The following is a 57671-nucleotide window of genomic DNA, read 5'->3' as shown; positions in this document are numbered from 1 at the left end:
CGCCTTGAGGACCGCCTCGTCCGAAAGCGGCTCGATGGCCTCCACGCCGTCGCAGAGGTTGCGCCACAGCTCTTCCAGGCTGCGCGCGCCCGGGAAGCGCCCGGCCATGCCGGTGATTGCGATCTCCATGCCCGTGTTGTTGTCCGACACGCTGTCCCCCTCTTTCACTCAGTTCCCCGACTGGCGCCGCTGCTGGATGAGCTCCCGGCGCCTGGCTCCGCGGCTCCGCCGGTCACTGGTGGTGGCCGAGGCCTGCTCCTGCCCTCGGGTCAGCAGCCGGGCCATGGCGCTGAGCGTGGGGTTCTCGAAGAGCGCCACCACGGGCAGTTCCTTGCCGAAGCGGCGCTTCACCTCGTTGATGACCTTCAGGCCAATCAGCGAGTTCCCACCGAGCTCGAAGAAGTTCTCGTGCAGCGCCACGCTCTCCACGCCCAGGAAGCGCTGCCAGATGTCCGCCAGCTCGCGCTCCGCCTCGTCCATGCTGGCGGGCGCCGTGCGCTCCGTCGTCGGCGCGGCGTCCGTCTCCATGGGGCCCATCAAGTCCTGGAGCAGCGAGGCGCTGCGCGCCATGGCCGCTCGCAAATCCTCGGTGGACACGACGATGTGCGTGGGGGCCTGCGCCAACACGCGCTCGAAGACATCCACGCCCTCGGCCGGTGTCAGGGCATGAGCCAGCATCGCCTCCCGCATCGGGTTGGCGCCGTCCGGCATCTGCGTCGTCACGGCCTGGCCCACCTCGCGCCAGGTGTCCCAGCCCAGGGAGATGATGGGCAGGGTCCCCGTCGCCGCGGCCTGGTGGGCGAAGGCATCCTGGAAGGCGCACGCGGCGCAGTGGTCAATCTGCCCGGGCTCCGCCGTGAAGGCGGTGCGAGACGAGCAGAGCACGAAGAAGTCCAGGGGCATGTCGCGCAGCAGCGCGTGCAGGACCCACGTGCCCGACACCTTGGGGCGCAGGACGTCCTCCACGGCCTTCTGGGTACGGAGCTGGGCAAGGCCACCCGCGGGCACGCCCGCCGCGTGGATGACGCCGTGGAGCCCGCCAAACGCCTGCCGTGTCTGGCGCAGCGCCTCGGCCATCTGCTCGGCGTCGCCCACGTCCGCCTGGAGGACCAGGACCTCGGAGCCCAGCGCCTCCAGCGCCCGCACCTGACGAAGCCGCTGGCTCACCCGGTCCTGCTCCCCGTGCTCGGCGAGCCAGGTGTCCCAGGTGTCTCGCTCCGGCAGGGCATTGCGGCCCACCAGCACCAGCCGGGCCTGGGCCTGCCGCGCGAGCGACTCCGCCAGCACCAGCCCGATGCCACCCAGTCCGCCGGTGATGAGGTACGTGCCGCGCTGACGCAGGCGGGACGGGGCATCCGCCGCGGGTGCGGTGATGCGCACCTGCTCCAGCGACTGTTCCCAGCGGTTCGGGCCTCGGAGCGCCACGGCGCCGGTGGAGGAACCCGTGGCCAGCTCACACGTCAGCCGCGCCGCCAGGGCCTGGAGCGTCTTGCTACAGCTCGGGGCTTCCACGTCGATGGACCGACATGACAGGCCCGGCACCTCGTGCGGCAGCACGCGGCAGGCGCCCAGGAGCGTGGCCTTCTCCGGGGCCAGCACCTCATGCCCGGTGACGGCCTGCACGCCGCTGGAGACCACCGTGAGCTGCACGGGTCCGGAGGCGCCCTGGCCCGCCAGCGCCTGTGCCAGGAAGAGCAGGCTGAAGAAGCCGGTGCGCTGGGCGTGCTCCACGCCCGCCAGCCCTTCTCCCGCCGAGTCCACGCCCCACAGGTGGACGATGCGCTCGGGCCGGAAGGAGTCCTCGGCGAGCGCGTTCAGCAGCGCCGCGTAGGTCTCCGGGCGGGTGGGGTCCACTTCGAAGGCGTCGTCATCCACGCGGCGGAAGTCGGAGCCCTGCGACACCCGGGTGATTCGGCCGCCGCTCTCCGCGAGCCGTGTCGCCACGGCGTCTCCCAGCCCGCTGGTGTCGGTGAAGACGAGCCAGTTCTGGGGCGCGGCGGTGGCCCCGCGCAGCGCGAGCGTGCGCTTCCAGGACGGCAGATAGAACCAGTCCGCCGCGTCCTTGCGCCGGGCAAGGGAGACCTCGCTGGCGATGGCGAGGCCCGCAGCGTTCGGCTCCAGCCAGTGTCGCTTGCGCTCGAAGGGGTAGGTGGGCAGGACGACGCGCCGGCGCTGCTCTCCGGCCTGGAGACTCCGCCAGTCCATGGGCACACCCGCCGCCCAGAGGCGGCCCAGCGTGGTGAGCACGAAACGCATGTCGGAGCCGGGCTCGCGAGGCGCCCGCATCGACGTGAGCACCACGGTGGGCTGGCCGCGCTCCACCTGCAGGCGCGCGAGCGAGCCCAGCGTCCGCCCGGGACCGACCTCCAGCAGCACGCGCGACGGGTCCTCCAGCAGGCAGCGCACGCCCGGACCGAAGCGCACCGTCTGCCGCAGGTGGCGCACCCAGTACCTCGGGTCGGTGGCCTCCTCCTCGGTCACCCACGTCCCCGTCACGCCGGAGACGAAGGGCTGCGTCGGCGTCTGGAGCTTCAGCCGCCCGACGAACGCCGCGAACGCCGGCAGGATGGAGTCGATGAGGTGCGAGTGCGCGGCCACGTCGATGTGGACGCGCCGGTGCTCGATGCCTCGCGTCGCCAGGTCGGCGGACAGCGCCTCCACCGAGGCGGTGTCGCCGGCCACCACGCACTGCGACGGGCCGTTGACGGCGGCCAGGGACAGGCGCTCACCCAGCAGCGGCTGCAGCGCTTGTTCGGACAGGGCCACGCTCACCATGGCGCCGGACGGGAGCTGCTCGAAGAGGCGGCCACGCTCGGCCACCAGCGCCAGCGCGTCCTCCAGCGAGAAGACGCCCGCGAGGCACGCGGCGACGTACTCGCCCATGCTGTGGCCAATCATCGCCTCGGGCCGGACGCCCCAGGACTCCCACAGCTTCGCCAGCGCGTACTCCACCGTGAAGAGCGCGGGCAGGCCCACGGAGGGGCGGGGCAGGGGCGCGCCCGCGTCCGCGTCACCCGCCGGGTACAGCACCGCGCGGAGCGACGGACCGCCGCGGCGCTGGAAGATGGCGGCGCACGCGTCGAAGGCCTCGCGGAAGGCGGGCTCCTGCTCGTACAGCTCCTGGCCCATGCGCAGGTGCTGCGCGCCACCGCCGGGGAAGAGGAACACGACGGAGCGGCCCCCGTCCTTGGCCACGTCCGTGAACACGCGCTCGGGGTTCACCTCGGACAGCACCGTGGCCGCGTCCTCGCCATGCTCGCAGACCACCACGCGCCGGTGCGCGAACGCCTTGCGGCCAATCTGGAGCGTGTGCGCGACGTCCGCCAGGGCCTGCTCGGGGTGGGCCGCCAGGTGCGCGCCCAGGTTCTGCGTCATCGCGTCGAGCGCGGCCGGCTTCTTCGCGGAGAGGACCAGCAGCTGCCACGGCCGCGACGGGCCGGAGGGGGCCGGGGGCGGCGGCGCCTCCAGCAGCGCGTGGGCGTTGGTGCCGCCAATGCCGAAGGAGCTCACGCCCGCGCGGCGCCGGTGGTCATGCGTCTGCCACTCCTTCAACGCGGCATTCACGAAGAAGGGGCTGCGCGTCCAGTCGATGTTCGGGTTGGGCGTGTGGCAGTGGAGGGTGGGGGGGATGCGTCCGTGCTCCACCACCAGGGCCGTCTTGATGAGCCCCGCCACGCCGGCCGCCGCGTCCAGGTGGCCGATGTTCGACTTGACGGAGCCGAGCGCGCAGAAGCTGGTGGCCTCGGTGCCGGCGCGGAAGGCGCTCGTCAGCGCGGAGACTTCAACGGGGTCGCCCAGCAGGGTGCCGGTGCCGTGCGTCTCCACGTAGCCCACGGTGTCTGGCGTCACGCCCGCCAACGCGTGGGTGCGGGCGATGACCTCCGCCTGCCCCTCGGCGCTGGGCGCGGTGTAGCCGAGCTTCGAGGCGCCGTCGTTGTTGATGGCGGAGGCCCGGATGACGGCGTGGATGTGGCTGCCGTCCGCCAGCGCGTCATCCAGCCGCTTGAGCACCACCACGCCCACGCCGCTGCCGAACAGCGTCCCCTGCGCCTGCGCGTCGAAGGGGCGGCAGTGTCCGTCCGGGGACGCGATGCCCCCGGGCTGGTGCACGTAGCCGGTGCGCTGGGGCACGTCCACGGACACGCCGCCCGCGATGGCCACGTCACACTGGAAGCCCATCAGCGACTGGCAGGCCAGGTGGGTGGCGACCAGCGACGTGGAGCAGCCCGTCTGGACATCCAGGCTGGGGCCCTTGAGGTCCAGGTGGTACGCCAGCCGCGTGGCGAGGAAGTCCTTGTCGTTGCCAATCATCACCTGGAAGCTGTCGCTCGACTCGAGCAGCTCCGGGTGCGTGCGCAGGTTGAAGAGCAGGTACGTGCTCAAGCTCGTCCCCGCGAAGACGCCCACCGAGCGCGACTCCGTATCCAGTCCGTGGCCCGCGCGCTCGATGGCCTCCCACGCGCACTCCAGGAAGATGCGGTGCTGCGGGTCCATCAGCACGGCCTCGCGCGGCGAATAGCCGAAGAAGCTCGCGTCGAACGCGTCCACCTGCTCCAGCACGGCCCCGGCGCGCACGAAGCCCGGCTGTCGCAGGCGCTCCTCGGGCACGCCGCGGGCCTTCAGCTCGTCGTCCGTGAAGAAGCGGATGCCCTCCACGCCCTCGCAGAGGTTGCGCCAGAAGGTCTCCACGTCGGGGGAGCCCGGGAAGCGGCCCGCCATTCCGACGATGGCAATGGCCAGGTCGTCGCCGTCACTCAGGTTGTCATCGCTCATGGCTGTCGACGAACTCACGTTCAAGAAGCGAGGTGGGGTGGCGGCCCGGCGGCATCACGCACGCGCCCCACGGGGCCCTCATGCGGCAGGGCTCAGGGAGTGTCCGTGACGCCGGGCAGGGCTCCGCGGGGCGCGGAGGCGTGGCTCAGCTGGCGGTCTGGCCGGCGGGCGGCGTGCTCGTGAGGGAGAACGCGTCGGCCAGCAGCTCGTAGGAGCGCAGCCGGGAGCGATGGTCGTGGACGATGGTGGTGATGAGCAGCTCGTCCGCCTGGAACTCGGCGGCCATGCGCGTCAACTGCTCCTTCACCTGGTCCGGTGCGCCGCACACGACGCGCTTGCGGTCGAACTCGAGCGTGGCCAGGTCCTCGGGCGTGTAGGCGTAGGCCTCCGCTTCCTCGATGGACGGGATGGGCGCTTCGGGCCGGCCCCTGCGCGTGTTGATGGTCAGCAGGTCGCTGCTCCGGGCTATTCGCCGGGCCTCCTGCTCGGTCGGCGCACAGATGACGTAGACGCTGACGGCGGAGTTGGGCGCCGCCTGCACGTGCGAAGGCTTGAAGTGCTCGCGATACCCCCGCGTCACCGGGCCGCCGTGGATGGGGTTGAAGAAGTGCGCGAAGCAGAACGACAGCCCCAGCCGGGCCGCGAGCGCGGCGCTCTGCTCACCCGAGCCGAGCGCCCAGACCTGCGGCATGCCCTGCGCCATGGTCTTCAAGCTCAGCTTTTCGAACTCCGGCGTCGCGGGCGTGGTGCCCGACAGGAAGGCGACGAGGTCCTCCAGCTTCGTGGGGAAGCGCTCGTTGCTCGCCGGCGGGCCATAGGCCAGGGCGCGAGCCACCAGGTCCGTGCTGCCCGACGTCCGTCCGATGCCCAGGTCGATGCGGTCGGGGTGGAGCGCCTCCAGCAGCCGGAAGACCTCGGCGACCTTGAAGGGGCTGTAGTTCGACAGCAGGACGCCGCCTGTCCCCACCCGGATACGCGACGTCGCCGCCGCGACATGCGCGACGAGGATCTCCGGCGCCACGCCCGCGAAGTGTCCCGAGCCGTGGTGCTCCGCGAGCCAGAAGCGGTGATACCCGAGCTGCTCGGCGGCTCGGGCCAGCTCTACCGTGTTTTGGAAGGCCTCACGTGTCTGGGTGCCGCTGGCGACGATGGAATGATCGAGAACACTGAGCTTCACGGCGAGCGTTCCTTCCCGGACACACGACGTCTACGGAGCCGCTTCGAGACGGGCCGAGTCGTCACGTGTCCGCGTTTCAAGAGGGTGACAAACCTATAGTAGCGCGGTCAGCTGCGACAAATGCGATTTGATTGATTTTACTTGAAAATTGAGAATAAGAGGCAGGCGGGAGCGCGCGTGATTGCCAGGGGTTCTTTTTTTCCCCGCGTCTCGCCGTGAGACACGCCGTTACTCGACGACGACGAGCGCGCACATCAACGCGCCTTGGGTCGCGTTGACGACGTCCTTGCCCTGCCCGGTGGGGTTCAGTCGCACCATGGTTCCGCCGTAGCGCTCACCGAAGACAAAGGCGCCCCAGATGAGGATGTGGGGGCCCACGGCGCCGTCGTCCCGCAGGAAGTGGTAGGGGCGCGGCTCGATGCGCTCCTGGACAATCCAGCCGCCGTGCGCCAGGGCTTCCTGGATGGCGGCGTCCCAGTCCCCGGCGGTCATCGCGCGGCCAATCAGCACCGACTTGCCGCCATAGGCGCGGCCCGCCTTGAGCACCAGCCCTTCGCGCTTCGAGGCGGCGAGCTCATCGGGCAGCCATACGGACGCGCCACCGCGGGTCGTCTGCGTGGACCGCACGCGGCGCGTCCAGGGGATGTGCCGGCGGATGAGCTCCCGCTCCTCGGAGGAGAGCGCGGGCGACGCCTCGTTCTCCGACAGCAGCGCGATGTTGCGCTTGTCGTCGAGCAGCTCCTGCGCGGGACCGTTGTAGAGACACAAGGTGCGCGCGGCGAGCGCGGCGCGGACGCGGGCGTCGAACGCCGGGCTCACCACCTCGAGCCGCTCTCTCGCGTCATGCTCCTGCACGGCGTGCAGCCGCCGTCCGCGCATCGTGAGGCAGTGGCCCTCCGCGTCCTCCACCTCGCTGTAGGTGCCGATGAGCACCTCGCCCTTCGCGCCGTCCGCCGCGAGCAGCTCGCTCAGCGTGCTGTTGAGCAGCAGGGTCGCCATCTCCCTGCCCGCGGCTTCAGGCAGCTCGTTGTCGGGGAAGAGCACGGCCAGGTTGCACTCACCCTCCCAGGCCACGGTCCGCCGCACGTCCTCGACGACATGCCCCAGGAAGGCGCGCAGCGTGTCCTGGAGCTGGATGCGCAGGCCCTGCTCCTCGGTGAAGCGCTGGAGCACGGGCTGGTCCATCACCACCTGGGCCTTGAGCCCCGTCTCCCAGCCGCCCAGGCCCGCCATCATGTTGACCTCGAGGCACTTGAGGCCCTCCGCCGAGACGATGAAGTCCCCGCGGCTGAGCGCGCCGCGCGCGTCCTCCGTGATGGCCAGGACCTCCGCCGCCACGCGGGCCCGCTCCGGCGAGACACCGTAGTAGTCGGCGATGCGCCGAGCGTCTCCGTCCAGCAGGAGCCGGGGCCCGCGCTTGACGAGCCGGCAGAGCTTCACCGCGACGTCCTCCAGCTCACGGTCGCGCCGCGAGTCGATGAGGAGCGGCCACCGGTGCAGCTCGTAATACATCAGCGGTGACGCTTCGAACTTCTGGAAGCGGTGCCGCGCGAACAGCTCGGGCGTCCGCTCCGCGAACTTCAGGAACGCCACCGCCGCCGCGGACAGCTCGCCGTGCAACGCCTGGATTTCATCTGAGAACTTCAGCTCGCCTGGGTGCCCGTCGACATGTGACATTTTCCGCGTAATAGCACTTTGTCTCAGTGTGCGTGTAAAGCGGATGTTTTACGGGCCGGAAGCGATGGCGCCGGACTCCAGGCGGAGCAGGTGGTCCGCCACGTCGAAGTACCGGTCGTCGTGGCTGATGACCACCACGGCCTTGCCGGCGGACTTCAGGTCCGGGAGCAGCGCCCGGTAGAAGACCTCCTTGAACAGCGGGTCCTGGTCCGCCGCCCACTCGTCGAAGAGGTACACGGGGCGGTCTTCCAGGAACGCTGTCAGCAGCGCCAGTCGCTTGCGCTGACCCGCGGACAGGTCCGTGGTGGAGAGCGCGCCGTTGGCGTCGATGCGCACCTTGCGCTCCAACTGGAGCCGCGCGAGGTACGCACGGGCCTTGTCCGCCTGTCCCCCCACGGCCAGACCCAGCAGGGAGTCGAAGAGGTGGAAGTCGGAGAACACCGTGGCGAAGTGCTGGCGGTAGCGCTCCCGCTCGTCGTCCGTCACCGGTTGCCCGTCGACGTGGACCGCCCCGGACTCCGGCGAATAGAGGCCGGTGATGAGCTTGGCCAGCGTCGTCTTGCCGCTGCCGTTGCCCCCGACGATGAAGAGGATTTCTCCGGGGCGCAGCGTCAGGTCGATGGGGCCCAGCGTGAAGGGCAGGTCCTCGCCCTCGCGGCGGTAGGCATGCGTGACGCCCACGAGGTCGATGCGGGAAGGCGAAGCGGGAGGCGCGATGGCGACGGGCGTGCCCTCGGTGTCGGCGGGAGGCAGCTCCAGCGCTTCGATGTGGCGGAGCGCCACGGTTCCCGCGCCCAGCATGGGCAGCAGCGTCATGGACGCATCCAGCGGCTGCTGGAGGTAGAGGACGGCGAGCGTGTAGCCCACCAGCGTTGACGCGGACACCGGGGCGATGCCGGGCAGGGCGAACAGCAGCAGCCCGATGAAGAAGAAGAACAGGCTCATGCCCCAGCTCGTCGACAGGGCGTGGAGCGTGGAGACCCGTTGCTGGAGTTGCTTCAGCGTCTCGGCGGTGGGGAACAGCTCCTGGTCGAGGAACGCCGTGCGCCGGCGCTGATGCAGCTTCAGCTCCTTCAGGCCCTGGGTCAGTGAGCGCAGGTCGCGGAAGAACCGGTCATTTGTTTGCCGCGAGTCCTTCAGCAACGCCATGATGTGGCGAAGCGGGAGCAGGTAGCTGACGGCGCCCAGCAGCGCGAAGACGAGCAGCGCCGCGAACACCAGCCGCGACATGACGGCCAGGTACGTCATGCAGCCCAGGATGATGCCGCCGTTGATGAGCAGCGGTGGGATGCACAGCAAGCCCTGGGTGACGGCCTGGATGTCGTCGACGAGGGTGGCCAGCAGCCGGTGGGAGCCCAGCTCTTCCAGCCTCCGCAGCGGTGTCGCGAGGATGCGCTGGCTGAGCTGATCCCGCAGCGCGAACGTGGTGTTCGTCTGGAGCCGCGTCAGCAGCAGCTGCGAGCCGATGCGCGAGCCCAGCATCAGGACGCCGAGCGTGGCGAAGCCGAGGACCGTTCCCCGGGCCGAAGTCGCGCCGCCCTGCGCGAGCACGCCGTTGATGTGCGCGATGAGCCCCGCGCTCGCGGCGCCCGTCAACAGCCCGAAACAGACGGCGAGTGCCACGGAGCCACGGGACCTGCGCAGCAGCAGGATGAGCAGGTTCACGCCGAGAGTTCCTTCCGCGAGGATGAGAACCGGAATGTGGGCGCTCATAGCTTATGCTGCGCCCCCCGCTCTAGCGAAGGTCTTCGGTTTTTCCACTGCTCCGTCCCTTGGAACCTCTCACCATGCGCTCCCACTCGGCCGCGACACTGCTGGAGCTCCTCGAAACGCAGACCCAGTCCCTGGGTGAACGGCCGCTGTACACGTTCCTGGAGGATGGCGGGGACGACGCGGTCCTGAGCTACGCGGGGTTGGACCTGCGAGCCCGGCGCATTGGCGCGGCGCTCCAGGCCCTGACGCGTGCGGGCGAGCGGGCGGTGCTCCTCTACCCACCGGGCCTGGAGTACGTCGCGGGCTTCTTCGGCTGCTTGTATGCCGGGCTGGTCGCCGTCCCGGCCTATCCGCCGGACCCGATGCGGCTGGAGCGGACGTTGCCGCGGCTGCGCGCCATCATTCGCGATGCGCGCGCGAGCGTCGTGCTCACCACCTCCTTCATCCAGGAGATGGGAGCGGGCCTCTTCGAAGGCGCACCTGAGCTCGCCGCGCTCCGCTGGGTGGCCACGGACGCGCTGCCCGAGGGGACCGAGGCGGGGTGGCGCCGCCCGGAGCCGTCCTGGGACACGCTGGCCTTCCTCCAATACACGTCCGGCTCCACGGGGGATCCGAAGGGCGTGCAGCTCAGCCACGGGAACCTGCTGCACAACCTGGGGTTGATCTCCCACGCGTTCCAGGTCCGCTCGGACAGCGTGGGCGTCATCTGGCTGCCGCCGTACCACGACATGGGCCTGATTGGCGGCATCCTCCAGCCGCTCTACGCGGGCTTCCCGGTGGCGCTGATGTCGCCGCTCGCGTTCCTCCGCCGCCCGCGGTTCTGGTTGGAGTCACTGTCCCGCTTCGGTGGCACCATCAGCGGCGGCCCGTGCTTCGCCTTCGACCTGTGCGTGAGGAAGGTGCCTGCCGCGGAGCGCGAGGGCTTGGACTTGCGCCGCTGGGAGCTGGCCTTCTGTGGCGCCGAGCCCATCCGCCCGGAAGTTGTTGCGCGCTTCTCGGAGGCCTTCGCGCCCGTGGGCTTCCAGCGTGAGGCGCTCTATCCCTGCTACGGGCTCGCGGAGGGCACGCTGATCGCCTCGGGTGGGCGCAAGGGCGAAGGGGTCCTCACGCGGACGTGGGATGCCCAGGCGTTGGAGCGGAACGAGGCCCTGGCGGCCGACGACGGCCCTGGTGCGCGCCCGCTGGTGGGGTGTGGCCAGACGCTGCCTGGGCAGACGCTGCTCGTGGTGGACCCGGAGACGCGTCGCGCGTGCCCGCCTGAGCGGGTGGGGGAGATCTGGGTCTCCGGTCCCAGCGTGGCCCAGGGCTACTGGGAGCGGCCCGAGGAGAGCGAAGCGGCGTTCGGAGCGCGACTGGCGGAGTCGGACAGCGGCCCCCGGTTCCTGCGGACGGGAGACCTGGGCCTGCTGAGGGACGGCGAGCTGTTCGTCGTGGGCCGGCGCAAGGACCTCATCATCCTTCGCGGACGCAACCTGCACCCGCAGGACCTGGAGCTGACGCTGGAGCGCAGCCATCCGGCGCTGCGGCCCGGGTGTGGCGCGGCGTTCTCCATCGACGTGGGCGGCGAGGAGCGGCTCGCGGTGATGTACGAGGTGGACTCGCGCAAGCCGTGGACCGCCGAGGACGTGGTGGGCGCCGTCCGCCGTGGCCTCGCGGAGACGCACGAGGTCCAGCTCCACACGCTCGTCCTCATCGAGCCGGGCGCGCTGCCGAAGACGTCCAGTGGGAAGATTCAACGGCGGGCCTGCCGGGCCGAGCTGCTCGCGGGGACGGCTCGGGCGCTGCTGACCTGGAGCGAGTCGGAGGCCGCCGCGCCCCAGGCTGAGGCGCCCGTGTCCGACGTCACCGCGTCCGAGCCGCTCACCGTGGAGGCCCTGGAGACGTGGTTGCTGGCGCGGATCGCCGCGCGGCTTCGCGTCCGTCCGGAGGAGCTGGCGACGGAGGCGCCCATCACGTCCTTCGGCCTGGACTCGCTGGGCGCCGTGGAGCTGGCGAACGACGTCGAGGCCCTGGGCGTGGTCCTCCGCATGGAGGTCCTGCTTCAAGGGCCAACCGTGGGGGAGCTCGCGCGGACCGTCTTCGCGGCCCGTGGGAAGTCCGCTGGCGCCGAGCTGACGAGGGGCGAGGAGGGGGCACCCGCGCCGCTCTCCTCCGCGCAGCAGCGACTGTGGTTGTTCGAGCAGCTGGCGCAGGGAAGCGCCGCGTATCACCTGCCGGCGGCGATGCGGCTCACCGGGGCGCTGGATGATGGGGCGCTGGAGCGCGCCCTCGGCGCCATCGTTCAGCGTCACGCGGCGCTCCGGGCGACGTTCCACGACGAAGATGGCACGCCGTCTCAGGTGACCTCACCGGCGCCGGTGTCATCGCTTCGCCGGGTGGACCTCCGTGACATCCCGGTGGAGGACCGTGAGGAGGCCGCGCTTCGTCTGGCCCACGAGGCCGCGCGGGCACCGTTCGACCTCGCGCGAGGTCCGCTGCTCCGGGCCACGCTGTTTCAATTGGACGCGCAAGCGCACCTGCTCGTCGTGGTGATGCACCACATCGCCTCGGATGGTGCTTCGTTCGCCATCCTGGCCCGGGAGCTGAGCGCGCTGTACGCGGGTGCCGCTGCACTGCCGCCGTTGGCCTTCCAGTATCCCGACTTCGCGCGCTGGCGCCGCGAGGTCGAGGCGGACGGTGCCCTGGCCACGTCGCTCGACTGGTGGAAGGCGCGGCTGGCGGGTGTGCCTGCGGCACTGGAGTTGCCCGCGGACCGGCCTCGGCCCCCCATGCCGACCTATCGCGGTGGCCGCGTGGCGGTGCGGTTTCCGGAGGCGCTGACGGCTCGGCTGGAGGCGCTGGGCCGGAGCGAGCGCGCCACGTTGTTCATGACGTTGCTGGCGGCCTTCAATGCTCTGCTCGCGCGTCATTCGGGGCAGACGGACTTTTGCGTGGGCACCGCCGTCAACGGGCGTGAGCGGACGGGGCTCGAAGGGTTGATGGGGTGCTTCCTCGACCTGGTCGTCTTGCGCGCGTCCGTGTCCGGCTCATCCGGTTTCCGTGAGCTGCTGGGCCAGACGCGGGAAGGCGTGCTGGAGGCCTTTGCCCACCGGGGCGTTCCATTCGAGCGGCTGGTCGACGCCGTCCAGCCCACGAGGGACCCTTCGCGCGCGCCACTGTTCCAGGTGCTGTTCGTGCTCCAGCCGGAGCCCGGCGCGGGGCTGGCGCTGCCCGGCCTGGAGTCTCGCCGCGTGGAGGTGGACCCGGGGGCCACGCCTTACGATTTGACGCTGTCGCTGGCTCGCGGGCCGGAGGGACTGGGCGGGTGGCTCGAGTACGCCACGGACTTGTTCGACGCGGGCACCGCCACGCGACTGGTGGCGCGGCTGGGCGTGCTGCTGGAGTCCGTTGTTGCGGACCCCGACCAGCGTCTCTCCATGCTCCCGGTGTTGCCTGCGGCGGAGCAGCGGCAGGTGCTGGTCGACTGGAATGACACGCGGGTGGAGTTCCCGGAGACGTGCATCCATGCGCTCATCGAGTCGCAGGCGCAGCGCACGCCGGCCGCTGTTGCCGTGGTGTGTGGTGACGAGGTCCTCACGTACCGTGAGCTGGACCGGCGAGCCAACGCCGTGGCGTGGCGGCTGCGTGAGCAGGGCGTTGGACCCGAGTGCATCGTGGGGCTCTGCGCCGACCGCTCCGCGGACCTGGTCGTGGGGTTGCTTGGCATCTTCAAGGCGGGCGGAGCGTATCTGCCGCTGGACCCATCGTATCCCGAGGCTCGGCTCGCGCTGATGCTGGAGGACTCCGGCGCCTCGGTGGTGCTCGCGCACCGGCATCTGGCGGGCGCGCTTCCGTTCGGCGACAGGTCCGTGGTTCCGCTGGAGGTGCCCGGCGAGGCGGACGCCGCGCCACCGGGAGCCGTGGGGCCTGACAACCTGGCCTACGTCCTCTACACCTCGGGCTCCACTGGCAAGCCCAAGGGCGTGCTGATTCCACACCGCAACGTCGTCAGCTTCTTCACGGGCATGGACGCGCGCGTGGGGACCGAGCCGGGGACATGGCTCGCTGTGACGAGCGTCTCCTTCGACATCTCCGTGTTGGAGTTGCTCTGGACGCTGGCGCGCGGCTTCAAGGTCGCAGTGCAGGGCGAGCAGGGGGCCTTGGGTGCCGCGCCGCGCCGGGCGACCCGGGCGCGCCAGAAGCCCCTGGGCTTCAGCCTCTTCTACTTCGCCGCGGATGAGGGGGCTCCAGGCGCCGAGCGTTACCGGCTGTTGCTGGAGGGTGCGCGGTTCGCGGACCGCCATGGCTTCCAGGCGGTGTGGACACCGGAGCGCCACCTTCATGCCTTCGGTGGGCTCTATCCCAATCCGTCCGTGACGAGCGCCGCCATCGCCGCCATCACCGAGCGCGTGGCCATCCGCGCCGGCAGCGTCGTGCTGCCACTGCACCACCCCGTGCGCGTGGCGGAGGAGTGGTCGCTCGTCGACAACCTGTCGAAGGGCCGGGTCGGCATCTCCGTGGCGGCGGGCTGGCACGCGGATGACTTCGTCCTCGCGCCGGAGCGGTACGCGGAGCGCCGTGAGCTGGCGCGGCGGGACCTGGACACGTTGCGGCGGCTCTGGCGCGGTGAGGCGCTGTCATTCCCCAATGGCGCGGGGACGCCCATCGACGTTCGCATCCGCCCGGGCCCCGTGCAGCGCGAGCTGCCGGTGTGGCTGACCGCCGCTGGCAATCCGGACACGTTTCGCGAGGCGGGCCGGCTGGGCGCGGGCGTCCTGACGCACCTCCTGGGGCAGCGTTGGGAGGAGCTGGAAGCACGCATCGCGCTCTACCGCGAGGCCTGGCGGGAGGCGGGCCACGAGGGCGAGGGCCACGTGACGCTGATGCTCCACACGTTCGTGGGGCACGACGTGGAGCGCGTGCGCGAGCTGGTCGAGGCGCCGCTGCGCCGCTACCTGAGCGACTCCGCGGACCTGATGCGCGGCCTGGGCCGGACGTTGGGCGTGGACCTGGACCCCGCATCGGTTCGTCCGGAGGACCTGGACGCGCTCGTGGGACGCGCCTTCGGGCGCTTCTTCGAAGGGGCGGGGCTCTTCGGGACGCCGCGCACCTGCCGGGAGCAGGTGGCTCGCATCGAGACGCTGGGCGTGGATGAGGTCGCGTGCCTCATCGACTTCGGCGTGGACGCGGATGCCGTGCTCGCCAGCCTGCCGGCGCTGGATGCCGTGCGGCAGCGCTGCGAGCGCGACTTCCGGCTTCAGGCACAGGAGGAAAGCACCGTCCCCGCGCAGCTCCGCCGGCACGGCGTCACGCACCTGCAATGCACGCCCTCCCTGGCGCAGGCGCTGCTCCTGGAGCCCGGCGCGGCCGGGGCGCTCGCGGGACTGGAGCGGTTGCTCGTCGGCGGTGAGGCGCTGTCCGCGGAGCTGGCGGCGCGGCTGCGAGACACCGTGGGCGGCGCGCTGCTCAACATGTACGGCCCCACGGAGACCACCATCTGGTCCTCGTCGCACGCCGTGGATGGTTCGCCAGGGCCGGTGCCCATTGGCGCGCCCATCGCGAACACGTCGCTGTACGTGCTGGACGCGGCGCTGCGTCCCCTGCCCGTGGGCGTGCCCGGTGAGCTCTACATCGGTGGCACAGGTGTCGCGCGGGGCTACCACGCGCGGCTGGAGCTGACCGCCGAGCGTTTCCTCCCGGACCCGGTGTCCGCCGACGCCGGCGCGCGGATGTACCGAACGGGCGACCGGGCACGGTGGCGCGCGGATGGAACGGTGGAGTTCCTGGGCCGGATGGACCACCAGCTCAAGGTCCGTGGCTTCCGGGTGGAGCCTGGCGAAGTCGAGTCCGTGTTGGCGCGGCACTCCGACGTGGCGCAGGCGGTGGTCGTGGCGTGGGAGGAGGCTGCTGGAGGCGCGCGCCTGGTCGCGTACGTCGTCGCGCGGCCGGGCACGGCGCCTTCGGTGGAGGCGCTGCTGGCCTTCTCCAGGCGCTCCCTGCCGGAGCACATGGTGCCTTCGGCGTTCGTGTCACTCGATGCGCTCCCGCTGACGCCCAACGGGAAGGTGGACCGGAAGGCGTTGCCCGCGCCAGAGGGTGTCCGTGACGTCGCTCGGGAGTATGTGGCGCCTCGGACGGAGACCGAGCGCCGCCTGGCCGAGCTGTGGGCCTCGCTGCTGGGCGTGGAGCGGGTGGGCGCGGAGGACGACTTCTTCGCGCTGGGTGGGCACTCGTTGCTGGCCACGCGCGCAGCCTCTCGGATTCGTGAGGCGTTCGGGGTGGACCTGCCCCTGCGTGAGCTGTTCGAGTCGTCCTCGCCGGCGGCCTTGGGTGCGCGCATCGATGCGCGTCTCGTGGGGGCGTCCGGTGTGCCTCCGTTGGTGGCTCGGTCTCATGAAGGGGCGCTGCCGCTGTCCTTCGCGCAGCAGCGGCTCTGGTTCCTGGAGCAGCTCGAGCCCGGCGGCGCCGCGTACAACGATGCGGTGGCCGTCCGTGTGGAGGGGGCGCTGGAGGTGGCGTTGCTGGAGCGCTCTCTGCGAGAGGTGGTCCGGCGGCACGAAGTCCTCCGCGCCACCTTCCACGATGAAGACGGGACGCCTTCCTGGCGCATCCACCCCGAGGCCCGGCTCGCGCTGGACCGGGTGGACCTGACCGCGCTGTCAGGGGCTGCGCAGGAGGAGGCCCTGTCGCTGCGGTTGGCGGAGGAGTCGCTGCGGGCGTTCGACCTCGGCTCGGGGCCGCCGCTTCGCGCCACGCTGCTTCAGCTCAGCGCGCGTGAGCACGTGCTCTTGTTGGTGCTGCACCACCTGGTGACGGATGGCGCGTCCATGGGCGTGCTCGTGCTCGAGGTGGCGGCGCTCTATCGGGCCAACTCTCAGGGCAAGGGGTCGCCGCTGTTGGAGCTGCCGCTCCAGTACGTGGACTACGCGGCGTGGCAACGCGACTGGCTGCGCGGCGAGGCGCTGGAGGCGCAGCTCGCGTACTGGCGGACCCGGCTGGAAGGGGCACCTCGGGCGCTGGACCTGCCCACGGACCGGCCTCGACCGGCCGTGCGGAGCAGCCGTGGCGTGAGTCGAAGCGTGCTCCTGGGCTCGGAGCTGTCGCGCGCGCTGAAGGCGCTGGCCCAGCGCGAGGGCGCCACGCCCTTCATGGTGTTGCTGGCGGGCTTCTCAGCGCTGCTGTCCCGTCATGGCGGACAGGAGGACCTGTGCGTCGGAACGCCGGTGGAGGGCCGTGACCGGACCGAGCTGGAAGGGCTCATCGGCTGCTTCGTCAACACGCTGGTCCTCCGCGTGTCGCTGGCGGGCGCGCCGTCCTTTCGGGAGTTGATTGGCCGGGCGCGGGAGACCGTGCTGGGAGCCTTCGCGCACCAGGATGCGCCCTTCGAGGAGCTGGTGAAGGCGCTCCAGCCCGAGCGAGACCTGGGCCGCAGCCCGCTCTTCCAGGCCATGCTCGTGATGCAGGAGGACCCGCTGCCGGAGTTGGTGATTCCCGGGCTCCGGCTGAACGTCCAACCCCAGCCGAGCCTCACGGCGAAGTTCGACCTGCGACTCATCATCACGGACACGGTGGAGGGCTTCTCCGCGAACCTGGAGCTGAGCGCCGACCTGTTCGCGCCGGACACCGCGGCCCGCCTGCTGGAGCACCTGCGCGTCCTGCTGGAGGCGGGCGTCCGTGAGCCGGAGCAGCGGGTGCACGCGCTCCCTATGATGACCTCGGCGGAGCGGCACCGGGTCCTGGTGGCGTGGAATGACACGGACCACCCGCGGCCGGGCATGAGCGTCCTGCACCGGCTCATCGAAGCGCAGGTGGACCGCACACCGGATGCGGTGGCGCTGAGCTTCGAGGGCGACACCCTGACGTACCGTCAGTTGGACGGGCGCGCGAATCAGCTCGCGCGCTACCTGCGGACCCGAGGCGTGGGGCCGGACACGCGGGTGGCGCTGTGCGTGGAGCGTTCGCTGGAGCTGGTGGTGGGGCTGCTCGGCGTGCTCAAGGCGGGGGGCGCCTACGTGCCGCTCGACCCGGAGTATCCCCGCGAGCGGCTGGAGTACATGCTCGCGGACGCCGCGGCGCCGGTGCTGCTCACGCAGGCACGGTTGTCGGAGCGCCTGCCTCGGGGCGATGCCACCGTGGTGTGCCTGGACTCGGAGTGGGGCGCGGTGGCACGCGAGCGCGAGGAGCGTCTCGCCGTGGCCGTGGAGGGGAGCGGGCTGGCGTACGTCATCTACACCTCGGGCTCCACGGGGCGGCCCAAGGGGGCGATGAACACGCATGACGCCATCTGCAACCGGCTCCTGTGGATGCAGGAGGCCTACGGGCTCGATGCGAGTGACCGCGTCCTCCAGAAGACGCCGTTCAGCTTCGACGTCTCCGTGTGGGAGTTCTTCTGGCCGCTGCTGGCGGGCGCGCGGCTGGTGATGGCGCGGCCCGGTGGACACCGGGAGCCCGCGTACCTGACGGACACCATCGCGCACGAGCGCATCACCACGTTGCACTTCGTGCCGTCCATGCTCCGGCCGTTCCTGGAGGAGCCGGAGCTGGCGGTGTCCTGCGCCAGCCTGCGACGGGTGTTCTGCAGTGGCGAGGCCCTGCCTCCCGAGCTGCGGGACCGCTTCTTCTCGTGCCTGCCCGCCGAGCTTCACAACCTCTACGGCCCGACGGAGGCCGCGGTGGACGTGACGGCGTGGGCCTGCTCGCGCGAGGACCGTGGGCCCGTCGTGCCCATCGGGCGTCCCATCGCCAACGCGCGGATGTACGTGCTGGATGCGCGGCTGCGTCCCGTGCCGACGGGCGTTCCGGGTGAGCTGTACATCGGGGGGCACCGCTGGCGCGTGGCTACTGGCAGCGGCCGGAACTGACCGCGGAGCGCTTCCTCCCGGACGCCTTCGCGGCGCAGCCGGGGGCGCGGATGTACCGGACGGGCGATCAGGCCCGCTTCCTGGCGAATGGCGCCATCGAATACCTGGGCCGCCTCGATGACCAGGTGAAGGTGCGGGGCTTCCGCATCGAGCTGGGTGAGATTGAAGCCGTGCTGTCCCTGCACCCCGGCGTGCGTGCGGCGGCGGTGGCGATTCGAGAGGACGTCCCGGGAGACCGCCGGCTCGTGGCGTATGTGGTCGCGTCTTCTGAAGACGTGGCAACGGAGCTGCGGGCCTTCCTCGGTGAGCGACTGCCCGAGCACATGGTGCCGTCGGCCTTCGTCACGTTGGACGCGCTCCCGCTGTCGCCCAGCGGGAAGCTCGACCGCCGTAGCCTCCCCGCGCCGGCGCGGGCCATGCAGGGGAGCGGCGCGGCCTACGTCGAGCCCCGTAACGCGCTGGAGCTTCAGCTCGCGCGCCTCTGGGCGGGCGTCTTGGGCGTCGAGCGGGTGGGCGCCGAGGACCGCTTCTTCGAGCTGGGCGGCGACTCCATCCTCGCGCTTCAGGTGATTGCGCGGGCACGGCAGGTGGGCATCCACCTCACGGCGCGGCAGCTCTTCCAGCATCCGACGGTGGCGGGGTTGGCCCAGGTGGCGACGAGCCGTCGTCGCCTGGGGGACCAGGGCCCCGTCGTCGGGCCCGTGCCGCTGACGCCCATCCAGCGCTGGTTCGTCGAGCGCGAGCTCCCCGAGGCGCATCACTTCAACCAGGCGTTGATGTTGGAGCCCCGTGAGCGCCTGGAGCCGGAGGTGCTGGCTCGTGCACTGCGGGCCCTCGTGGACCATCACGATGCGCTCCGGCTGCGGCTGTCGCGGAGCGAGACGGGGTGGGCGCAGTCGTGCGCGGAGCCAGGGCGCGATGTGCCACTGCGGCTCGTGGACCTGTCCGGAGTGGAGGTCTCCGCGCAGGCAGAGGCGATGGAGCGCACCGCCACGGAGGCACAGGCGGGGGTGGACCTGAGCGCGGGGGGCCTCCTTCGCGCGGTGTTGTTCGACCGGGGGCCGGACCGGACAGGGCGGCTGCTGCTGGTCATCCACCACCTCGCGGTGGACGGCGTCTCCTGGCGCGTGCTGTTGGAGGACCTGGAGACCGCGCATCGGCAGCTTGCCCGCGGTGAGCCCGTGGCGCTCCCCGCGAAGACGACGTCGTTCCAGGCCTGGGCACAACGGCTGGAGGCGCATGCGGCCTCGGACGTGCTCGCGGAGGAAGGGGCCTACTGGCGGGACGTGCTGAGCGCGAAGGTGGCTGTGCTTCCTCGGGATGTTCCGGGTGGGGTGAACTCGCAGGGCTCGGAGCGCGTCGTCACGGTGGTGCTGGATGCCGACGTGACGCACTCGCTGCTTCATGCATCGGCGGTCGGGCCCCAGCCGGGCTTCGAGGACGTGCTCCTCTCCGGTGTTGCGAGCGCGCTGGCCCACTGGAGTGGCGAGCGCCGGCTGCGCATCGACCTGGAGGCCCACGGGCGCGACGAGCTGTTCGACGACGTGGACCTCTCACGCACGGTGGGGTGGTTCACCGCGTTGTTCCCCGTGCGTCTGGAGCTGCCAGAGGGGATGGCGTCCGCCTCCGTGCTCGCGTCGGTTCGCGCGGCACGGGAGCACCGGAAGGGCAGGGGCCTTGGATATGGCCTGCTGCGCGACCTCCATTCCGAGGCCGGTGCTTCGTCCGAGGTCCTCTTCAATTACCTGGGGCAGCTCGACTCGGGGGCGCGGGGCTCGGCGCTGTTCACGCTGGCGCCGGAATCCACGGGCGCATCGCAGGGGACGCAGGGGCTCCGGAGCCATGTGTTGGAGGTGGTGGCTCGCGTCGTTGGCGGGCGCCTGGAGTTCGCCTGGCACTACAGCGAGGCGCTCCATACGCGCGAGCGTATCGAAGCCCTGGCGCGTCGCTGCGTCGAGACGCTGGTGGAGCTCGCGGGCGCAACGGAGGAGCGTCATCCGCTCTCACCCCTCCAGCATGGACTGTTGTTCCAGGTGCTGCTGGAGCCCGGCACCGACGCGTACTTCGAGCAGCGAAGCTGGACGCTCGCCGGTCCGCTGAATTCCGGGGCGCTCCGGCGAGCATGGGAGGCGGTGTCCGAGCGGCATGGCTCACTGCGCACGTCGTTCCTCTGGGAAGGGTTGGAGGAGCCTGTCCAGGTGGTCCATGCACGGGCGACCCCCGCGTGGAGCGAGTTCGATTGGCGCGGGAGCTCGTCGGACGAACAGCGCGAGTCCCTGGCCGCGTTCCTGCGTGAGGACAGGGCGCAGGGCTTTGTCCTGTCGAAGGCGCCGCTGCTGCGGTTGGCGCTGATTCGGCTGGAGGACCAGGCCTGGCGGTTCGTCTGGAGCTTCCACCACCTGCTGCTTGACGGGTGGAGCCTGGCGCGGGTCCTTGGCGAGGTGCTCGAGGCCTACGCGGCGATTTCAGCGGGGGACGTCTGGCAACCGCCCGCCGCGATGGATTTTCGCACCTACGTCGAATGGCTGGACCGCCGCCGGCCCGAGCAGGACGAAGCCTTCTGGCGGGAGCAGCTCACGGGCATCGAAGCGCCGACGCCATTGCCCGCGGAGGGAGGCTCCACTGCGCGTAACGACCCAGGAGAGCACGCGCTGGAATTGGGCGAGCCCGACACCGCTGCGCTCCAGGAGTTCGCACGCCGCCACGGCCTGACAACGAGCACCCTGGTCCACGGCGCGTGGGCGTTGCTGTTGTCCCGTTACGGGGGCGGGCAGGACGTCATGTTCGGGACGACGCTCGCGGGCCGTCCGCCGGAGCTGCCGGGCATCGAGGAAGCCGTCGGGCTGTTCATCCACTCGCTCCCTGTTCGCGCCCGTATCCAGCACGGCGCCGGGGTGCTGCCCTGGCTGCGCGAGCTTCAGTCGTTGCTGGTGGAGCTGGGGCAACGGGAGCACGTCCCGCTCACCCGGCTTCAAGGGTGGAGCGACATCCCCCGAGGCACGCCGCTCTTCGAGAGCCTCCTCGTGTTCGAGAACTATCCGGTGGATGCGGCGCTCGCGCGCGGCGCGGCCGGGTTGGAGCTGCGGGACTTCACGGCCTTCGAGCGCACGCACTATCCGCTGACCGCGGTGGTGGTGCCGGGGCGCTCCTTGCGGCTGAAGCTGCTGTACCGGCAGGAGCGCATCGCGAAGGCCGCCGCCGAGCAGTTGCTGACGCACTGGCGCGGCCTGCTTCATGCACTGTGGCAGCGTCCTGAGCAGCGGCTGGGCGACGTGTCCCTGCTGTCGGAGGCCGAGCGGCGCCGCGTGCTGGTGGAGTGGAACGCCACCGCGACCGCGTACCCCCGCGAAGCCACGGTGCATTCGCTGTTCGAGTCTCAGGCCGCGCGGACGCCAGCCGCCGTGGCGGTGCGGTATGGCGGCACGACGCTGACGTACGCCGAGCTGAACGCGCGGGCGAACCAGGTGGCGCACCGGCTGGGGGTGTTGGGAGTCCGGAGAGGGGCGCACGTGGGCCTCTGCGTGGAGCGCTCCGCCGAGCTCGTTGTCGGGATGCTGGGCATCCTCAAGTCAGGGGCGGCCTATGTGCCCCTGGACCCGGCTTACCCGCGCGAGCGGCTCGCATGGATGCTCGCGGATGCGGGGGCGCTGGTCCTGCTGACGCAGGAGCGGCTGCGGGGCGCGGTGCCTTCAGAGGGCGTGAGTGTCCTCACGGTGGAGGAGGTCTCGGCGCAAGGGGACGTCGTTGAAACGGCGGCGCCTGGCTCCGACGTCAGCGCGGCGGATGCCGCCTACGTCATCTACACCTCCGGCTCCACGGGAACTCCCAAGGGCGTCTGCGTCTCGCATCAGTCCGTGGTCCGGCTGGTGGTGGAGACGGACTTCATCCGCGTGGTGCCCGAGGACCGCGTGGCGCAGGCGTCCAACGCCTCGTTCGACGCGGCGACGTTCGAAGTCTGGGGTGCGCTCCTCAACGGTGCCCGAGTGGTTGGCGTGGACCGGGAGACGGCGCTCTCTCCGCGTGCCTTCGCGGCCTGGCTGAGGGAGGAGGGCATTCGTGTCCTCTTCCTCACCACGGCCTGGTTCAACCAGGTGGCCGCGGAGGTGCCGGACGCCTTCCGAGGGTTGCGACAACTGCACTTCGGAGGCGAGGCCGTGGACCCGAGGCCCGTCCGCTGGGTCCTTCGTGAGGGTGCGCCCGAGCGGCTGCTGCACGTCTATGGCCCCACGGAGAACACGACCTTCTCCACGTGGCACCTCGTCACGGACGTGCCCGAGGGCGCCGTGTCGATTCCCATCGGAAAGCCGCTGGCGAACACGGTTCAGTACGTGCTCGACGAGGCCATGGCGCCTGTGCCGCCAGGAGGCGTGGGGGAGCTGTGGCTCGGTGGCGACGGACTCGCGTGGGGCTATCTGGGACGGCCCGCGCTGACGGCGGAGCGCTTCGTCCCAAACCCGTTCAGCGAGCGTCCCGGGACGCGGCTCTACCGGACGGGGGACCGGGTCCGCTTGTTGGCGGATGGCGCGGTGACGTTCGAGGGCCGCGTGGACACGCAGGTGAAGGTGCGTGGCTTCCGCGTGGAGCCGGGCGAGGTCGAGGCCGCGCTGCTGCGCCACCCGGACGTCCGGCAAGCCGTGGTGCTGGCGCGAGAGGATGAAGCAGGGGGATCGCGGCGCCTGGTGGCCTACGTCGTTCCGGCCGCCGCGACGCCCACGCCTCCGCTCCTGCGGACCTTCCTCTCCGAGCACTTGCCGGCGTACATGGTGCCTGCCGTCTTCATGGTGCTGGAGCGCCTGCCGCTGACGCCCAACGGCAAGGTGGACCGGCGCGCGCTGCCCGCGCCCACCGTCGACTCGGAGGCCATCGCGCCGAGAGGCCCCGAGGAGGAGTTGCTCGCGCGGCTCTTTGGCGAGCTGCTCGGCGTCTCCCGTGTGGGAGCCTCCGACAGCTTCTTTGATTTGGGAGGCCACTCCCTGCTGGCCACGCGGGTCGTCACGCGGATTCACGCGACCTTTGGCGTCGCCTTGTCGCTGCGGGACCTCTTCGACGGCCCGACCGTGGCGAGGCTGGCCGAGCGCATCCGCGAAGCCCGTCAGTCACCCGGCTCTGCGCGCCCACCGCCCATCGTCCCCGTGTCCCGGGCCAACCCCCTGCCGCTGTCGGCGATGCAGGAGCGACTGTGGCTGCTGGAGCAGCTCCAGCCGGGCACGGCCCTCTACAACGTCCCCTGGGCCGCACGGCTCACTGGGCCGCTGGACGTGCCTGCCCTGGAGCGGGCACTGGCGGGGCTGTTCCTGCGTCACGAAGCCCTGAGAACCACCTTCTCCAGCGACGCGGGAGCGCCCTTCCAGGTCATCCATCCGAGCGCCAACGTGGCGCTCCCCGTGGTCGACCTTGGGGGGCTTCCGGAGGCGGAACGGGAAGCGCAGGCCGTGAACGTCGCGTCAGAAGAGGCTCGCCGCCCGTTCGACCTGGTGAATGGGCCGCTGTGCCGGGCCTTGCTGATCCGCACGGCCGCTGATGAGCACCTGCTGGTCCTCACGCTGCACCACATCGTCTCGGACGGGTGGTCTCTGGGCGTGGCCGTGCGGGAGCTGTCGGCGCTCTACGACGCGGAGCTGCGGGGCCGACCTTGTTCGCTGCCAGCGACCACGATTCAGCCAGCGGACCATGCGGTGTGGCAGCGCCAGTGGCTCCAGGGGGAGGCGCTCTCCGCGCAGGTCGGTTACTGGAGGAGGCAGCTCGCCGGAGCGCCGCCCGTCCTGGAGCTCCCCAAGGACTTCCCCCGGCCGAGCTTGCAGCGCTTCCGGGGTGACACGCTGGCGGTGCGCTTCCCCGCCGAGCTGTCGGAGGCGTTCCGCGGGCTCTGCATCCGCGAAGGCGTCACGCCCTTCATGGGCCTGCTGGCGGCGTTCCAGCTCCTGCTGTCGCGGGTGTCGGGCCAGGAGGACGTGTGCGTGGGCTCGCCCATCGCGGGTCGGCAGCAGCCCGGGCTGGAGAACCTGATTGGCTTCTTCGTCAACACGCTGGTGCTCCGCGCGCACCTGCCGCGCTCGCGCTCCTTCCGTGAGCTCCTGCGCCAGGTGCGGGAGACGACGCTGGACGCTTACGCCCACCAGGACGTGCCGTTCGAGAAGCTGGTGGAGGCGCTGCAACCGCCTCGGAGCCTGAGCCACGCGCCCCTGGTGCAGGTGGTGCTCGCGCTCCATGAAGCCACGCGCCAGGACGCGGCGCCGGAGGGGCTGGCCCTGCGCCCCGTGGAGCTGGGCTCGGGGACGGCGAAGTTCGACCTCACGTTGTCCCTGACGGACGCACCGGAGGGGTTCACCGGAGCCCTGGAGTACGACGCGGACCTCTTCACGCGGGAGACGGCTACGCGGCTGATGAAGGGGCTCCGGGTGTTGCTGGAGAGCGCGGTGGCGGACGTCGGCCAGCGCCTGGGCGAGCTGCCGATGATGGACCCGGCGGAGCGTCAGCGCCTGCTCGTGGCGTGGAACGACACCGCGGTGGAGTACCCCCGAGAGGCGTGCCTCGCGGAGCTCTTCGAGGCCCAGGCGGCCCGCTCGCCGGACGCGGTCGCGGTGGTGTGCGAGGAGGCTCGGCTCACCTACGCGGAGCTGGACCGGCGGGCGAACCAGCTCGCGTCGTACCTGCGCAAGCGTGGCGTGGGGCCAGGGACTCCGGTGGGCCTGTGCGTCCCACGTTCGCTCGACCTGGTGGTGGGGATGCTCGGAATCCTCAAGGCCGGTGGCGCCTACGTGCCGTTGGACCCCACGTACCCCCGCGAGCGCCTGGCCTTCATGGTGGAGGACACGCGCCTTGCCGTGGTGCTGGCGCAGCAGTCGGTGGCGGCCTTGCTGCCTTCGGGGTGCGCGGACGTGGTGCTCCTGGACTCCGCCTGGGATGAGGTGGCGCGTGAGCCCGAGTCCTCGCCTCGCGTGACGGTGCCGGCGGAGTCGCTGGCGTATGTCATGTACACGTCGGGCTCCACGGGGCGGCCCAAGGGCGTCTGCGTGCCGCAGCGCGCGGTGGCCCGGCTGGTGCTGGGCTCCCGCTTCGCGCGTTGGGGCGCGGATGAAGTCTTCCTCCAACTGGCGCCCATCTGCTTCGACGCCGCCACCTTCGAGCTGTGGGGCGCGCTGCTGCACGGCGCGAAGCTGGTCCTCTTCCCACCGCGGCCGCCCACGGTGGACACGCTCAAGGACGTCCTGGCGCGGCACGGTGTCACCACGTTGTGGCTCACGGCCGCGCTCTTCGAGGCGCTCTCCGCCGCGAGGCCGGATGCGCTGGATGGCGTGCGGCAGCTCCTGGTGGGTGGTGACGTGCTCCCGCCGGCCGCGGTGCGGGAGCGGCTCGGACGTGGAGGCCTCCTGGTCAACGGGTATGGGCCCACCGAGGGCACCACCTTCACCTGCTGCCATGTGATGGAGGGGGCCGTCGCGCCGGGGGCCATTCCCATTGGCCGTCCCATCGCCAACACGCGGGTGTACGTGGTGGACGCGGAGCTGCGCCCCGTTCCCGTGGGCGTGCCGGGTGAGCTGCTCATCGGCGGTGATGGCCTGGCCTGGGGCTACCGGGGACGGCCGGAGCTGACGGCGGAGCGCTTCGTGCCAGACCCCTTCGGCTCGGCGGCGGGCGGGCGGCTGTACCGCACGGGCGACAGCGTGCGCCACCGCGAGGACGGCGCGCTGGAGTTCCTCGAGCGGCTGGACGGACAGGTGAAGGTGCGTGGCTACCGGGTGGAGCCGGGCGAGGTGGAGGAGGCGCTGCGCCTGCACCCGTCGGTGGCCGAGGCGGTGGTGGTGGCGCGGCCCGACCCCGCTGGAGGCAAGCGACTGGTGGCCTACGCGGTGCCTCGGGCAGGGGAGACGCTGGAGCCCCGCGGCCTTCGCGACTTCCTGGCGGAGTCGCTGCCCGAGTTCATGGTGCCCTCCGCGCTGGTCCCGCTGACGGCGCTGCCGCTCACGCCCGTGGGTAAGCTGGACCGGCGCGCGCTGCCGGAGCCGGAGGTGTCGCGCCCGGCCGGGAGCGCCTTCGTGGAGCCCACCACCGCGCTGGAGCGGCAGGTGGCGGCGCTCTGGGCGAAGGTGCTCGGCGTGGAGCGGGTCGGTGTGGAGGACCACTTCTTCGCGGACCTGGGCGGCAGCTCCATGTCCGTGGTCAAGGCGTGCGCGTTGCTGCGCGACGAGCTGAAGCGCGACGTCCCGGCGACGCGCTTCTTTGAGCATCCCACGGTCCGCGCGTTCGTCATGTCCCTGGAGCGGGACGGCGAGCCGGCGGCAGACACCCAGGACAACGAGGCCCACGAGGATCGCGCCCAGCAGCGGCGTCAGGCGATCCGTCGACAGGGCCGGCGAGGGAATCACGGCAATGGCTGAGCTTGATGACATGCAGGGCGAGGACTCCAGCAGCGACATCGCGGTCATCGGCATGGCGGGGCGCTTCCCGGGCGCTCGCAGCCTGGGTGACTTCTGGAACAACGTCCGCGGTGGCGTGGAGTCCATCTCGTTCTTCTCCGAGGCCGAGCTGGAGCGCTCACCGCTCATCCCCGAGGACCTGTGGAAGCACCCGCGCTTCATCCGCGCGGGAGGCATCCTCGAAGGCGCGGACGGCTTCGACCACGGCTTCTTCGACATCCCGCTGCGCGAGGCGCAGTGGATGGACCCGCAGCAGCGCGTGTTCCTCCAGTGCGCCTGGGCGGCGCTCGAGGACGCGGCGTATGACCCCTCGCGCTACAAGGGCCGCATCTCGCTCTACGCGGGCGCCGGTTCGTCCGGCCACCTGCTGAACCTGCTGAGCGAGGCCCGGAAGGACGCGGGCGCGGGCCTGGAGCTGGCCACCGCGGGCCCGGAGAGCCTGGCGATGAAGGCGTCGTTCAAGCTCCAGCTCCGGGGCGAGAGCGTCGCCGTCTACACCGCGTGCTCCACCGGCCTGGTCGCCATCCACATGGCCTGCCAGAGCCTGCTGACGCGGCAGGCGGACCTCGCGCTCGCGGGCGCGGTGCGCATCGCCAGTCCGCAGCGCACGGGCTACCTGCACCAGGACGGGCTCATCTTCTCGCCGGACGGCCACTGCCGCGCCTTTGACCACCGCGCGGGTGGCACCGTGGCGGGCAACGGCGCGGGTGTAGTGGTGCTCAAGCTGCTGTCGGATGCGCTGCGGGACGGTGACCACATCCACGGGGTCATCAAGGGCTCGGCCGTCAACAACGACGGGCAGCAGAAGGTCGGCTACACGGCGCCGAGCATCGAGGGCCAGACGGAGGTCGTCGCGGACGCGCTGGCCTATGCGGGCCTGAGCGGTGACGACATCAGCTACGTGGAGGCCCACGGCACGGGCACATCGCTGGGTGACCCCATCGAAATCGCCGCGCTGACGCGAGCGTTCCGGAAGACGACGGAGCGCTCGGGGTTCTGCGCCATCGGCTCGCTCAAGACGAACCTGGGGCACCTGGACGCGGCGGCCGGCGTGGCGGGGTTCATCAAGGTGGTGCTGTCGCTTCAGCACGGCGAGCTGCCGCCGAGCCTGCACTTCGAGCGCGCCAACCCGGAGATTGACTTCGAGCGCAGCCCGTTCTTCGTCAACACCGCGCTCAAGCCGTGGCCGCGGGAGAAGGGGCCGCGCCGTGCGGGTGTGAGCTCCTTTGGCATCGGAGGGACGAACGCGCACGTCGTGCTGGAAGAGGCGCCTCCAGCGGAGGAGAAGGCGCGCGGCCACCGTCCGTTGCACGTCGTGACGTTGTCTGCTCGGACGCCCTCCGCCTTGGAGGTGATGTCGCGCGAGCTGGCGGCGCACGTGGCGTCCGCGCCGGGGCTGGCGCTGGAAGACGTGGCCTTTACCCGGAACGTGGGCCGCCGCTCCTTCGAGCATCGCCGCGCGGTGGTGGCGGCGGATGGCGCCGAGCTGGCGGAGCGGCTGCGCAAGCCCGCGGCGGTGGAGGCGGGGCGGAACCGCCGCGTGGCCTTCCTGTTCCCGGGGCAGGGGGCGCAGGCGGTGGGCATGGGCCGCGAGCTGCACGCGGTGGAGCCGGGCTTCCGGAAGGACGTGGACGCGGCGCTGGCGCGGCTGGAGCCCTCGCTGGCCGCCGAGGTGCGTGCGCTCCTGTTGCCCGCGCAGGGACACGAGGCCGTCGCGGCCCAGAAGCTGGCGGACCCGCGCGTCGCGCTGCCCGCGCTCTTCATCGTCGAGCACGCGCTGGCCAGGCTCTGGAGGTCTTGGGGCGTCCGGCCGCACGCGGTGCTGGGCCACAGCTTTGGTGAGTACGCCGCGGCCTGCGTGGCGGGTGTGTTGTCGCCGGAGGACGGCCTGAGGCTCGCGGTGGTGCGTGGCGCGCTCATGGCGCGGATGCCCGCTGGCGCGATGCTCGCGGTGGGGTTGGAGGAGGCGGAAGTCCTGCCGTTGCTCGGCGAGGGGCTCGCGTTGGCGGCCGTCAACGGCGAGGGCCGGTGCGTCGTCTCCGGTCCGGTGGAGGCCATTGACGCGTTGCAGGCCACGCTGTCGAGCCGTGGCGTGGGCGTGGTGCGGCTGCCGTCGGCCCATGCCTTCCACTCCAGCGCCGTGGAGCCGCTGATGGTGGACCTTGCGCGGGCGGTGTCCTCGCTGCGCCTCAAGGCGCCGGAGCTGCCGTATGTGTCCAGCCTCACGGGCACGTGGATTCGCCCGGAAGAGGCCACCGACCCCACGTACTGGGCCCGGCAGATGCGGCAGCCGGTGCGCTTCGCCGCGGGCCTGGAGGCGCTCCTCGGGGATGGGTGCAGTGTCCTGCTGGAGGTGGGGCCGGGGACGGACCTGACGTCGTTGAGCCGGGCGCGCAAGGAGCGGCAATGGGTCGTGGCGCCTTCGCTGCGCCGCCGTCCGACGGAGAGCGACGCCCGTGGGCTGTTGCAGACCCTGGGCGACCTCTGGGCGGCTGGTGTGGACGTCGCCTGGGAGAAGTTCCATGGCGCGGAGCCGCGCCGCCGCGTGTCGTTGCCCACGTATCCGTTCGAGGAGAAGTCCTGCCGGCTGGAGTCGTCGGGTGCGCCGCTCGTGTTGCCCACGGCCTCCGCGCCGGTGGCGGGGGCCGCGCTGGCCGGCACGGGCCCCGTGCTTCCCTCCGCCACGACGACTCCCGCCTCGGTGGGGGAGATCCAGCAGCGCGTCATGGACATCTGGCGCGAGCGGCTGGGCGCGGTGGAGGTCGGCCCGGATGACGACTTCCTGGAGCTGGGTGGCAACTCGCTGATGGCGGCGCAGATGCTCACCCGGCTGCGCGAGACGTTCTCCGTACAGCTCCCGCTGAGCGCGCTGTTCGAGGCCCCCACCGTGGCGGGCATCTCCGCGCGCATCGAGGCGATGCTCCAGGCGGCGGGCCCGCTGGAGGGCAGGGCGGCCTCCGAGGTGATGTTCCGCATCGATCGCGCGGGTGAGCTGCCGCTCTCCGTGGTGCAGGAGCGCGTCTGGCGGATGGAGCAGCTCGACCCGGGCAACCCGTCGCTCAACATGCCCCTGGCGGTGCGCATCTCAGGCGCGCTGGACGCTCCGGTCCTGGAGCGGAGCGTCAACGAGGTCATCCGCCGACATGAGATGCTCCGCGCGACGTACCGCGTGGAGGACGGGCGTGTGCGCCAGCGGTTCTCCGCCGAGGTCCGCATCCAGGTGCCCGTGGTGGACCTGCGCTCTCACGGGGGTGACCGGGAGGCGGAGGCGCTGCGGTTGGCACTGGATGAGGCGGTGCGGCCGTTCTCCCTGGAGCAGGGGCCCATCGTCCGCGCCAGCCTGCTGCGGCTGGCCGAGGCCGAGCACCTGATGCTGCTCACGGTGCATCACATCGCCTCGGACACGCTGTCCATGGTGGCCTTCTTCCGTGAGGCCGCGGCGAACTATCAGGCGTTCCTCGCGGGGCAGCCCGCTCCGCTGCCGGAGCTGGCGGTGCAGTACGTGGACGCGGCGGCCTGGGAGCGCCGCTCGCTGGCGGGTGGCGCGCTGGCGACGCAGGAGGCGTACTGGCGCGACGTGCTGGCGGACCTGCCCCCGTCATTGGAGCTGGCCTCGGACCGGCCACGTGGGCCTGACCTGCGGCTGCGCGGTGCCCGCTTCCCCGTCGCCTTCTCGCGTGAGCTCAGCGCGGCGCTGATGGGCTTCAGCCAGCGCGAGGGTGTGACGCCCTTCATGACGCTGCTGGCGGCCCTGGCGTCGGTGCTCGCCCGGTACTCGGGGCGCGAGGACATCGTGGTGGGGACGCCGGTGGGCAACCGCGCCCGTGGCGAGCTGGAGCCCCTCATCGGCTTCGTGGCCCACGCGATGGCCCTGCGCACGGACCTGTCGGGCGACCCGTCGTTCCGCGAGCTGGTGGCGCGTGCCCGTGAGACGACGGTCGGCGCGTCCAGCCATCAGGACGTTCCCTTCGAGCACCTGCTGCCGCTGGTGGCCGCTGGAAGAGACCCGGCGCGCTCGCGGCTGTGCGACGCGGCGCTGGTGCTGCACGCACACGTCACCACCGCGCCGCCGTCCGTGGCGGGCCTGGGCATGCAGTTGGTGGAGGTGCCGGGAACGCCCGCGCAGTTCGGTGCCACGCTCGGTGAGCTGACGCTGCTGCTGAATGAGAGCGAGAGCGGCGGCTTCCACGGCTTCATCGAGTACGCCACCGACCTCTACGACGAGCCGCGCATCGCGCGCCTGTCGGCCCACCTCCAGACGTTGCTGGGGGCGGCGCTCGCGAACCCAGCGCTTCGCGTGTCACGGATGCCGCTGGCGGCCCCGGAGGAACGGAGCGCTGTCGCGCGGGTGTCTGCCTCCTCGGAGCAGCAGCTCCAGGCCGAGGGAGCCGCGGCTCCCAGCATGCCGCCCTCCGGTCCGTCGTCGAGCCTTGGGCCTCGGGACCTCGAGGATGCGGCTGTGCTGGCCCGGTTCGCCTCGTGGGTGGAGCGGACACCGGACGCGGTGGCCCTCGGCATGGGCGACCGTCGCCTGTCGTGGCGGGAGTTGTCGGCGAGGGCCCGGGGGCTTGCATCCCGGTTGAAGCAGGAGGGCGTGGGCAGTGACGTGCCGGTGGCGGTGCGCATCACGCCGTCGGTGGAGTCGGTCATCGCGCTCTGGGGCGTGCTGGAGGCGGGGGGCGCGTGCCTTCCCGTGACGGCGGGTGAGGTCGCGGAGCTGGCGTCCCTGCTGCCCGCGCGAGGACCTCGGTTGTTGCTGGTGTCCCGGACGGAGGACGCGCCGGCGTTGCCGAAGGGATTCCGCGCCCTCGCGGTGGAATCGGTCGGTTCGAGCGCGGAGGCGATGGCGCCCGTGCCCGCGGAGCGGCTGGCCTTCATCGTTCCCGCGCCCGCGGCCCTGGGCGGCCACGGCCGGGTCATGCTGAGTCACCGCAACGTGGCGCACGTGCTGGCCTCACTGGATGCCCGGACGGGCGCGGGTGAAGGGGACGTGTGGTTGGCGGCAGGTGGTCCTTCGGCCGACCCGTCGGGGCTGGACCTGCTGTGGGCGCTGGCGCGCGGGATGCGCGTCGTCCTTCCGCCCGAGCGGCTCGCCGCGCGCTTCGCTGTCCTGGGCCGCGAGCCGGACACTCGGCGGCCCCTCGACTTCAGCCTGTCGTACTTCGCCAATGATGAGGACTCGCTGGGCGAGGAGAAGTACGAGCTGCTCCTCGAAGGCGCGAAGTTCGCGGACGCGCACGGGTTCTCAGCCGTCTGGACGCCGGAGCGGCGCTTCCACTCCTTCGGTGGCTTGTATCCGCAGCCTTCGGTGGTGGGCGGCGCGCTGGCGATGCTCACGCGGCGCGTGCAGATCCGCGCGGGCAGCGTGGTGTTGCCGCTCCATGACCCCATCGAAGTCGCCGAGCAGTGGTCCGTGGTGGACAACCTGTCCCGTGGACGTGTGGGGCTCTCCTTCGCCACGGGGTGGCACGCGAACGACTTCTCGCTCTCGCCGGGGACTTTCGACCGGCGGCGCGAGGTGCTCATCGAGCGGCTGGAGGAAGTACGGCGGCTGTGGCGCGGCGGCACGGTGCTGCGGCGCAACGGCGCGGGCAATGAGGTTGAGCTGGCGCTGCGGCCCAAGCCGAAGCAGGCGGAGCTGCCGGTCTGGCTGACGTCCACCGGCAACCCGGAGACGTTCCGGAAGGCCGGTGAGGTTGGGGCGGGCATCCTCACCAACGTGCTCGGACTGGGCTCCAGCCTGGACGAGCTGGCGACGAAGGTGGCGCTGTACCGTGAGACGTACCGCAAGGCGGGACATGGCCCGGGGAAGGGGCACGTCACGCTGATGCTCCACACCTTCCTTGGTCAGGACCTGGACGAGGTGCGCGAGGCCGTGCGCGAGCCGCTGCTGCGGTACTTCCGCAGCTCGGTGGACGTGTTCGCCAACCTGGTGGCCAGCCAGGGCCTTCAGGTGGACGTGCGCGGCCTCACGCCGGAGGACGTGGAGGTGATGCTCGCCCAGGGGGTGGAGCACTACATCAAGGAAGGTGGCCTCTTCGGCTCGGTGGAGGACTGCGTGCGCGTCGTGGAGCGCGTGCGCTCCCTGGACGTGGACGAGATTGCCTGCCTCGTCGACTTCGGCGTGGAGCTGGAGCCGATGATGTCCAGCCTCCGCCTGCTGGACGTGGTGCGTCAGCGCAGCCAGGTGCAGCCCCTGCCCGCGGAGGCGGCGCTGGCCGAAGGCGATGCTGGCTTCGGCGCGCTGCTGACGCTGGTGCGAGACGAGGGCGTCACCACGCTGCGCTGCGCGCCGTCGCAGGCGCGTGCCCTGGCGGAGCTGCCCGGTGCCGAGGCCGCGCTGGGGAGCGTTCGCCTCTGGGTGCTTGGGGGCGAATCGCAGGACGTCACCACGTCCGCGCGGCGAGTGGCGGTGGAGTCCTCCCTGGTGGGCGCGGCGTGGCCGTCTCCCGCTTCGGCGCCTGTGTCCGTGCGGGATGCCTCCGGCGAGCCGGCGCCGGTCGGCGTGGTGGGCGAGCTGGCCCTGGGCGGCGCGGCGGTTCCGCTGGGCTTCTGGAATGATCCAGAGGCCACGCGGGCGCGCTTCATCTCCGTTCCGGGCGCGGATGGGCGCTTCTTCGTGACGGGCCAGCGCGCCCGTTTCCGCGACGCTGGAGACGTGGAGTGCGTGGCCCCCGCGCGTGCGACGAAGGCGCGGCGTCCCGGCGCGCAGCCAGCGCGCGGCGCCGTGGGCACCCGGACCGCCACGCAGCAGACGGTGGGCACGGAGGTCGCCTCGGCGACGGCCACGCCCGTGGTGCGCGCGGGGCGGGACAAGCCGCTGCCGCTGTCCTTCCCGCAGCAGCGCATCTGGTACCTCCACCAGTTGGACCCGGCGGGCATCGCGTACAACAACACCGTCACGTTGCGTCTGGATGGCGCGGTGGACGAAGGGCTCCTGGAGGCCGCGCTGAACGCGCTGGTCCGCCGGCATGAAGTCCTGCGCACGACCTTCGCGCTCGAAGACGGCGGTGCGTACCAGGTGATTGCCGACGCCATGCCCCTGGTGCTGGAGCGCCTGGAGGCCCGAGGCGGCACGTTGGAGGCGCGGGAGGCGGACGCGCTGAAGCAGGCCCTGGCCGAGGCGCGCAAGCCCTTCGACCTGATGCATGGGCCGGTGATGAGAGCCGTGCTGATTCGCATCAGCGAGTCCGTGTCCGTGCTGCACCTCACGCTGCACCACATCGCCTCGGACGGATGGTCTGGGGGCGTGCTCTTCCGCGAGCTGGTGGCGGGCTACGAAGCGCTCGCGGCGGGCCGCCCGTCGCCGCTGCCGGAGCTCCCGATTCAGTACGCGGACTACGCCGTGTGGCAGCGCGGCTGGCTGGAGGGGCCGGGCATGGAGGCCCAGCTCGCGTACTGGAAGAAGCAGCTCGCGGGCGCGCAGGTGCTGGAGCTGCCGACGGACCGTCCGCGGCCCGCGCGCTGGACGGGCCGGGGTGGCCGTCTCCAGGTCTCCGTGGACAAGCCGGTGATGGACGCGGTGTGGGCCGTGGGTCGTCGCGAGGGGGCTACTCCCTTCATGGTGCTGACGGCGGCGCTCCAGACGCTGCTGCACCGGTACTCCGGGCAGGACGACATCATCGTCGGCACGTCCGCGGCGGGCCGCAACCGTCCGGAGCTGGAAGGGCTCATCGGCTGCTTCCTGAACACGCTCGCCATCCGCGCCGACCTGTCGGGAGCCCCCACCTTCGTGGAGCTGCTGCGCCGGGTGAAGGTGGCGTCGATTGGCGCCTACGCCCACCAGGAGATTCCGTTCGAGCGGTTGGTGGACGAGCTGCGCGTGCCGAGAGACCCGAGCCGCATGCCGCTGGTCCAGGCGATGCTCACGTTCCACAACACGCCGCCCGTCGAGGTCCGCACGCCGGGGCTGGGCGTGAAGATGGTGGAGCTGGACATCGGCGCCACCAAGGTGGACCTGTCGCTGGAGCTGCGTGAGACGCCGCGGGGCCTCACCGGCGCCTTGGAGTACCCGGCGGACCTGTTCGACCAGTCCACGGTGGAGTTGCTGTGGGAGCGCTTCGTCCGGCTGCTCCAGGGCATCGCCGCGAATCCATCGCAGCGCGTGTCGGAGTTGCCGTTGCTGTCCGGCGCGGAGCGCCAGCGGATGCTGGTGGAGTGGAACGACACCCGCGAGCCCTTCGCGGCGGACGCGACGCTGCATGGCTTGTTCGAGGCGCAGGCCGCCCGGACGCCGGACGCGGTGGCGGTGGTGGCCGAGGGCCAGCAGCTCACCTATGCGCGGCTGGACGAACAGGCCAACCAGCTCGCGCACCACCTGCGCACGCTGGGCGTGGGGCCCGAGGTCCGCGTGGGGCTGTGCGCGGAGCGCTCCGTGGAGCTGGTGGTGGGGCTCCTGGGCGTGCTGAAGGCGGGCGGAGCGTTCGTCCCCTTGGACCCCGCGTATCCCACGGCTCGGTTGACGCACATGATGCGGGACGCCGGGCTGTCCGTGGTGGTGACGGTGGATGCCATCGCGGACGTGCTCCCCGCGGGCAGCGAGCTGCTCGTCGCGGTGGACGGCGACGAACGCCACATCGCGCGCAATCCGACGGCGCCACCTCGCGTGAATTCGTTGCCGGAGCAGCTGGCGTACGTCATCTACACGTCCGGATCCACGGGCACTCCGAAGGGCGTGCTGGTGCCGCATCAGGGCCTCTGCAACACCCTGGGCACCATCATCCGGGCGCATGACGTGCGGCCAGGGCGGCGCGTGCTCCAGGCCGCGGCGCTCGGGTTCGATGCGTCCGTCCTGGAGGTGGTGTCCACGCTGGTGGCCGGGGCGGAGCTGCACCTGGCTCCGCGCGAGTCACTGCTGCCGGGGGCACCGCTGCGCGCGCTGCTGGAGGCGCGGGGCATCACCACGGTGACGCTCACGCCTTCGTCCCTGTCGCAGTTGGAGCCGGAGGGCCTTCCCTTGCTGGAGACGGTCATCTCCGCGGGGGAGGCCTGCTCGCCGGAGCTGGCGCGGCGCTGGAGGCCGGGACGGAGACTGCTCAACGGCTACGGGCCCACGGAGGCGTCCGTCTGCGCGACGCTCTCCACGGAGCTGGACGTGGAGCGACCGGACATCGGTCGGCCCATCGCGAACATGCGCGCGTACGTGCTGGATGGAGGGGGGCAGCCCGTGCCTCCGGGCGTGCCGGGCGAGCTGTACCTGGGCGGACCCGGCGTGGCGCGTGGCTACCTGGGACGGCCAGAGCTGACGGCGGAGCGCTTCGTCCCGGATGCCTTCTCGGGAGTGGCGGGGGCGCGGCTGTACCGCACGGGCGACCGGGTCCGCTTCTTCGCGGACGGGCGCCTGGAGTACCTGGGCCGCACTGACTTCCAGGTGAAGCTGCGCGGCTTCCGCATCGAGCTGGGAGAAGTGGAGGCGGTGCTGCGCCAGCACCCCGACGTGCGTGACGCGGTGGCCCTGGTGCGTGAGGACACGCCGGGTGCTCGGAGGCTGGTGGGGTACGTCGTGCAAGGCGCCGAGCTCGACTCGTCGGCGCTGCGCTCCTTCATGAAGGAGCGGCTGCCCGACCACCTGGTGCCCGCCGCCTTCGTCGCGCTGGACACGCTTCCGCTGTCACCCAGCGGAAAGGTGGACCGTGGGGCGTTGCCGGCTCCGGATGCCGCGCGGGGAGGCACCGGGAAGGTGTTCACCGAGCCGCGCACCGAGGCGGAGAAGGCGTTGGCCGCGCTCTGGGCGCAGGTCCTGGGCGTGGAGCGCGTGAGCCTGCACGACAACTTCTTCGAGCTGGGCGGCGACTCCATCCTGGGCATCCAGATTGTCTCCCGGGCCAAGGCCCTGGGGCTGGAGCTGGAGCCGGCCATGCTCTTCGAGCGGCAGACGCTGGTGGAGCTGGCCGCCGCCGCGGGGACGGCGAAGACAGGCACGGCGGAGCAGGGGCTGGTGGAGGGGCCCGTGCCGCTGACGCCCATGCAGCACATCTTCTTCGATGAGTGGGCGTTGCCGCAGCCGCACCACTACAACCTGGCCGCGGTGCTGGAGGTGCGCCGCCCGGTGGATGCCGCGCTGCTGGAGGAAGCGCTGCGGACGCTGGTGTCACACCATGACGCGCTCCGGCTGCGCTTCACGCGGGCGCCGGAGGGCTGGCGTCAGTCCATCGCCGGAGTTCCCGAGCGAGTGCCCGTGAGGCGCGTGGACCTGTCCTCCGTGCCGGAGGCGGAGCAGGGCGCCGCGTTGGAGTCCGTGGGCGGGGATGTCCAGCAGAGTCTGGACCTGGGCGAGGGCCTGCTGCTGCGCGCGGCCTTGTTCGAGCGGGGCGCGGGCCGGACGTCCCGGCTGCTGCTGGTGGTGCACCACCTCGCGGTGGATGGTGTATCGCTTCGTCCGCTGCTGGAGGACCTGGAGACGGCGTACTCGCAGTTGGAGCGCGGGGCGCCGGTGTCGCTGCCGCCGAAGACGACGTCCTTCAAGGCGTGGGCGGAGCGGCTGGTGGCGCATGCCCGGACGGACGAGGCTGCGCGCGAGCTGCCGCTCTGGACGGCCTCGCGGGACGTCCCCTCGCTCCCGGTGGACCTGCCAGGCGGCGATGACACGGTGGGCTCGGAAGCGCTGGTGACGGTGACGCTGGGCGCGGATGAAACGAAGGCGCTGGTGGGCGAAGTGCCCCTGGCGTACCGGGCGCGCGTGGACGAGGTGCTGCTCACGGCGGTGGCACGCGCGGTGTCCCGCTGGACGGGAAGTCGCGACGTGCGGCTGGAGCTGGAGGGGCATGGGCGCGAGGCCCTCTTCGGTGACGTGGACCTGTCTCGCACCGTGGGTTGGTTCACCAGCACCTCCCCGCTGGAGGTCGAGTTGCCGGAGACGGGCAGTCCAGGCGACGCGCTCCGGGCGCTGCGGGATGCGCGGCGGCGGTTGCCGGTGAATGGCATGGGCTACGGCTTGCTGCGCTACCTGCGCGAAGACACGGCCCAGGCGCTGCGCGCCACGCCGCGCGCGGAGGTGGGGTTCAACTACCTGGGACAGCTCGACGCGGCGGCCCGCGGTTCGGAGCGCTTCGCCCTCACGGAGGAGCCGAGCGGCGCGTGGCATGGCGCGGGAGGTCGCCGGCCGCACCGTCTTGAGGTGAATGCCGTGGTGAGCGAGGGCCGGCTGAAGGTGGCCTGGGCCTACAGCACGCGCGTCCATCGGCGGGCGACCATCGAAGCCGTCGCAGACGACTTCCTGGCGTCGCTGCGTGAGCTGATGGAGGGCCAAAGCACACCGGACGCGGCGCGGCGTTCGCCTGGGGACTTCCCGCTCGCGCGCCTGTCGCCCGCGTCCCTGGACCGCCTGCTGCGGCAGTTCCCGGACGTGGAGGACCTGTACCCGCTCACGTCGCTTCAGCAGGGCATGCTGTTCCATGTCGCGCTCGCACCCCAGGGCTCGGGGGTCTTCCACGAGCAGTTGGCGTGGACGTCACGCGGGAAGGTGGACGTCGCCGCGCTGCGCCGCGCGTGGGCGGTGGTCATCGCTCGCAATGCCGTCCTGCGAACGTCCTTCATCCATGAAGGACTCCCGGAGCCGCTCCAGGTCGTTCATGCCCAGGCGGACCTGCCCTGGACCGAGCACGATTTGCGAGGTGTTCCCACTGAAGAGCGGCGTGCCCGGCTGGAGGCGCTGGTCCGTGAGGACCGTGCTCGTGGCTTCAACCTGGCGCCCGCGCCGCTGGCCCGGATGGAGGTGGTCCGTCTGGCGGAGGAGGAGTACCGCTTCCTCTGGAGTCACCACCACCTGGTGATGGACGGGTGGGGCGTGGGCGTGATGCTGCAAGAGGTCTTCGCCTGCTACGCGGCGCTGACGCAGGGGCGCGACGTCTCCTTGCCTCGCCCCGCGGCCTGGCGCGACTACATGGCCTGGTTGCAGCGGCAGGACCTGTCCCGTGCCGAGGCGTTCTGGCGTGAGGAGCTCGCGGGCTTCACCACGCCAACGCCGCTGCCTGGCGGTCGGGCCGCCGCGCCCGGGGTGGAAGCCGCCGTCACAGGTGAGGAGATCCTGTGGCTGTCGCAAGAAGCCACGGCCGCGCTTCAGGCTTTCGCGCGGCGCAACGCGGTGACGCTCAACACGCTGACGCAGGGCGCGTGGGCGCTGCTCCTGGGACGCCATGCGGGCCAGGAGGACGTCGTCTTCGGGGCCACCGTCTCCGGGCGTCCCGTGGACCTGCCGGACGCCGAGTCCATGGTGGGCTTGTTCATCAACTCGCTGCCCATCCGCGTGGACCTGTCTTCCAGCGCGCGGGTGGTGCCGTGGCTGCAGAAGCTCCAGGCACGGCAACTGGAGATGCGGAAGTACGAGCACAGTCCGCTGGTCCAGGTGAAGGGCTGGAGCGACATGTCACGGGGCCTGCCGCTCTTCGAGAGCCTGCTCATCTTCGAGAACTACCCGCTCGACACCTCGCTGGGGCAGGGCGTGCCGGGGCTGGAGGTGGTGGACGTGGAGAGCCACGAGCAGGGCAACCACCCGCTCATTGCCTACGTGGTTCCCGGTGAGAAGCTGCGCTTGAGCCTGGCCTATGCGCCCGAGCTGCATGGCTCGGACGTGGTGGCCGAGCTGCTGGAGCACTGGCGCATGCTGCTGGAGGCACTGGCCTCTGGCGTGGAGCGGCTCGCCGACGTGACGTTGCCGGGGGACGCCGAGCGGCGTCAGGCCATGGCCAAGGCGCGGGTGGCCTCCGCGGAGTACGTCGCCCCCGCGACGCCGGAGGAGCTGGCGCTGGCGGGGATCTGGACGGAGCTGCTCGGCCAGCCGCGCATCGGCGCTCGGGACGACTTCTTCGCCCTGGGCGGACACCCCGAGATGGCCGCGCGGTTCGTGGCGCGCGTGCGTGAGGCGTTGGGCGTGGAGCTGCCGCTGACGGCGGTGTTCGAGTCACCCACGCTCGCCGGCATGGCGGAAATGGTGTCCCGGATGGCGGGCTCGATGAAGCGGCTCGCGGATGACGCCATCGCACCGGCGTCGAGGCCGCTGGACCCGGCCGCGTTGGACCAACTGTCGGACGAGGAACTGGACGCGCTGCTGGACGCGACCGAGGCGGAGAACTGAGCCATGGGAAATGAGATGGACAAGAAGCCCACGCTCACGCGCGAGGAGAAGCTCGCGCTGCTCGCGAAGCGGTTGGAGAAGAAGCCCCGGCCCGCGTTGCCGCTGACGTTCTCCCAGCAGCGGCTGTGGTTGCTGGAGCAGCGCTCACCCGGGCTGCCTGCCTACCACCTGCCGCGGGTCCTGGAGCTGTCCGGCCGCCTGGACGTGGCCGTGCTGGAGCGGAGCCTCCAGGAAGTGGCGCGCCGCCACGAGTCGCTGCGCACGCACTTCGGCGAGGTCTCTGGCACACCGGTGCAGTTCGTTGACCCCCAGGCACGCCTGCCGTTCACGGTGGAGGGACTGGAAGACGTTCCGGAGGCGGCGCGTGACGCCGCCGTGCGGCAGCGCATCCAGCTTGAGCTGGAGACACCGTTCGACCTGTCCCGCGGCCCGCTGGCTCGCGGGGTGTTGCTGCGCGTGGCGCCGGAGCGCCACGTGCTCCTGGTGGTGGCGCACCACCTCAGCGCCGACCGTGTGTCCCTGGGCGTGCTCACCCAAGAGGTGGTGGCGCTCTATGTCGCCTTCGCCCAGGGGCTGCCGTCGCCGCTGCCCGCGGTGCCGCTCCAGTATGGAGATTACGCATCCTGGCAGCGGGGCAAGCTGCGCGGTGACGCGCTCGACGCGCACCTGGAGCTCTGGCGCAAGCGACTGGAGGGCGCGCCGCATGAACTGGAGCTTCCCACGGACCGGCCGCGGCGCTCCGCGACGGGAAGGGCGGCGCAGCGTGGGGCCCTGTTGCCCGTGTCCTGGGTGGAGCGGCTCGAGTCCCTGGCACAGGCCGAAGGCGCCACGTTGTTCATGGCCGTGCTCGCCGGGCTCCAGGTCCTGCTCTCACGCTACACCGGGCAGAAGGACCTGCTCATCGGCGCCTCGTACACGAACCGGGGCCGGCAGGAGACGGAAGGGCTGGTGGGCCTCTTCGTCGAGCCGCTGGTCCTGCGAGCGGACCTCTCCGGCCGGCCGGGCTTCCGTGAGCTGCTGCGCCGCGCGAAGGCGGACACGACGGAGGCCTTCGCGAACGCGCATGTCCCTTTCGAGCCGCTGCTGAAGGCCCTGGGCGTGGAGCAGGACCCGACGCGCGCACCGATGTTCCAGGTGCTCTTCGGAGAAGTCGACGCGCCGCCACCGCTCCGCGCGGTGCCAGGACTCGGCGTGCGCGTGCTCGACGCGGAGGTGTCGAGCACCGACCTGGACCTGACCCTGTTGATGTCCCGAGGCCCTGAGGGCCTTGCGCTGACTGCCACGTACAACGCGGACTTGTACGACGCGGCCACCGTTGACGGACTGTTGGGCCATCTGGAGACGCTGCTCGACGCGGCGGTGACGTCACCGGACCGGCCGGTGGAGACGCTGGCGATGCTCCGGGCCGAGGAGCGGCACCGGTTGCTGGTGACGTGGAACGGCGCGGACGAGCCCCTGCCTCCGGACGCCTGCGCCCATGCGCTGTTCGAAGCGCAGGTCGCGCGGACACCGGACGCCACCGCAGTGGTGTCCGGCGGTGAGGCCGTGGCGTATCGCGAGCTGAACGCGCGGGCGAACCTCGTGGCGGCGCGTCTGCGCACGCTCGGCGTGGGCCTGGAGTCCCGAGTGGCCGTGTGCGTAGAGCGCTCGGTCGACTTGCTGGCGGCGTTGCTGGGGGTGCTCAAGGCGGGCGGCGCCTACGTGCCGCTGGACCCGGAGTATCCAGCGGAGCGGCTGGGCTACATGCTGGAGGACAGCGGTGCTCGCGTGGTCGTGGCGCGGCAGCCGTACCGCGAGAAGCTGGGCGAGGCACCGGGGCGGTTGTGGCTGGACGTGGCTTCGCTCACGCCGGACGCGGAGGGGATGACGCCCGAGCCGGCCGTCATCGTGCCACCGGAAGCCGCGGCGTACGTGCTCTACACGTCAGGCTCCACGGGGCGGCCGAAGGGCGTGGTGGTGCAGCACCGCTCGCTGGTGAGCTTCATCCGCGCGGAGTGGCAGGTCTGCCCGGTGGCGCCGGGCGACAGGGTGCTCCAGTTCGCGTCCATCAGTTGGGACACGAGCGCGGAGGAGATCTATCCGTGCCTCACGCGCGGCGGCACGCTGGTGCTGCGCACGCCTGAGATGCTGGACGTCCCGGACGTCTTCCTGGCCCGGTGTGAAGCGGCCGGCATCACCCAGCTCAACCTGCCCACGGCCTTCTGGCACGAGGTGACGGCGAGCCTGGATGAAGGCAAGGCGCGTCTGCCCTCCGGCTTGAAGTGGGTCGTCATTGGCGGTGAGCGCGCCATCCCCACGCGGGTATCGCAGTGGCGGCGGCGCGTGGGCCGCGCCGTTCCTCTGCTGAACACCTACGGTCTCACCGAAGTGACGGCGGTGGCCACGGCCGTGGACCTGACCACCGACGCGGAGGACTCCGGGCGCGAGGTGGCCATTGGCCGGCCGCTGACGAATGTCCGCGTCTACGTCCTCGACGGTGAGCTGGAGCCGGTCCCCGCGGGCGTGGTGGGCGAGTTGTACGTCGGTGGCGAAGGCGTGGCGCGAGGGTATCTCAGCCGGCCGGAGCTGACCGCGGAGCGGTTCGTCCCCGCGCCCCATGGGAACGGGGCGCGGCTGTACCGCACCGGCGACAAGGCGCGTTGGCGGCGGGACGGCGTCCTGGAGTACCTGGGCCGGGGTGACTCGCAGGTGAAGGTGCGCGGTCATCGCATCGAGCCCGGTGAGGTGGAGTCGGCGCTGCTCGGGCAGTCGGGCGTGCGCGAGGCGCTGGTCGTGGTGCGCGAGGATGCACCGGGCGACAAGCGACTGGTGGCCTACGTGGTGCCCCGTGATGGGCGCATGCTGGAAGGCGGCGAGGTGCGCGCGGGCTTGGAGTCGCGCCTGCCGCGATTCATGGTGCCGCAGGCGGTGGTGGCGCTGGAGCGGCTCCCGCTGCTTCCGAACGGGAAGGTGGACCGCAAGGCGCTCCCCGCGCCGGAGGCGGTGAGGGAGCCCCGAAGGGAGGCGCACGTCGCGCCGCGCACGCCCGTGGAGCAGATGCTCGCGGGCTTCTGGGCGGAGGTGCTGCGCCTGGAGTCGGTGGGGCTGCACGACAATTTCTTCGAGGTGGGCGGACACTCGCTGCTGGCCATGCAACTGGTCGCGCGGGTCCGTGAGGCCTTCCGGGTGGACCTGCCGCTGCGCGACGTCTTCGAGTCGGCCACGGTGGCGGCGCTCGCGGAGCGGATCTCCAGAGCGGTGGCGACCGCGGGCATTCCGGCGCCTCCGCTGAAGCGGATGGAGCGCGGCGGAACGGCGCCGCTGTCATTCGCGCAACAGCGCCTGTGGTTCCTGGCGCAGCTCGACCCGGCGAATACGTCCTACAACCTCTGGGCGCCCGTGCGCGTGACGGGGGCGCTGGACGTCGGTGCGCTGGCACGGAGCTTCGAGGCGTTGGTCCGCAGGCATGAATCGCTGCGCACCACGTTCCGCGCCGAAGGTGGAACGCCGGTGCAGGTCATCTCCGCGGAGACGCAGGTGCCGCTGGAGGTGGTGGACCTGTCCGGGTTGCCGGAGGGCGAACGCGAGGCCGCGGCGAAGGCTCGGACGGAGGCGGAGGTGGGCCGTCCGTTCCAACTGGAGCAGGGGCCCTTGCTGCGCACGGCGCTGCTCAAGGTGTCCGAGCAGGAGCACGTGCTGGTGCTGGTGATGCACCACATCGTGTCGGACTACTGGTCCATGGGCGTCCTCGTGCGGGAGGTTGCCGCGCTCTACGAGGCCTTGTCCCAGGGGCGGACGGCGCGGTTGCCCGAGCTGTCCGTGCAGTACGCGGACTTCGCGCTGTGGCAGCGCGACTGGCTCAAGGGGCAGGTGCTGGAGGCGCAGCTCGCGTACTGGCGAAAGCAGCTCACTGGCGCGTCGCGAGCGTTGGAGCTGCCCACGGACAAACCGCGACCCGCCGCGCAGACGTTCCGGGGCGCGAACCTGCATGTCCTGTGGCCGAAGGCGCTGTGGCGTGAGGTGGAGTCGCTCGGCCGACGCGAGGGCGCGACGCCCTTCATGGTGTTGCTGGCCGCGTTCCAGACGGTGCTTTCGCGCTACTCGGGCCAGGACGACGTGAGCGTGGGGGCTCCCATCGCGGGGCGTTCGCACTCGGAGACGGAGGGGCTGATTGGCTTCTTCGTCAACACGCTGGTCCTGCGCTCGAAGCTGTCGCCCTCGCTGAGCTTCCGCGCGCTGTTGGGGCAGGTCCGCGAGGTGACGCTGGGCGCGTATGCGCACCAGGACGTGTCATTCGAGAAGCTGGTGGAGGAGCTCCAGCCCGAGCGTGACTTGAGTCGCAGTCCGCTGTTCCAGGTGACGCTGACGCTTCAGAACACCCCCGCCGCCGAAGTCCAACTGAAGGGCATCACCCTCAAGGGACTGGCGGCGGAGGAGAAGACGTCGAAGTTCGACCTGTCCCTGGTGGTGGAGGAGGTGCCGGACGGAGTCGTGGCGATGGTGAACTACAACAGCGACTTGTTCGAGGCCGGGACGATGGACCGGATGCTCGGACACTTGAAGGTGCTGTTGGAGGCCGCCGTCGCTGATCCGGAGGCGCGGCTGGCCGAGCTGCCGCTGATGGGCCGTGAGGAGCAGCAGCGGTTGGTGACGGAGTGGGGTGGGACGGCGTCTACGTACCCGCGCGATGCGAGCCTGAGCGTTCTCTTCGAGGAGCAGGTGCAGCGGACGCCGGACGTGGTGGCGGTGGAGTACGAGGACGAGCGGCTGACGTACGCGGAGTTGAACCGGCGTGCGAACCAGCTGGCGCACCACCTGAAGGGCATGGGAGTGGGGCCCGAGGTGCGGGTGGGCTTGTGCGTGGAGCGCTCACTGGAGCTGGTGGTGAGCGTGCTGGGCATCCTGAAGGCGGGGGGCGTGTACGTACCGCTGGATGCGAGCTACCCGCTGGAGCGACTGGCGTGGATGAAGCAGGAGGCGGGTGTCGCGCTGCTGGTGGCGCAGGAGAAGCTGGCGGACGAGGTGGCCGCGGGCGGCGAGCTGGTGGTGTGCGTGGACACGGAGTGGGACACGCAGATTGCCTTGCAGCCGGAGAGCACGCCCGTCGCCAACGTGAGCGGGAGCAACCTGGCGTATGTGATGTTCACGTCGGGAAGCACGGGGAAGCCGAAGGGCGTGGGGGTGCCGCACCGAGCAGTGTCGCGCTTGGTGCTCGGGACGGACTTCGCGCACTTCGGGCCGGAGGAGGTGTGGCTGCAGCTGGCGCCCATCTCCTTCGACGCCTCGACGTTGGAGGTGTGGGGCGCGCTGCTGCACGGCGCGAAGCTGGTGGTGTACCCGGCGGGGACGCCGTCGCTGGAGGAGTTGGGCCGCAAGCTGGAGTCTTCAGGCGTGACGTCGTTGTGGCTGACGGCGGCGCTCTTCGAGCAGATGCAGGCGCGGCAGCCGAAGGCCTTGGCCAGTGTCCGCCAGTTGCTGGCGGGCGGCGACGCGCTGCCGGTGTCGCGCGTGAAGGAGCGGCTGGCCGCGGGCGGTGTGCTCATCAACGGGTACGGCCCGACGGAGAACACGACGTTCTCCAGCACGTACCGGATGGAGAAGCCGGAAGAGGTGGGCGCTTCGGTGCCCATCGGCCGGCCGGTGAAGAACACGGTGGCGTACGTGCTGGACGGTGGGATGCGCCCGGTGCCAGTGGGCGTACCGGGCGAGCTGTACGTGGGCGGAGACGGGTTGGCGGTGGGGTACGTGGGGCGCCCGGAGTTGACGGCGGAGCGCTTCGTGCCGAGTCCATACGGCGACGGAGAGCGGCTGTACCGAACGGGCGACGTGGTGCGGTGGCTGAGGAACGGGGCGCTGGAGTTCCTGGGCCGAGCGGACACGCAGGTGAAGGTGCGTGGCTACCGAATTGAGCTGGGCGAAGTGGAAGCGGCGCTGGCCCAGCACGGTGGCGTCAACGAAGCCGTCGTGGTGGCTCGCGAGGACGGGAATGAAGGCAAGCGGTTGGTGGCCTACGTCACGGCGCAGGAAGGCGCCTTGCTGGACGCGGGTGCGCTGAGAAGCCACGTGAAGCAGCGGCTGCCGGAGTACATGGTGCCGTCTGCGTACGTGGTGCTGGAGGCGCTGCCGTTGACGCCCAACGGCAAGGTAGACCGCAAGGCACTGCCAGCCCCGGATGCACAAGGTCCGAAGACGGCGCACTTCGAGGCGCCTCGGACCGCGACCGAACAGAAGCTGGCGTCCATCTTCACCGAGGTGCTCAATGTCGAGCGCGTCGGGCTCGACGGAGACTTCTTCGAGCTGGGCGGCCACTCGCTGCTGGCCACGCAGTTGGTGTCGCGCGTCCGCGAATTCTTCCAGGTGGAACTCCCCCTGAGAGACGTCTTCGAATCGCCGACGGTGGAGAAACTGGCCCTCCGGCTGGAGGAAATGCAGGCGGGGGCTTCAGCCCTTCACGCACCGCCCTTGAAGCGAGCGCCACGGTTGGGAGCACTGCCGCTGTCATTCGCGCAGCAGCGGCTGTGGTTCCTCGAACAACTGGAACCAGGGAGCCCCGTCTACAACATCCCCTTGGCCATCCGACTTTCGGGCGCTCTGCGGGTGGATGCACTGGAGCGCGCGCTCTGTGAGTTGGTGCGCCGTCATGAAGTCCTTCGAACGACGTTCCGCGCAGAGGGCGGGACGCCCGTGCAGATTGTCTCCCAGCAGGCGGTGAACGCCCTGCCGGTGGTGGACCTGTCGTCGCTCTCGTCCGACGCGGCCGAGGCGGAGGTCCATCGACTGCTGCGTGAGGAGGCACTCCGCGGATTCGACCTCGCCAGTGGACCGTTGCTTCGCACGCGATTGCTGAAGTGCTCCGAGGCGGAGCATGTGCTCCTGGCGAACATGCACCACATCGTCTCGGACGGGTGGTCCATGGGCGTCATCGTCCGGGAACTCGCGGGCCTCTACGGTGCCTTCCGCGAAGGACAGCCGTCGCCGCTGCCCGAACTGGACGTGCAATACGGTGACTTCTCCTCGTGGCAGCGCGCCTGGCTGGAGAGTGGCGCGCTTCAGCGGCAACTGGACTGGTGGCGTCAGCAGCTCGAAGGAGCCCCTCAGGTCCTCTCGATTCCCACGGACAGGCCGCTGCCCGCGGTTCAGACCTTCCGGGGCGCGAACCTCCCGGTGAGCCTCCCACCGGCGCTGTCCTCAGGCGTGAAGGCGCTGGCGCAGCGGCATGGCGCGACGCCGTTCATGGTGCTGCTGGCGGGCTTTCAAGCCTTGTTGGCCCGGTACTCGGGGCAGGACGACCTGGTGGTGGGAACGCCCGTCGCCGGACGCAACCGGGCGGAGACGGAGGGGCTCATCGGCTTCTTCGTCAACACCCTGGCGCTGCGGGCACGTCCGTCCGCGGAGAAGCCGTTCCTCACGCTGCTCCGCGAGGTGAAGGACGCGGCGCTGGGCGCCTACGCGCATCAGGACGTTCCCTTCGAGCAGCTCGTGGAAGAGCTCCAGCCGGAGCGCACCCTCAGTCACTCGCCGCTGTTCCAGGTGATGTTCTCCCTGCAGAACACGCCTGTGCCGGAGGCGCTCGTGCCCGGGCTGTCGATGAGCGCGATGGACACGGAGATCGGCGCCGCGAAGTTCTTCCTGACGCTGGCGTTGGAGGACCTGTCGGAAGGCTTCTCCGGTGTCTTCGAATACAACGCGGACCTCTTCGAGACGGCCACCATCCAGGGCATGGCCGCGCACTGGCTCACGCTGTTGGCGGCTGCCGTGGCCTCCCCGGACCGCCGTTTGTCCGAGCTGCCGCTGCTCTCTCCTCAGGAGCGGCATCAGCTCCTGGTCGAATGGAACGACACCGCGGCGGAGTATCCGCGCGATACGCCCGTGCACGTGCAGTTGGCGAACCTTGCGACGCGCATGCCGGAGACGGTGGCGCTCGCCTGGGAGGGTGGGCAGCTCACCTTCGCGGAGTTGATGGCCCGCAGCCACGTGCTGGCGGCGCACTTGCGGCGGCTGGGGGTTGGCCCCGAGGTCCGAGTGGGCCTCTGCGCGCGCCGCTCGCCGGAGCTGGTGGTGGGGCTGCTCGCCATCCTGGAGGCCGGTGGGGCCTGGGTGCCGCTGGAGCCGGAGGCTCCCCGTGAGCGACTGGCGCGCATCCTGGAGGACGCGGCGCCCGCGGTGCTCCTCACCCAGCGGGCGCTGCGGGACGTGATGCCCGCGGCCTCGATGCCCATGGTGTTGCTCGAGGATGACCTTGGGGCAGCCGCGGCCGAGCCTTGGAGTTCGAGCGCGTTGGCGGACAACGCCGCCTACGTCCTCTTCACCTCGGGGTCTACGGGACGTCCCAAGGGCGTGCTCGTCTCCCACCGCGCATTGGCGCGACACACGGCGTGGTTCATCGCCGCGTTGAAGCTGGGCACGGGAGACCGGGTGTTGCAGAAGGCCTCTGCTGGCTTCGACGCCTCGGTGCCCGAGCTGCTGGCCACGCTGGTCTCTGGTGCTCGGCTGGTCATCGCACCGCCCGATGCCGAGAGCGACACCGAGGTGCTGCTGGCCGCGTTGGAGCGCTTGCGGGTCACGGTGCTCCAGTTGGTTCCGTCACAGCTGCGCGTCCTGTTGGCGCATGAAGATGTGGCGCGAGCCTCGGGCCTGAGGGTGCTGGTGTCCGGGGGCGAGGCGCTGCCGGTGGAGCTCGTTCACCAGGCCCGGGCGCGGCTGCCGTCCACGACCGTCATCAATGCGTACGGGCCGACCGAGACCACGGTCGATGCCACGGCCTGGCTGGGAGGCGACCTGGGCGAAGGCCCCTTCGCGCCCATTGGTCGGCCCATCGCGAACACCCAGGCCTACGTCCTGGACGCACAGGGCCAGCCAGTCCCAGTGGGCGTCCCGGGCGAACTCTTCGTCGGTGGAGAGGGCCTGGCTCGCGGCTACGTGGGCCGGCCGGACCTGACAGCGGAGCGCTTCGTGCCGGACGCCTTTGCTCGTGCGCCGGGCGCCCGGCTCTACCGCACGGGTGACCAGGCGCGGTGGCGCTCGGGAGGCTCGCTGGAGTTCCTGGGTCGCGTGGACACGCAGGTGAAGGTGCGGGGTCACCGTGTCGAACCCGGCGAGGTGGAAGCGGTGCTGGCGGAGCACCCTGCCGTCCACGTCGCCGTGGTGGTGGCGCGGAAGGATGCTTCGGACGAGCCGCGGCTCGTGGCCTACGTGGTGCCAGGGGAGGCGTCAGGAGCCGTGGAGGCCGCGGCGCTGCGGGCCTTCCTGGGGGAGCGTCTGCCTCCGGCGATGGTGCCTTCGTGGTTCGTCGTCTTGGAGTCGCTGCCGCTGCTCCCCAGTGGGAAGGTGGACCGCAAGGCGCTGCCCGCCCCAGACGTGGACGTCAGCGAGCGACAGTACGTCGCACCGCGCACCCCGACGGAAGAGCTGCTCTGCGGATTCTTCAGCCGGGTGCTGGGCGTGGAGCGCGTAGGCATCCACGACGGATTCTTTGAACTGGGGGGCCACTCGCTCCTCGCGACGCAGTTCGTCTCGAGGGTGCGTTCGGCCTTCCGGGTGGAGCTCGCGCTGCGGGAGTTGTTCGAGGCGCCCACGGTGGCGGAGCTGGCGCGTCGCATTGAACAGGCGAAGCGGTCCGGGGTCGAGCTACCGGTGCTCCGAAGCCCGGTGGTGCCGCGCGCCCGTGAGCTGCCTTTGTCGTTCGCGCAGCAGCGGCTGTGGTTCCTGGATCAGCTCCAGCCGGGGAGCGCGTTCTACAACGTGTCCGCGGTGGTGAAGTTGACGGGCCCATTGGACCCGCGCGCGCTGGAGTGGAGCTTCGAGGAGTTGGTGCGCCGCCATGAGCCCCTGCGGACGACCTTCCGCGCCGAGGGTGGAACCCCGGCGCAGGTCATCTCGGCCGAGCCGACTCTTGCTTTCGCCGTGGTGTCCCTGGAAGCGCTGGAGGACACCGGGCGTGATGCCGCCGCGAAGCGCTGGGCTGAAGAGGAAGCCCAGCGGCCCTTCGACCTGAAGAAGGGCCCGTTGCTGCGAGCCACGCTGCTTCAGCTGCGGGAGCGGGAGCACGTCCTGGTGCTGGTGATGCACCACATCGTGTCGGACGAATGGTCCATGGGCATCCTCGTGCGCGAGGTGGCCGAGCTCTACGAGTCGCTGTCCCAGGGACAGCGCTCCTCGTTGCCGGACCTTCCGCTCCAGTACGGCGATTACGCCGTCTGGCAGCACGCGTGGCTGGCGGACGACGTGTTGGAGACGCAGCTCGGATACTGGCGACAGCAGCTCGCTGGAGCGCCGAGTGCGTTGGAGTTGCCCACGGACAAGCCTCGCCCGGCGACGCAGACATTCCGCGGGGGCATGCAGGAGACGATCTGGCCCTCCGAGCGATGGGCCGCGGTGAAGGCGCTCGGGCAGAGAGAGGGCGCGACACCGTTCATGGTGCTGCTCGCGGCCTTCCAAGCGGTGCTGTCGCGCTACTCGGGCCAGGACGACGTGAGCGTGGGATCGCCCATCGCGGGACGCACGCGTGAGGAGACGGAGGGGCTGATTGGCTTCTTCGTCAACACGTTGGTGCTGCGGACGAAGGTGTCCCCGGTGTTGAGCTTTCGCGAACTGTTGGCACAGGTCCGCGAAGTGACGCTGGGGGCGTATGCGCACCAGGACGTGCCGTTCGAGAAGCTGGTGGAGGAGCTTCATCCTGAGCGTGATCTGAGCCGGAGCCCGTTGTTCCAGGTGACGCTGACGCTGCAGAACACACCTTTCTCCGAGGTCCAACTGCGGGAGTTGACGCTGACGGGCGTCGACGCCGAGGAGAAGACCTCGAAGTTCGATTTGTCGCTGCTCGCGGAAGAGGTGCCGCACGGGTTCTCCGTGGCGGTGAACTACAACAGCGATCTGTTCGAGGCCGCGACGATGGAGCGGCTGCTGGGGCACCTGCGGGTGTTTCTGGAAGCCGCTGTGAGCGCGCCAGAGACGAGGCTGGCCGAGCTGCCGCTGATGGGCAGCGAGGAGCAGCAGCGGTTGGTGAAGGAGTGGAGCGGGACGGCGTCGGCGTACCCACGCGATGCGAGCCTGAGCGTTCTCTTCGAGGAGCAAGCGCAGCGGACGCCGGACGCGGTGGCGGTGGAGTACGAGGACGAGCGGCTGACATACGCGGAGTTGAACCGTCGCGCCAACCAACTGGCGCACCACCTGAAGGGCATGGGAGTGGGGCCCGAGGTGCGGGTGGGCTTGTGCGTGGAGCGCTCACTGGAGTTGGTGGTGAGCGTGCTGGGCATCCTGAAGGCGGGAGGCGTGTACGTACCGCTGGATGCGAGCTACCCGCTGGAGCGACTGGCGTGGATGAAGGCGGAGGCGGGTGTCGCGCTGCTGGTGGCGCAGGAGAAGCTGGCGGACGAAGTGGCCGCGGGTGGCGAGCTGGTGGTGTGCGTGGACACGGAGTGGGACACGCAGATTGCCGTGCAGGCGGAGAGCACGCCCGTCGCCAACGTGGGCGGGAGCAACCTGGCGTATGTGATGTTCACGTCTGGAAGCACGGGGAAGCCGAAGGGCGTGGGGGTGCCGCACCGAGCGGTGTCTCGCCTGGTGCTGGGGACGGACTTCGCGCACTTCGGGCCGGAGGAGGTGTGGCTGCAGTTGGCGCCCATCTCCTTCGACGCCTCGACGTTGGAGGTGTGGGGCGCGCTGCTGCACGGCGCGAAGCTGGTGGTGTACCCAGCAGGGACACCGTCGCTGGAGGAGTTGGGCCGAAAGCTGGAGTCTTCAGGCGTGACGTCGTTGTGGCTGACGGCGGCGCTCTTCGAGCAGATGCAGGCGCGGCAGCCGAAGGCCCTGGCCAGTGTCCGCCAGTTGCTGGCGGGCGGCGACGCGCTGCCGGTGTCGCGCGTGAAGGAGCGGCTGGCCGCGGGCGGTGCGCTCATCAACGGGTACGGCCCAACGGAGAACACGACGTTCTCCAGCACGTACCGGATGGAGAAGCCCGAGGAAGTCGGAGTGTCGGTGTCCATCGGCCGGCCGGTGAGGAACACGGTGGCGTACGTGCTGGACGGTGGGATGCGTCCGGTGCCAGTGGGCGTACCGGGCGAGCTGTACGTGGGCGGAGACGGGCTGGCGGTGGGGTACGTGGGGCGCCCGGAGTTGACGGCGGAGCGCTTCGTTCCGAGTCCGTACGGTGAGGGAGAGCGGCTGTACCGCACCGGGGACGTGGTGCGGTGGCTGAGGAACGGGACGTTGGAGTTCCTGGGCCGAGCGGACACGCAGGTGAAGGTGCGTGGCTACCGAATTGAGCTGGGCGAAGTGGAAGCGGCGCTGGCCCAGCACAGTGGCGTCAACGAAGCGGTGGTGGTGGCCCGCGAGGATGGCGAGGGCAAGCGACTGGTGGCGTATGTGACCGCGCAAGAGGGCGCGGAACTGGAGGGCAGTGCGCTGAGAAGCCACGTGAAGCAGCGGCTGCCGGAGTACATGGTGCCGTCGGCGTACGTGGTGCTGGAGGCGCTGCCGTTGACGCCCAACGGCAAGGTGGACCGCAAGGCGCTGCCCGCGCCGGATACAGAGCGTGCCGCAAGCGCTCGCTTTATTGCACCGCGAACACCTGCTGAACAGAAGCTGGCGTCCATCTTCGCGGAGGTGCTGAACGTCGAGCGCGTCGGTCTCGACGGGGACTTCTTCGAGCTGGGCGGGCACTCGCTGCTGGCCACGCAGTTGGTCTCGCGCGTTCGCGAGGCCTTCCACGTCGAATTGCCTCTACGGGACGTCTTCGAGGCGCCCACGGTAGAGAAGCTCGCCCAGCGGCTCGACACTGCGGCGAACGGCGTACAGGTTCTGCATGTGCCGCCGCCGACGCGAGTCGAGCGAACCGGGCCGTTGCCGCTGTCGTTCGCGCAGCAGCGCCTTTGGTTCCTCGACCAGTTGGAGCCGGGCAGCTCGTCCTACAACATCCCTATCGCCGTGAAGCTGACGGGGACGGTGCGGGTGGACGCGCTGGAGCAAGCCTTCAGGGCGCTGGTGCTCCGGCACGAGTCGCTGCGCACGACCTTCCAGAGCAACGGTGGCGCGCCGGTTCAGATCATCGCAGCGGAGTCGGAAGTCCAGCTGCGCGCGGTGGACCTGAGCGGCTTGTCCGGGGCGGAGAGAACTTCGGAAGCCCAACGCCTGATCGCCGAAGAGGCAGCGCTTCCGTTCAGCCTGACGCGCGGCCCATTGCTGCGCACGGGATTGCTGAAGCTGTCCGAGCAGGAGCACGTGCTGGTGCTGGTGATGCACCACATCGTGTCGGACGGCTGGTCCATGGGCGTGCTCGTCCGCGAGGTCGCCGCGTTGTATGAGGCGTGCTCGCGGGGCCTGCCGTCGCCGCTGCCGGAGCTTCCGCTCCAGTACGCGGACTACGCGGTGTGGCAGCGCGAGTGGCTCCAGGGAGAGGTCCTGGCGTCACAACTCGCCTGGTGGAAGGACCAGCTCCAGGGAGCCTCGCAGGCGCTGGAGTTTCCCACGGACAAGCCGCGTCCCGCGGTGCAGACGTTCCGTGGCGCCAGCCGGGAGGTGCAGTGGCCGCGCGACCTGTGGGAGTCGGTCAAGGTGCTCGCGCATCGTGAAGGTGCCACGCCATTCATGGTGCTGCTCGCGGCGTTCCAGACGGTGTTGTCGCGCTACTCGGGGCAGGACGACGTTTGCGTGGGCTCGCCCATCGCCAACCGCACCCGGGCGGAGACGGAGGGGCTGATTGGCTTCTTCATCAACACGCTCGTCCTTCGTGCGCGACTCGCCGGAAACCCCACGTTCCGGGAGCTGTTGGCGCAGGTTCGCGAACGGACGCTCGGCGCGTATGCGCATCAGGACATCCCTTTCGAGCGACTGGTGGAAGAACTCAAGCCCGATCGCGACTTGAGCCGCAGCCCACTCTTCCAGGTGATGTTCATCCTGCAGAACACGCCCACCGTGGAGCTGCACCTGCCGGGCTTGACGCTGGCGGGAATGGACGGTGACTCGCGCACGTCGAAGTTCGACCTCACCTTGGAGCTGACCGAGACACCGCGGGGGTTGTCAGTCAGCACCGTGTACAACAGCGACCTCTTCGAGCCCGAGACGATGGACCGGCTGACGGGCCATCTGCGCGTGTTGCTGGAGGCCGCGGTCCAGACACCGGATGCTCGGTTGGGCGAGCTGCCGCTGCTGGGCGCAGAGGAGCAGCGTCGGCTGCTCGTGGAGTGGAACGACACCCGCACCGACTTCGTTCCCGACACCATCCAGGCCCTCTTCGAGAAGCAGGCCGCGAAGACGCCTGAAGCGCTCGCGGTCGTCGCGGAAGACTCGCGGCTGACCTACGACGCGCTGAACCGGCGGGCCAATCAACTGGCGCACCACCTGCGTTCGCTGGGCGTCGGTCCGGATGTTCCCGTGGGCTTGTACCTGGACCGCTCGGCCAGCGCCCTGGTGGGCCTGTGGGGCATTCTCAAGGCGGGTGGGGCCTATGTGCCGCTGGACGTCACGTTCCCGGTCGAGCGCATCCGAAGCGTGCTCGCCGACGCGGGGGTCCGGGCGCTGGTCACGCAGGCGGCCCTGGCGGAGGCTCTGCGCTGGGACGCGGGCGAGGTGGTCCGTCTGGATGCGGACGCGTCTTCTCTGTCGGAACGGAGCGAGCGCAACCCGGAGCCCGTGGCGGCGCCGGAGAACCTTGCCTACGTCATCTTCACCTCTGGCTCCACGGGGCGGCCGAAGGGCGTGGCCATCGAGCACCGGCAACTGGTGCATTACGTAGACGGCGTCACGCGCCGGTTGGACCTGCCGGGAGGCGCGTCGTTTGCCTCCGTGTCCACGCTGGCGGCGGACCTGGGACACACCGCTGTCTTTCCGACGCTCTGCCGAGGCGGCGCGCTGCACCTCGTGTCTCGCGAGTGCGCGTCGGACCCGGCCGCCCTGGCCTCGCTCTTCGAGCGCGAAGCCGTGGACTGCCTGAAGATCGTCCCCGCGCACTTGCAGGCGCTCCTGGCCTCCGGGAAGCCCGAGCGGGTATTGCCACGCCAGCGTCTGGTGCTGGGCGGTGACGTCTCGGATTGGGCGCTGATGGACCGGGTGCACGAACTGTCACCGGACCTGGTGGTGTTCAACCACTACGGGCCCTCCGAGACGACCGTGGGCGTGCTCACGCTCTGGGTGGAGCGTGGACCGCGGGGCCGTGTGACGGCGTCGGTGCCGCTGGGGCGGCCGATTCCGAACGCGCGCGTCTACGTGCTGGATGCGTACCTGCGCCCGGTGCCGGTGGGTGTGCCAGGGGAGCTGTGCATCAGTGGAAGGACCGTGGGCCGCGGCTACCTGCGCCGGGCGGAGCTGACCGCCGAGCGCTTCGTGCCGGATGCGTACTCGGACGAGCCGGGGGCGCGGATGTACCGGACGGGAGACCGGGCTCGGCTGCTCGCGGATGGCCGGGTGGAGTTCCTGGGTCGCATGGATGACCAGCTCAAGGTCCGCGGCTACCGCGTGGAGCTGGGCGAGGTGGAAGCGGCGCTGGAGCGGCACTCCGCGGTGCGTGAGTCGGTCGTGGTGGCTCACGCGCGCGGGACGGACGGCAAGCGCCTGGTGGGCTACGCCGTGCCGAAGCCGGGCCACACACTGGAGGCCGACGCGCTTCGTGACTTCCTGGGCCAGACGCTGCCCGAGTACATGGTTCCGCAGGCGTTGGTAGTCCTGGAGGCGCTGCCGTTGACGCCCAACGGCAAGGTGGACCGCAAGGCGCTGCCAGCGCCGGACTTCCAGGCCGTGGACACCGAGGCTTTCGTCGCGCCGCGCACGGCCACGGAAGCGCTGGTGGCGGGGCTGTTCTCCGAGGTGTTGGGGCTCGACCGTGTTGGGGTCCACAGTGGCTTCTTTGAACTGGGAGGGCACTCGCTGCTGGCGACGCAGGCCATCTCCCGGATTCGTGGCGCCTTCGGTGTCGAGCTGCCATTGAGAGACCTCTTCGAGGCACCCACGGTGGCCGCGCTCGCCGAGCGGGTGGACCGTTGGGTGCGCGCCGGAGCGGGCTTCGCCGCGCCTCCGTTGAAGCCGCGGGCGGGACGGACGAGCGTCCTGCCGCTGTCGTTCGCGCAGCAGCGCTTGTGGTTCCTGGAGCAGCTCGCGCCGGGGAGTGCCTTCTACAACGTGCCGGCGGTGGTGAAGCTGTCGGGGCCGCTCGACGTGCTCGCGCTGGAGCGCAGCTTCGACGCGCTGGTTCGCCGTCATGAATCCCTGCGGACGACCTTCCGCGCCGACGGCGGGGCGCCCGTGCAGGTCATCGCACCCGCGGGGCAGGTGGCGTTCACGTTCGAGGACCTGAGCGGGCTGCCTGACGCGGAGCAGGAGGCACAGCGCCGAGCGGAAGTAGAGGCACTTCGGCCGTTCGAGCTGGCTCAGGGGCCGTTGCTGCGGACCACGCTGCTTCGTCTCGGCGAGCGGGAGCACGTCCTGGTGCTGATGACGCACCACATCGTTTCCGACGGCTGGTCCATGGGCGTCCTCGTGCGAGAAGTCGCGGCGCTGTACGAAGCCTTCTCCCAGGGCCGTCCATCCCCCCTGCCGGAACTGCCGGTGCAGTACCCGGACTACGCGGTCTGGCAGCGCGAGTGGCTGAAGGGCGAGGTGCTGGAGGCGCAGCTCGGGTACTGGAAGCAACGTCTGGAGGGAGCGCCCGCGGCGCTGGAGTTGCCGACCGACAAGACGAGGCCCGCCGTCCAGACGTATGGCGGAGCTCTGCGGCACGAGGTGTGGCCCAAGGCACTCTGGCGCGACATGGAGGCGCTCGGCCGGCGTGAAGGTGCGACGCCGTTCATGGTGCTGCTGGCGGCTTTCCAGGTGGTGCTGTCCAAGTATGCAGGGCAGGAGGACGTGTGCGTGGGGGCTCCCATCGCGGGGCGCACGCAGGGAGAGACGGAGGGGCTGATCGGCTTCTTCGCGAACATGCTGGTGCTGCGGACGAAGGTGTCTCCGGCGTCGAACTTCCGTGAACTGATCGCTCAGGTGCGGGAGGTGACGCTGGGGGCGTATGCGCACCAGGACGTGCCGTTCGAGAAGCTGGTGGAGGAACTCCAGCCCGAGCGTGACCTGAGCCGGAGTCCACTGTTCCAGGTGACGCTGACGCTGCAGAACACGCCTGTGACGGAGGTGGCGCTCGGGGGCGGACTCACGCTTTCCGGCCTGGACTCGGAGGGGCGGACGTCGAAGTTCGACCTGTCACTGGTGGTGGAGGAGGTGCCGGATGGCGTGGTGGTGGCGGCGAACTACAACACCGACCTGTTCGAAGCAGAGACGGTGCGCCGGCTGCTCCAGCATCTGCGGGCTCTGCTGGAGACGGCCATCGCAGGGCCGGAGAAGCGGCTACTTGATCTGCCGCTGATGGGCAGCGAGGAGCAGCAGCGGTTGGTGAAGGAGTGGAGCGGGACGGCGTCGGCGTACCCACGCGATGCGAGCCTGAGCGCGCTCTTCGAGGAGCAGGCGCAGCGGACGCCGGACGCGGTGGCGGTGGAGTACGAGGACGAGCGACTGACGTACGCGGAGTTGAACCGGCGTGCGAACCAGCTGGCGCACCACCTGAAGGGCATGGGAGTGGGGCCCGAGGTGCGGGTGGGCTTGTGCGTGGAGCGCTCACTGGAGTTGGTGGTGAGCGTGCTGGGAATCCTGAAGGCGGGGGGCGTGTACGTACCGCTGGATGCGAGCTACCCGCTGGAGCGACTGGCGTGGATGAAGGCGGAGGCGGGCGTCGCGCTGCTGGTGGCGCAGGAGAGGCTGGCGGACGAGGTGGCCGCGGGTGGTGAGTTGGTGGTGTGCGTGGACACGGAGTGGGGCACGCAGATTGCCTTGCAGCCGGAGAGCACGCCCGTCGCCAACGTGGGCGGGAGCAACCTGGCGTATGTGATGTTCACGTCTGGAAGCACGGGGAAGCCGAAGGGCGTGGGGGTGCCGCACCGAGCAGTGTCGCGCTTGGTGCTCGGGACGGACTTCGCGCACTTCGGGCCGGAGGAGGTGTGGCTGCAGCTGGCGCCCATCTCCTTCGACGCCTCGACGCTGGAGGTGTGGGG

The 57671-nt window shown here is 70.8% G+C and carries 7 protein-coding genes and 1 pseudogene (1 of these 8 running past the window's edge); 3 read left to right on the top strand and 5 right to left on the bottom strand.

From position 1 onward, the window contains the following. From HV826_RS14880 to HV826_RS14860, 5 genes are all read right to left on the bottom strand, one after another. On the bottom strand, positions 1 to 129 hold the beginning of the coding sequence (locus tag HV826_RS14880; protein ID WP_176417681.1) for a type I polyketide synthase. 2931 nt of this gene lie to the left of the window's left edge; only the first 129 of its 3060 coding nucleotides appear in the window; the start codon lies at positions 127 to 129; the stop codon falls past the left edge of the window. Positions 130 to 168: 39 nt separating this feature from the next. Next, positions 169 to 4773 (bottom strand): type I polyketide synthase, encoded by a 4605-nt coding sequence (locus HV826_RS14875; RefSeq protein WP_176417666.1) that lies wholly within the window; start codon positions 4771 to 4773, stop codon positions 169 to 171. 145 nt (positions 4774 to 4918) lie between these two features. Further along, positions 4919 to 5950 carry an LLM class flavin-dependent oxidoreductase gene (locus tag HV826_RS14870; RefSeq protein ID WP_176410517.1) on the bottom strand — a complete coding sequence of 344 codons (1032 nt, stop codon included), beginning with the start codon at positions 5948 to 5950 and terminating at the stop codon, positions 4919 to 4921. A 228-nt stretch (positions 5951 to 6178) separates the two neighbouring features. Further along, positions 6179 to 7627, bottom strand: coding sequence for a hypothetical protein (locus tag HV826_RS14865; RefSeq protein WP_176417665.1), 1449 nt, complete (start codon positions 7625 to 7627; stop codon positions 6179 to 6181). A 48-nt stretch (positions 7628 to 7675) separates the two neighbouring features. Further along, on the bottom strand, positions 7676 to 9292 hold the full coding sequence (locus HV826_RS14860; protein ID WP_176417664.1) for a cyclic peptide export ABC transporter: 1617 nt from the start codon (positions 9290 to 9292) through the stop codon (positions 7676 to 7678). A gap of 122 nt (positions 9293 to 9414) precedes the next feature. On the opposite strand from HV826_RS14860, the pseudogene HV826_RS38265 reads away from it, so the two are divergent. From HV826_RS38265 to HV826_RS14845, 3 genes and pseudogenes are all read left to right on the top strand, one after another. Continuing rightward, a pseudogene (locus HV826_RS38265) lies at positions 9415 to 26558 on the top strand (non-ribosomal peptide synthase/polyketide synthase). Continuing rightward, a complete protein-coding gene (locus HV826_RS14850; RefSeq protein WP_176417663.1) occupies positions 26551 to 39669 on the top strand; it encodes a non-ribosomal peptide synthetase/type I polyketide synthase in 13119 nt (4372 codons plus the stop codon). Before HV826_RS38265 ends, HV826_RS14850 begins: the two are co-directional and overlap by 8 nt. Positions 39670 to 39672: 3 nt before the next feature. Then, the coding region (locus HV826_RS14845) for a non-ribosomal peptide synthase/polyketide synthase (RefSeq protein WP_176417662.1) at positions 39673 to 57671 on the top strand (17999 nt) is incomplete at its 3' end.

The sequence above is a fragment of the Myxococcus sp. AM010 genome (assembly GCF_013372585.1).
GTDB classification, from domain to species: Bacteria; Myxococcota; Myxococcia; order Myxococcales; family Myxococcaceae; genus Myxococcus; species Myxococcus vastator.
This window is presented reverse-complemented; position numbering and strand designations above follow the sequence as displayed.

What these genes read in the sequence shown, in the direction of transcription:
- HV826_RS14865 (WP_176417665.1), bottom strand. Translation starts at nt 7,627, where the DNA reads ATGTCACATGTCGACGGGCACCCAGGCGAGCTGAAGTTCTCAGATGAA.
- HV826_RS14850 (WP_176417663.1), top strand. Translation starts at nt 26,551, where the DNA reads ATGGCTGAGCTTGATGACATGCAGGGCGAGGACTCCAGCAGCGACATC.
- HV826_RS14875 (WP_176417666.1), bottom strand. Translation starts at nt 4,773, where the DNA reads ATGAGCGATGACAACCTGAGTGACGGCGACGACCTGGCCATTGCCATC.